This is a genomic window from Paraburkholderia sp. BL25I1N1, from assembly GCF_003002025.1.
Classification (GTDB): Bacteria; Pseudomonadota; Gammaproteobacteria; order Burkholderiales; family Burkholderiaceae; genus Paraburkholderia.
Genome location: NZ_PVZB01000009.1, coordinates 230176 through 286157, shown reverse-complemented (window position 1 = coordinate 286157; position 55982 = coordinate 230176). Strand labels below are relative to the sequence as shown.

Annotated in this window: 54 protein-coding genes and 1 pseudogene (1 of these 55 running past the window's edge); 33 read left to right on the top strand and 22 right to left on the bottom strand. The window is 63.5% G+C overall.

The genetic code is table 11. The features are described 5' to 3' along the window. Positions 1 to 185: 185 nt before the first annotated feature. From B0G73_RS16030 to argS, 5 genes are all read right to left on the bottom strand, one after another. Positions 186 to 1004 (bottom strand): cobalamin-binding protein, encoded by an 819-nt coding sequence (locus B0G73_RS16030; RefSeq protein WP_106282290.1) that lies wholly within the window; start codon positions 1002 to 1004, stop codon positions 186 to 188. A 3-nt stretch (positions 1005 to 1007) separates the two neighbouring features. Next, a complete protein-coding gene (locus B0G73_RS16025) occupies positions 1008 to 1787 on the bottom strand; it encodes an SDR family oxidoreductase (protein WP_106282289.1) in 780 nt (259 codons plus the stop codon). Between the two features lie 15 nt (positions 1788 to 1802). Further along, the gene (locus B0G73_RS16020) at positions 1803 to 2441 is read right to left on the bottom strand and encodes a thiol:disulfide interchange protein DsbA/DsbL (RefSeq protein ID WP_012431539.1); all 639 of its coding nucleotides are present in this window, start codon (positions 2439 to 2441) and stop codon (positions 1803 to 1805) included. Between the two features lie 169 nt (positions 2442 to 2610). Continuing rightward, positions 2611 to 3432, bottom strand: coding sequence for an SPOR domain-containing protein (locus B0G73_RS16015; protein WP_106282288.1), 822 nt, complete (start codon positions 3430 to 3432; stop codon positions 2611 to 2613). 61 nt (positions 3433 to 3493) lie between these two features. Beyond that, positions 3494 to 5284, bottom strand: a complete 1791-nt coding sequence (gene argS / locus B0G73_RS16010; RefSeq protein ID WP_106282287.1) for an arginine--tRNA ligase — start codon at positions 5282 to 5284, stop codon at positions 3494 to 3496. Between the two features lie 443 nt (positions 5285 to 5727). Here argS and B0G73_RS16005 point away from each other — a divergent pair, with 443 nt between their 5' ends. Continuing rightward, positions 5728 to 6054, top strand: a complete 327-nt coding sequence (locus B0G73_RS16005) for a DUF1840 domain-containing protein (RefSeq protein ID WP_106282286.1) — start codon at positions 5728 to 5730, stop codon at positions 6052 to 6054. Positions 6055 to 6197: 143 nt separating this feature from the next. Here the strand turns inward: B0G73_RS16005 and B0G73_RS16000 are convergent, their stop codons facing one another. The 7 genes from B0G73_RS16000 to B0G73_RS15970 form a co-directional block, all read right to left on the bottom strand. Next, positions 6198 to 6407, bottom strand: coding sequence for a hypothetical protein (locus B0G73_RS16000; protein WP_012431543.1), 210 nt, complete (start codon positions 6405 to 6407; stop codon positions 6198 to 6200). A 159-nt stretch (positions 6408 to 6566) separates the two neighbouring features. Beyond that, entirely contained in the window at positions 6567 to 9284 is a 2718-nt protein-coding gene (gene metH / locus B0G73_RS15995) for a methionine synthase (RefSeq protein WP_166679063.1), read from the bottom strand. Between the two features lie 84 nt (positions 9285 to 9368). After that, the gene (locus tag B0G73_RS15990) at positions 9369 to 10439 is read right to left on the bottom strand and encodes a homocysteine S-methyltransferase family protein (protein ID WP_106282285.1); all 1071 of its coding nucleotides are present in this window, start codon (positions 10437 to 10439) and stop codon (positions 9369 to 9371) included. A 304-nt stretch (positions 10440 to 10743) separates the two neighbouring features. Further along, the gene (locus B0G73_RS15985) at positions 10744 to 11001 is read right to left on the bottom strand and encodes a DUF3567 domain-containing protein (RefSeq protein WP_007179533.1); all 258 of its coding nucleotides are present in this window, start codon (positions 10999 to 11001) and stop codon (positions 10744 to 10746) included. Between the two features lie 117 nt (positions 11002 to 11118). Continuing rightward, positions 11119 to 11907: an alpha/beta fold hydrolase gene (locus tag B0G73_RS15980; protein ID WP_106282284.1), complete on the bottom strand. Its 789-nt coding sequence runs from the start codon at positions 11905 to 11907 to the stop codon at positions 11119 to 11121. A gap of 185 nt (positions 11908 to 12092) precedes the next feature. After that, the gene (locus B0G73_RS15975) at positions 12093 to 13397 is read right to left on the bottom strand and encodes a DUF3108 domain-containing protein (protein WP_106282283.1); all 1305 of its coding nucleotides are present in this window, start codon (positions 13395 to 13397) and stop codon (positions 12093 to 12095) included. A gap of 278 nt (positions 13398 to 13675) precedes the next feature. Beyond that, on the bottom strand, positions 13676 to 14578 hold the full coding sequence (locus B0G73_RS15970; RefSeq protein WP_106282282.1) for an IclR family transcriptional regulator: 903 nt from the start codon (positions 14576 to 14578) through the stop codon (positions 13676 to 13678). A gap of 128 nt (positions 14579 to 14706) precedes the next feature. Here B0G73_RS15970 and B0G73_RS15960 point away from each other — a divergent pair, with 128 nt between their 5' ends. From B0G73_RS15960 to rfaE2, 6 genes are all read left to right on the top strand, one after another. Continuing rightward, positions 14707 to 15690 (top strand): fumarylacetoacetate hydrolase family protein, encoded by a 984-nt coding sequence (locus B0G73_RS15960; protein ID WP_106282281.1) that lies wholly within the window; start codon positions 14707 to 14709, stop codon positions 15688 to 15690. Positions 15691 to 15946: 256 nt separating this feature from the next. Next, complete coding sequence (locus tag B0G73_RS15955; protein ID WP_106282280.1) at positions 15947 to 17182, top strand: ABC transporter substrate-binding protein; 1236 nt, start codon at positions 15947 to 15949, stop codon at positions 17180 to 17182. Between the two features lie 48 nt (positions 17183 to 17230). Further along, positions 17231 to 18118 (top strand): enoyl-CoA hydratase/isomerase family protein, encoded by an 888-nt coding sequence (locus B0G73_RS15950; protein ID WP_106282313.1) that lies wholly within the window; start codon positions 17231 to 17233, stop codon positions 18116 to 18118. A 97-nt stretch (positions 18119 to 18215) separates the two neighbouring features. Continuing rightward, positions 18216 to 19031, top strand: a complete 816-nt coding sequence (locus B0G73_RS15945) for a PhaM family polyhydroxyalkanoate granule multifunctional regulatory protein (RefSeq protein WP_106282279.1) — start codon at positions 18216 to 18218, stop codon at positions 19029 to 19031. Positions 19032 to 19592: 561 nt separating this feature from the next. After that, positions 19593 to 20465 (top strand): ferritin, encoded by an 873-nt coding sequence (locus B0G73_RS15940; protein WP_106282278.1) that lies wholly within the window; start codon positions 19593 to 19595, stop codon positions 20463 to 20465. Between the two features lie 153 nt (positions 20466 to 20618). Then, positions 20619 to 21101: a D-glycero-beta-D-manno-heptose 1-phosphate adenylyltransferase gene (rfaE2, locus tag B0G73_RS15935; protein ID WP_106282277.1), complete on the top strand. Its 483-nt coding sequence runs from the start codon at positions 20619 to 20621 to the stop codon at positions 21099 to 21101. Between the two features lie 91 nt (positions 21102 to 21192). Here the strand turns inward: rfaE2 and B0G73_RS15930 are convergent, their stop codons facing one another. From B0G73_RS15930 to B0G73_RS15920, 3 genes are read right to left on the bottom strand one after another with little or no spacing between them, the layout of a single operon-like run. After that, positions 21193 to 21432 (bottom strand): hypothetical protein, encoded by a 240-nt coding sequence (locus tag B0G73_RS15930; RefSeq protein ID WP_106282276.1) that lies wholly within the window; start codon positions 21430 to 21432, stop codon positions 21193 to 21195. 53 nt (positions 21433 to 21485) lie between these two features. Then, on the bottom strand, positions 21486 to 22298 hold the full coding sequence (locus tag B0G73_RS15925; RefSeq protein WP_106282275.1) for a type III pantothenate kinase: 813 nt from the start codon (positions 22296 to 22298) through the stop codon (positions 21486 to 21488). After that, positions 22295 to 23188 carry a biotin--[acetyl-CoA-carboxylase] ligase gene (locus B0G73_RS15920; RefSeq protein ID WP_106282274.1) on the bottom strand — a complete coding sequence of 298 codons (894 nt, stop codon included), beginning with the start codon at positions 23186 to 23188 and terminating at the stop codon, positions 22295 to 22297. Before B0G73_RS15920 ends, B0G73_RS15925 begins: the two co-directional genes overlap by 4 nt. A gap of 105 nt (positions 23189 to 23293) precedes the next feature. Between B0G73_RS15920 and B0G73_RS15915 the strand changes: the two genes are divergently transcribed. From B0G73_RS15915 to B0G73_RS15870, 10 genes are all read left to right on the top strand, one after another. Then, complete coding sequence (locus tag B0G73_RS15915; RefSeq protein ID WP_106282273.1) at positions 23294 to 24427, top strand: ABC transporter permease; 1134 nt, start codon at positions 23294 to 23296, stop codon at positions 24425 to 24427. Next, positions 24424 to 25302, top strand: coding sequence for an ABC transporter ATP-binding protein (locus B0G73_RS15910; protein WP_106282272.1), 879 nt, complete (start codon positions 24424 to 24426; stop codon positions 25300 to 25302). The genes B0G73_RS15915 and B0G73_RS15910 overlap by 4 nt, the downstream gene beginning before the upstream one ends. Before the next feature lie 16 nt (positions 25303 to 25318). After that, positions 25319 to 26281 (top strand): MlaD family protein, encoded by a 963-nt coding sequence (locus B0G73_RS15905; RefSeq protein WP_106282271.1) that lies wholly within the window; start codon positions 25319 to 25321, stop codon positions 26279 to 26281. 58 nt (positions 26282 to 26339) lie between these two features. After that, complete coding sequence (locus tag B0G73_RS15900; RefSeq protein WP_106282270.1) at positions 26340 to 26966, top strand: ABC-type transport auxiliary lipoprotein family protein; 627 nt, start codon at positions 26340 to 26342, stop codon at positions 26964 to 26966. Between the two features lie 31 nt (positions 26967 to 26997). Then, the gene (locus tag B0G73_RS15895; protein ID WP_106282269.1) at positions 26998 to 28155 is read left to right on the top strand and encodes a VanZ family protein; all 1158 of its coding nucleotides are present in this window, start codon (positions 26998 to 27000) and stop codon (positions 28153 to 28155) included. A 135-nt stretch (positions 28156 to 28290) separates the two neighbouring features. After that, entirely contained in the window at positions 28291 to 28614 is a 324-nt protein-coding gene (locus tag B0G73_RS15890; RefSeq protein ID WP_106282268.1) for a ferredoxin, read from the top strand. Positions 28615 to 28622: 8 nt separating this feature from the next. Beyond that, positions 28623 to 29267, top strand: a complete 645-nt coding sequence (locus B0G73_RS15885) for an alpha/beta hydrolase (protein ID WP_106282267.1) — start codon at positions 28623 to 28625, stop codon at positions 29265 to 29267. Positions 29268 to 29586: 319 nt separating this feature from the next. Next, positions 29587 to 30816, top strand: a complete 1230-nt coding sequence (locus B0G73_RS15880) for a D-alanyl-D-alanine carboxypeptidase family protein (protein ID WP_106282266.1) — start codon at positions 29587 to 29589, stop codon at positions 30814 to 30816. A 13-nt stretch (positions 30817 to 30829) separates the two neighbouring features. Continuing rightward, positions 30830 to 31795, top strand: coding sequence for a D-amino acid aminotransferase (locus tag B0G73_RS15875; protein WP_106282265.1), 966 nt, complete (start codon positions 30830 to 30832; stop codon positions 31793 to 31795). Then, positions 31767 to 32036 (top strand): DUF493 family protein, encoded by a 270-nt coding sequence (locus B0G73_RS15870; protein WP_106282264.1) that lies wholly within the window; start codon positions 31767 to 31769, stop codon positions 32034 to 32036. The genes B0G73_RS15875 and B0G73_RS15870 overlap by 29 nt, the downstream gene beginning before the upstream one ends. A gap of 21 nt (positions 32037 to 32057) precedes the next feature. On the opposite strand, the gene B0G73_RS15865 is transcribed toward B0G73_RS15870, so the two are convergent. Beyond that, complete coding sequence (locus B0G73_RS15865; protein WP_106282263.1) at positions 32058 to 33026, bottom strand: transcriptional regulator GcvA; 969 nt, start codon at positions 33024 to 33026, stop codon at positions 32058 to 32060. Positions 33027 to 33124: 98 nt separating this feature from the next. Between B0G73_RS15865 and B0G73_RS15860 the strand changes: the two genes are divergently transcribed. The 3 genes from B0G73_RS15860 to lipA all read left to right on the top strand — a co-directional run bounded on the left by B0G73_RS15860 (position 33125) and on the right by lipA (position 35403). Continuing rightward, positions 33125 to 33451, top strand: coding sequence for a DUF2917 domain-containing protein (locus tag B0G73_RS15860; RefSeq protein ID WP_106282262.1), 327 nt, complete (start codon positions 33125 to 33127; stop codon positions 33449 to 33451). Positions 33452 to 33656: 205 nt separating this feature from the next. Then, positions 33657 to 34382: a lipoyl(octanoyl) transferase LipB gene (lipB, locus tag B0G73_RS15855; protein ID WP_106282261.1), complete on the top strand. Its 726-nt coding sequence runs from the start codon at positions 33657 to 33659 to the stop codon at positions 34380 to 34382. A 13-nt stretch (positions 34383 to 34395) separates the two neighbouring features. Continuing rightward, positions 34396 to 35403, top strand: a complete 1008-nt coding sequence (gene lipA / locus B0G73_RS15850) for a lipoyl synthase (protein WP_106282260.1) — start codon at positions 34396 to 34398, stop codon at positions 35401 to 35403. Between the two features lie 119 nt (positions 35404 to 35522). Here the strand turns inward: lipA and B0G73_RS41220 are convergent, their stop codons facing one another. Together B0G73_RS41220 and B0G73_RS15845 are read right to left on the bottom strand one after the other, a co-directional pair. After that, entirely contained in the window at positions 35523 to 35657 is a 135-nt protein-coding gene (locus B0G73_RS41220; RefSeq protein WP_258193327.1) for a hypothetical protein, read from the bottom strand. Between the two features lie 56 nt (positions 35658 to 35713). Continuing rightward, on the bottom strand, positions 35714 to 36160 hold the full coding sequence (locus B0G73_RS15845; protein ID WP_106282259.1) for a hypothetical protein: 447 nt from the start codon (positions 36158 to 36160) through the stop codon (positions 35714 to 35716). Positions 36161 to 36434: 274 nt separating this feature from the next. On the opposite strand from B0G73_RS15845, the gene tauA reads away from it, so the two are divergent. Genes tauA through B0G73_RS15830 form a run of 3 tightly spaced genes read left to right on the top strand, consistent with a single transcriptional unit; the run spans position 36435 to position 39163 of the window. Continuing rightward, positions 36435 to 37457, top strand: a complete 1023-nt coding sequence (gene tauA, locus B0G73_RS15840; RefSeq protein WP_106282258.1) for a taurine ABC transporter substrate-binding protein — start codon at positions 36435 to 36437, stop codon at positions 37455 to 37457. Positions 37458 to 37499: 42 nt separating this feature from the next. Continuing rightward, positions 37500 to 38297 carry a taurine ABC transporter ATP-binding protein gene (locus B0G73_RS15835; protein ID WP_106282257.1) on the top strand — a complete coding sequence of 266 codons (798 nt, stop codon included), beginning with the start codon at positions 37500 to 37502 and terminating at the stop codon, positions 38295 to 38297. After that, positions 38294 to 39163, top strand: coding sequence for an ABC transporter permease subunit (locus B0G73_RS15830; RefSeq protein WP_106282256.1), 870 nt, complete (start codon positions 38294 to 38296; stop codon positions 39161 to 39163). Before B0G73_RS15835 ends, B0G73_RS15830 begins: the two co-directional genes overlap by 4 nt. Before the next feature lie 25 nt (positions 39164 to 39188). Here B0G73_RS15830 and B0G73_RS15825 read toward each other — a convergent pair whose 3' ends face one another. Continuing rightward, positions 39189 to 39878: an HAD family phosphatase gene (locus B0G73_RS15825; protein WP_106282255.1), complete on the bottom strand. Its 690-nt coding sequence runs from the start codon at positions 39876 to 39878 to the stop codon at positions 39189 to 39191. A 218-nt stretch (positions 39879 to 40096) separates the two neighbouring features. Here B0G73_RS15825 and B0G73_RS15820 point away from each other — a divergent pair, with 218 nt between their 5' ends. Next, a complete protein-coding gene (locus B0G73_RS15820) occupies positions 40097 to 41764 on the top strand; it encodes a Na/Pi cotransporter family protein (RefSeq protein WP_106282312.1) in 1668 nt (555 codons plus the stop codon). 24 nt (positions 41765 to 41788) lie between these two features. Here the strand turns inward: B0G73_RS15820 and B0G73_RS15815 are convergent, their stop codons facing one another. Further along, a complete protein-coding gene (locus B0G73_RS15815; protein ID WP_012431579.1) occupies positions 41789 to 42559 on the bottom strand; it encodes a DeoR/GlpR family DNA-binding transcription regulator in 771 nt (256 codons plus the stop codon). 311 nt (positions 42560 to 42870) lie between these two features. On the opposite strand from B0G73_RS15815, the gene ugpQ reads away from it, so the two are divergent. From ugpQ to B0G73_RS15775, 8 genes are all read left to right on the top strand, one after another. Beyond that, the gene (gene ugpQ, locus B0G73_RS15810; RefSeq protein WP_106282254.1) at positions 42871 to 43659 is read left to right on the top strand and encodes a glycerophosphodiester phosphodiesterase; all 789 of its coding nucleotides are present in this window, start codon (positions 42871 to 42873) and stop codon (positions 43657 to 43659) included. A 108-nt stretch (positions 43660 to 43767) separates the two neighbouring features. Continuing rightward, complete coding sequence (locus B0G73_RS15805; RefSeq protein WP_106282253.1) at positions 43768 to 44883, top strand: ABC transporter substrate-binding protein; 1116 nt, start codon at positions 43768 to 43770, stop codon at positions 44881 to 44883. 136 nt (positions 44884 to 45019) lie between these two features. Continuing rightward, positions 45020 to 45958, top strand: coding sequence for an ABC transporter permease subunit (locus B0G73_RS15800; RefSeq protein WP_106282251.1), 939 nt, complete (start codon positions 45020 to 45022; stop codon positions 45956 to 45958). Then, positions 45955 to 46746, top strand: a complete 792-nt coding sequence (locus B0G73_RS15795) for an ABC transporter permease (RefSeq protein ID WP_106282249.1) — start codon at positions 45955 to 45957, stop codon at positions 46744 to 46746. The genes B0G73_RS15800 and B0G73_RS15795 overlap by 4 nt, the downstream gene beginning before the upstream one ends. A gap of 46 nt (positions 46747 to 46792) precedes the next feature. Then, positions 46793 to 47863 carry an ABC transporter ATP-binding protein gene (locus B0G73_RS15790; RefSeq protein WP_106282247.1) on the top strand — a complete coding sequence of 357 codons (1071 nt, stop codon included), beginning with the start codon at positions 46793 to 46795 and terminating at the stop codon, positions 47861 to 47863. Positions 47864 to 48267: 404 nt separating this feature from the next. Further along, positions 48268 to 49548 (top strand): dicarboxylate/amino acid:cation symporter, encoded by a 1281-nt coding sequence (locus tag B0G73_RS15785; RefSeq protein WP_106282311.1) that lies wholly within the window; start codon positions 48268 to 48270, stop codon positions 49546 to 49548. 57 nt (positions 49549 to 49605) lie between these two features. Then, positions 49606 to 51606 (top strand): ATP-binding protein, encoded by a 2001-nt coding sequence (locus B0G73_RS15780; RefSeq protein WP_106282245.1) that lies wholly within the window; start codon positions 49606 to 49608, stop codon positions 51604 to 51606. Between the two features lie 17 nt (positions 51607 to 51623). Beyond that, the gene (locus B0G73_RS15775) at positions 51624 to 52976 is read left to right on the top strand and encodes a sigma-54 dependent transcriptional regulator (protein WP_181196560.1); all 1353 of its coding nucleotides are present in this window, start codon (positions 51624 to 51626) and stop codon (positions 52974 to 52976) included. 79 nt (positions 52977 to 53055) lie between these two features. Here B0G73_RS15775 and B0G73_RS15770 read toward each other — a convergent pair whose 3' ends face one another. After that, positions 53056 to 53586 carry a TlpA disulfide reductase family protein gene (locus B0G73_RS15770; protein WP_106282243.1) on the bottom strand — a complete coding sequence of 177 codons (531 nt, stop codon included), beginning with the start codon at positions 53584 to 53586 and terminating at the stop codon, positions 53056 to 53058. Between the two features lie 301 nt (positions 53587 to 53887). Between B0G73_RS15770 and B0G73_RS15765 the strand changes: the two genes are divergently transcribed. Next, positions 53888 to 54454 carry a hypothetical protein gene (locus B0G73_RS15765; RefSeq protein ID WP_106282241.1) on the top strand — a complete coding sequence of 189 codons (567 nt, stop codon included), beginning with the start codon at positions 53888 to 53890 and terminating at the stop codon, positions 54452 to 54454. 341 nt (positions 54455 to 54795) lie between these two features. Here B0G73_RS15765 and B0G73_RS15760 read toward each other — a convergent pair. Next, positions 54796 to 55982: pseudogene (locus B0G73_RS15760) on the bottom strand (YifB family Mg chelatase-like AAA ATPase) (its annotated part continues 328 nt past the right edge of the window); the annotation flags it as partial.

Genomic DNA, 55982 nt, shown 5'->3' with positions numbered 1-55982 from the left:
GCGGCGTAGCCGTCATCTTTATTGTGATACGTTTCCGGCGCTGGCGCATGGGTCGGCTGTTGCCGACGACGCGCGCGGGCCTTCGCGAAAGCTTATCGAAGGGTGGTTGCGGCGACAACAACATAATCCGCATATTCATATGGCGGGGGCGGCGCAGGTTTAAGGCGCGCTGTCCTTGCACGCGCTCAGGCCGCCGCAGCGCGCTGCAGCAGGTAAGCGATGCCTTCGATTGCGCGCACGCCGTACCACGACACCATTTCCCCATCAATTAACTCAATGCGCTTGCCGGCCAGGCGCGCGTCGCGTTTCAGCGCGTCGCAATGGACCTGTGTGAAGCGATACGGCTCGCTGGAGAGCAGGATACGGTCGACCTGGGCGAGCCACGGCGCGGTGTCGAAGTCGAGCGTCGGGTAACGCGCGGCGCCTGCCGCACCGCCTTGCACGTCCGGCAGTGTGTGCCAGTTGACGAGCCGCAGCATCGTCGAGATATAGGTGTCGCGCGCTACGGTCATCCACGGTTCGCGCCAGATCAGATACAGCACGTTTTGCGGAATGAACGCACGCGCTGCCGCGTCGCAAAGGCGGGCTTCGAGCGCTTCGCTCAGGCGCTGCGTTTCCTGCGCACGGTCGAAAATCGCGCCCAGCAGCGAATAAAGCGCCAGATTGTCCCGAGGCATTTGAGGATGCGTCACGACGATATGCGGCACGAACGCCCGCAACTGCTCGACCGTATCGCGTTCGTTTTCGTCGATATTGACGATCAGATGGGTGGGGCGCAACGCACGAATGGCGTCGAGGTTCACGGCCTTGGTGCCGCCGACCTTGCGTACCTGCTGCACCTTGTCGTGCGGATGCACGCAAAAGCCGGTGCGGCCAACAATCTGCTTGTCGAGACCAAGCGCAAAGAGCAGTTCAGTGATGCTCGGCACCAGCGAAACAATGCGCGTCGCGGCGCCCGCTGGTTCGTGCGCGACGCCGGCTGCATCGACCGCACGGGGTTGCATGGCTTACTCGGCTTCGGCAGCGGCGCGCGGCTTGCGCGGCGCACGCTCGAAAGCGCGGTCGTACAGCCAGCGCGGCAGCACGTGCAGGAGCATGGCCACCACGCGCATCTGCCAAGGAAACACCGCGAACGCCGTTCGACGCTCGATTGCCTGTGCCACCTTGAGCGCGAAACGGTCGGCGTCCATCAGGAACGGCATGGTGTACGGGTTGTGCTCGGTCATGGGCGTGCGGATATAGCCGGGCGCAATCGTCACCACGCCGACATCATGCGGCCGCATTTCGACGCGCAACGCTTCCAGATATTTGAGCGCCGCCGATTTCGACGCGCTGTACGCGCCGGACCCCGGCAAGCCGCGCACACTCGCGACACTGGCGATTCCCACCAGCGTGCCGCGTTTGGCTGCGATCATCGCGGCGGCGAACGGTTCGAAAGTCGCGACCATGCCGAAGTAATTGATATCCATCACTTCACGGAAGGTGCGCAGATCGCCATGACCGGTGAGCGCGCCGCGGCTGATGCCGGCGTTGGCGATCACCACGTCTGGCAGGCCGTGCCGCGTGATGAACTGCGCGGCCGCATCGGCGAGCGCTTCCGCGTCGCGCACGTCGACGGAATAGATGGAGACAGTGTTTTGCGGATGGGACTTCTGGAAGGCGGCGAGGGCGTCGCCGCGGCGGGCAACCAGGCCGAGAATCGCGCCGCGCCGCGCATATTCGGCGGCGAGCGCGAGGCCTATGCCACTCGAAGCGCCGGTAATGAAAACCTTCAGGGGGGAACTCATTCCGGCGCCTTAGCTTTACATCTTCTTGGCGCGGACCTGGGCGACCAGGTAGTCGAGCACCTGGATCGTGCCCGGCAGGCTGTTGGTCGCCGCCGGGCCGGTTTCATACTTGCCCTGCACGGCCAGCGTCGGCACGCCGTCAATCTTGTAGTCGTCCAGCAGCTTCTTGTCCTTCTGCAGCGCGCTTTGCGTCGAGAACGAGTTGTACGCGTCCATGTACTTCTTCGGATCGACGCCGTTCTTCGCGAGGAATTTGGCCTGATCTTCCGGCGTCAGCAGATAGTCCTTGTTGACGTGGATTTCATTGAAGACTTTCGGCGTGAGCTGCGTGGCGAGGCCGAGCGCGTCGAGCGCGTGGTACATCTTGGAGTGCGGAATGAAGTCGTCGCGGAAGGCGACCGGCACGCGCTTGAACACCACGTCCGGACCCTGCTTCTTCACCCACGCTTCGAGGTACGGGTTGAATTCATTGCAGTGCGGGCAGCCGTACCAGAAGAATTCGGTGACTTCGATCTTGCCGGCGGGCACGTCGGTGGGCTGCGCGGTGGGCAGCACGGTGAAATCCTTGCCCGACACCGGCGCGGTGGGCGATGCCTGTGCCGAGGCGGCAACGAGGCCCAGCGAGAGGAACAGAATGCTCAGCAGTTTCTTCATGTTGTTGACCCAAGTAGGCGTAGAACGGTGGCGCCACGCAAATGCCCGTCACCGTCTTCAAGATTCGGCGTTGAACGGTTTGAACCGTCCGTCGTGCTTGTGACACGCGCCGCACGCCGATAGTTCGGCGGCGGCGCGTTCCGGCAAATCACCGTGTATTTATTGTGGCTTATTGCTTCGTGAAGCGGATCACTGCGGTATCCACGCCCGCGTCCGACAGACGCTGACGGCTCGAATTCATGTCTTCGAACTTCGAGAACGGCCCGATACGCACGCGGTAATACGTGACGCCGCCGGCGTCGCGCTGCGTGACTTTCGATTCGAAGCCCTGGAAGGCGAGGCGCGCGCGCTGCTGTTCGGCGTCCGCCGAGGTCTTGTACGCGCCCACTTGCAGGAAGTAGCCGGTGTTCGCATCGCCGGGCGCGGGCGCCGCGCCCGAACCGGGCTTGGCGTTCGCGGCCGTGGTGGACGAACTGCTCTTCGGCGCCGAACCTGCCGCGGTGGCGGCCGGTGCGCTGGAGGCTTGCGGCTTCTTCGCCGGCGTGGTGGCCGTGCCGTTGCCGTTATCCTGCGCGGGCTTCGGTGCGACCGCCGTGCCGTTCGCATTGCCGTTGTTGGCGTTAGAAGGCGGGACCTCGACGATCTGCGGTTCTTCCAGCATGCCCGACTGCGTCTGCGAGTTGGTCTGGCCCGGCGCGGTGTTCGGCGGCGCAGGTTGCGCGGCTTGCGGCACAGGTTGACCTGGCGTCTTGCCTTGCAGCGGACGGTTCGGGTCGTATTGCGGCTGGTTGGCGCTGGAAGAATCGGACGCCGCAGGCGGCGCCACCTTCGAGACGAAAGGCGTAGGCGCACGGGTGATATACAGCGCAACCACTACCGCGATCGCAAGGCCGACGATCAGGCCCAGCACGATTCCGAGAAAAGTGCCCCCGGTTTGTTTCGATTGCTTTGTTGTGCGGCGTGGTTTTGCCATCGTATGAATCACCTGCAAAAAGAATCCTGGAACGGCCGTCGATTATAACGACGGCCGCATGCATGTTGCGCCGGAGGACTTACATCTTGGCGGGAGCGGAGACGCCGATCGTCGCGAGACCGTTGGCCAGCACTTGACGCGTGGCCGCGAGCAGCGCCACGCGTGCATTGCGCTCGGCCGCATCGTCGACCAGCACGCGCTCGGCACGGTCATTGTAGAACGAGTGGAATTCCCCGGCGAGGTCGCGCAGATAGAACGCGACCGCGTGCGGCGCGAGTTCGTCGGCGGCGTGTTGCAGCATGTCCGGGAATTCGGCGAGCTTGTTCAGCAGGGCCATCGCGCGTTCGCTGGTGAGCGGCGAGACGTCCACGTCCGCCAGCGTGCTTTCGTCCGTGCTGTAGCGCGCCTTGCATTCGGCGATGACCGAGCAGATCCGCGCGTGCGCGTATTGCACGTAATGCACCGGATTCTCGTCGTTCTGCTTCAGCGCGAGGTCGATGTCGAACACGAATTCCGTATCCGCCTTGCGCGAGATCAGGAAAAAGCGCACGGCGTCGCGGCCGCGTCGAATCGTTTCCTCGTCGATCAGATCGACGGCGGCTTCCGAGCCCGGCGTGGCGCCGCCCGACCATTCGATCAGGTCGCGCACCGTCACGTAACTGCCGGCACGCTTGGAGATCTTCACCTCTTCGCCGTTGCGCATGACCGTGACCATCTTGTGCAGGATGTAGTCGGGGTAGCCCTTCGGAATGCCGACGCCGAGACCTTGCAGGCCGGCGCGCACCCGCGCGATCGTGCCGTGGTGGTCCGAACCCTGAATGTTGATGACCTTGGTGAAGCCGCGTTCCCACTTGGCGACGTGATAGGCGACGTCCGGCACGAAATACGTGTAGGTGCCGTCGCTCTTGCGCATCACGCGGTCTTTGTCGTCGCCGTCGTCGGTGGTGCGCAGCCACAGCGCGCCTTCCTGTTCGTAGGTCTTACCGGCGGCGATCAAGGCCTCGACGGTCTTCTCGACCCGGCCTTCCTTGTACAGCGACGATTCCAGATAGTACTGGTCGAACTTCACGCCGAACGCCTGCAAGTCCATGTCCTGCTCGCGCCGCAGGTACGCCACGGCGAAGCGGCGGATCGCTTCGAGGTCTTCGACGTCGCGCGCGCCGGTGACCGGCTCGCCGTCGCTCGCGGCCACGGTGACGCCGTTCAGATAGTCTCGCGCGATCTCGGCGATGTACTCGCCGTTGTATGCCGAAGCCGGCCAGCCTGCGTCGCCGGGAGCGAGGCCGCGCGCGCGTGCCTGGGTCGACAGCGCGAGTGTCTGGATCTGCACGCCGGCGTCGTTGTAGTAGAACTCGCGGTGCACATCATAGCCTTGTGAGGCCAGCACGTTCGAGAGCGCGTCACCGAGCGCGGCCTGACGGCCGTGGCCGACGTGCAGCGGGCCGGTGGGGTTGGCCGAGACGAATTCGATCAGCACATGCTTGCCGGCGTCGCGCTGGGAACGGCCGAAGGCTTCTTTCTCGACGAACACGGCGGCGATCACAGCCTGCTTGGCGGCGGACGCGAGGCGCAGGTTGATAAAGCCGGGGCCGGCTACTTCGGCGGCTTCGACGAGGCCTTTGGCCTGCGGTTGCGCGAGCAGCGCGTCGACAATCTGTTGCGCCAGCTGACGCGGACTGGCGCGCAGCGGCTTGGCGAGTTGCATCGCCACGTTGCACGCGACGTCGCCGTGCGCGGCGACCTTGGGGCGCTCCAGCGTGATGGTGGGCGACACGAACGCGGCTTCGCTCGAGCCTTGCGAGGCGGTCGCGACCTGCTTCACCGTGTCGGCGAGCAGTGTTTCGAGAGTAAGTTTATGTGCAGGCAGCATGCTTGTTGCGAGTCCAGTGAGGCAATCCGGTGATGCGGGAGAGGCGCCGGCCGCGCGAGGCGCAACCGGTTCGTCAGAAGCGTGGAAAGCGGCACGCACTTGCCGAAGCGCGGCGGGCGCAATGCGCCCGCAATCAGGCACGTTGTCTGCAACGCCTCAAATGCGGTGCCGGCGGCCTGCCGTGGCGTTGACCGCTGGGCGGGCCGCGGCGGTTCGCGGGTTGTGCTCAACCGGCCTGGCCACGTTACACGCCCTTCGCCGCGCGGTGCATTGCGGCACGCTTTTCCGTCCAGACGGATTTTAGCAGGTGCTAATATGTTCAATGAGATGCCCAACAAGGGCCGTGGCCGCTGCGCCTGATCGGCGAGCCAACGTAACGCGCGCTGGCAGCCGCCTTTGGGCGGCTTGCGCGCCAATCCAACATAACGAAAAAGGGAACAGTCATGCTGATTACTTTCAAATGCCGCGCCTGTCCGGACGTGATGATGCTGGAAAATCTCGCGCAGTATCTGGTCGGCATCGTCGGCAAGCGGCTGGGTGAGCGCGGCGTGATCACTCACGACGAAGCGGGGCTGGCCATCGAGAAGCTCGAGGCAGCCATTACCTTCGACAAGCAGGAACGTGCCGAGCACGACGGCCATTTTCACGAAGGCGAAGACGGCCACGAGCATCACGAAATTCCGCCGGGACTCGCGCAGCGCGCGTATCCGTTCCTCGACATGCTGCGCGCGGCGCAGAAGGAAAACGCGGATATCGTCTGGGGTCTCTGATCCCACGCTGAACCGCTGTGCGCGGCGTTCGAAAGAGCCGTGGCACCCGGCGGGGCGAAACCTTGCGCACCAATGAAAAGAGCCCGCTTAGTGCGGGCTCTTTGTCGTTCAGAGATTCAGACCGACCGGCGCTGCCGTGCCGCTTACTGGCTGGCGGCGTCCGCCGGCGCGGCTGCGGGAGCCGACGCACCCTTCTTCGCTTTCTGTTTCTTCGGTTTCTTGACGTGTTTCACCGTGGGCGGCGAATACGAACTGACCGAGCTGGAACCGCCAGGCGCGGCGGGCTGGGCCAGCGCCGCCGTGGCGCCCAAGGCAAGCGAAACAGCGGTCAACAACAGCGTCAGCTTCTTCATACGATTTTCTCCGTTGACGATTGCAATTATTAAGCCGACGCGTTTTGGCCGCGTCTGGCGGGGTCAAGCCGCCTCAGTCTACAAAGCCGAAAATTACGTTGCCGCAAATATTCAGTCTTTCAAGCCCGATATAGTGGGGTTCCCGCCACGCCCGACGGCTTACAGCAAAGGCGCCAAGGCCCGCTCCGCATCCGTTTTCGACAGCGCCATGCGCTTTGCGTAGTCTTCCAGTTGGTCCTGACCGATCTTGCCGACCGAGAAGTATGTGCTGTCCGGATGCGCCAGATAGAAACCGGAGACGCTCGCCGCCGGCAGCATGGCCAGCGACTCGGTCACACTCATGCCAATTTCCGTGGCGTGCAGCACGTCGAACATGTCGCGCTTCACCAGATGATCCGGGCAGGCCGGATAGCCGGGCGCTGGACGGATGCCGTGGTACTTTTCCGCGATCAGATCTTCGTTGGAGAGCGTTTCGGCGTTCGCGTAGCCCCACAGGTCGCGCCGCACGCGTGCATGCAGCGCTTCGGCGAAGGCTTCGGCGAAACGGTCGGCGAGTGCTTTCAGCATGATCGCGCTGTAGTCGTCGTGATCCTTTTCGAACTGCTTTTCCTTCACGTCGACGCCCAGACCCGCCGTGACCGCGAACATGCCGATGTAGTCGGCCACGCCCGAGTCCTTCGGCGCGATGAAGTCGGCAAGCGACCGGTTCGGCCGCATCACGCCGTCCACCACCGGACGCACGCTCTGCTGGCGCAGATTGCGCCATGTGAGCGCGACTTCCGAGCGCGATTCGTCCGTGTAGATTTCGATGTCGTCGTCGTTCACCGTGTTGGCCGGCAACAGCGCGATCACGCCGTTCGCTTGCAGCCAGCGGCCCTGGATCAGGCGCGCGAGCATCGACTTGCCGTCCGAGAACACGCGCCGTGCCGATTCACCGACGATCTCGTCATTGAGAATGGCCGGATACGGGCCGGCCAGATCCCACGTCTGGAAGAACGGGCCCCAGTCGATATAGTTCGCCAGTTCGCTCAGATCGAAATTCTTGAACACGCGGCGGCCGATGAACTTCGGCTTGACCGGCTGATAACTCGCCCAGTCGACCTTGGTCTTGTTGGCGCGAGCCTCGGCCAAAGTGACCATGGGCTGCGCTTTCTTGTTGGCGTGCTGAACGCGGATCCGGTCGTAATCGGACTTGAGTTCGTCGAGATACTTTGCCGCGCCTTCGTCGGACAGCAGGCTCGACGCCACGGAGACCGAGCGCGACGCGTCCGGCACGTAGACCACGGGCCCTTCGTAGTGCGGAGCGATCTTCACGGCGGTATGCACACGTGATGTGGTCGCGCCGCCGATCAAAAGCGGAATCTTCTTCACGCGGAAGTAGTCGTCTCGCTGCATTTCCGAGGCGACGTAGGCCATTTCTTCGAGGCTCGGCGTGATCAGTCCGGAGAGCCCGATAATGTCCGCGCCTTCGACCTTCGCCTTCGCGAGAATGTCGTTGCAGGAGACCATCACGCCCATGTTGACCACTTCGAAGTTATTGCACTGAAGCACCACCGAGACGATGTTCTTGCCGATATCGTGCACGTCGCCCTTCACCGTGGCGATGACGATCTTGCCCTTCGCGCGCACGTCGGCGCCGGCTTCGGCGAGCTGCTTCTTTTCTTCTTCAATGTACGGAATCAGATGCGCGACGGCCTGTTTCATCACGCGTGCCGACTTGACCACTTGCGGCAGGAACATCTTGCCCTGACCGAACAGGTCGCCGACGATGTTCATGCCGTCCATCAGCGGACCTTCGATCACGTTGATCGGGCGGCCGCCATCAGCGGCGATCTTGGCGCGCACTTCTTCGGTGTCTTCGACGATGAAGTTGGTGATGCCATGCACGAGCGCGTGCGACAGGCGCTTCTCGACCGGCTGGTTGCGCCATTCGAGGTTCTCTTCTTTCTTCGCGGCGCCGGTCTTGAACTTGTCGGCGATTTCGAGCAGCCGGTCTGTACCGTCTTCACGGCGGTTCAACACCACGTCTTCCACGCGTTCGCGCAGCTCCGGATCGAGGTCGGCGTACACGCCGAGCTGGCCCGCGTTGACGATGCCCATGTCCATGCCCGCCTGGATCGCGTGATACAGGAACACGGTGTGAATCGCCTCGCGAACCGGATCGTTGCCGCGGAACGAGAACGACACGTTCGACACGCCGCCGCTCACTTTCGCGTACGGCAGATTCTCTTTGATCCAGCGTGTGGCGTTAATGAAGTCGACAGCGTAGTTGTTGTGTTCTTCGATGCCGGTTGCGATCGCGAAGATGTTCGGATCGAAGATGATGTCTTCTGGTGGGAAGCCGACTTCGTTCACGAGGAAGTCATACGAGCGCTTGCAAATCTGCGTTTTGCGCTCGAAGGTGTCGGCCTGGCCTTGTTCGTCGAAGGCCATCACCACCGCGGCCGCGCCGTAGCGGCGAATCAGGTTCGCGTGGTGGCGGAACGCATCTTCACCTTCCTTCAGGGAGATCGAGTTGACGATCGCCTTGCCTTGCACGCACTTCAGGCCCGCTTCGATCACTTCCCATTTCGACGAGTCGATCATGATCGGCACGCGCGCGATGTCCGGTTCCGAGGCGATCAGGTTCATGAAGCGCACCATCGCCGCTTTCGAATCCAGCATGGCTTCGTCCATGTTGACGTCGATGACCTGTGCGCCGTTTTCGACCTGCTGGCGCGCGACCGCGATCGCATCGTCGAACTGGTCGTTCAGGATCATTCGCGCGAACGCCTTCGAGCCCGTCACGTTGGTGCGTTCACCGACGTTGATGAAAAGCGTCCCGGACGTGACGTTGAACGGCTCGAGGCCGGAAAGGCGCATGGTGTGATCGGTCATGGCGTATGTGCTCGATTGCTGCGATTAAGTGCGTCGTGTTCGATAGCGGAAGTGTGGCGGCGGCTCGACGAGACGCGGCTGGACTCAGGCCGCGTCGCGGTATTGCGTCGGCCATTGGCGCGGCTTCACCTCAGCCAACGCCTGCGCAATCGCCGCAATATGCTCCGGCGTCGTGCCGCAGCAACCGCCCGCAATATTCACCAACCCAGCCTGCGCGAACTCCTTCAGTAAGCCCGAAGTATCCGCAGGCAGTTCATCAAAGCCCGTATCGCTCATCGGATTCGGCAAGCCCGCATTCGGATAGCACGACACATACGTATCGCAGAGCTTGGCCAGTTCGGCGATATACGGCCGCATCAACGCCGCGCCCAACGCGCAGTTCAAACCGAACGTGAGCGGCTTCGCATGACGCAGCGAGTTCCAGAATGCTTCAACCGTCTGACCCGACAGAATGCGCCCCGAGGCGTCGGTGACGGTGCCCGAGATCATGATCGGCAAACGCTCGCCGGTGTCCTCGAACAGTTCGTCGAGCGCGAACAGCGCGGCCTTCGCATTGAGCGTGTCGAAAATGGTCTCGACGAGGAACAGATCGGCACCGCCGTCGAGCAAGGCCTTGGCCTGCTCGTAGTAGGCCGCGCGCAGTTCGTCGAACGTCACGTTGCGCGCGCCCGGATCGTTCACGTCGGGGGAAATGCTCGCGGTTTTCGGCGTCGGTCCGATTGCGCCGGCGACGAAGCGCGGCTTGTCGGGCGTCGAATACTTGTCGCAGGCGGCGCGGGCCAGTTTCGCCGACTCGAGATTCATTTCGACGGCAAGGTCTTCCATGCCGTAGTCCGCCTGAGCGACCGTGGTCGCACCGAACGTGTTGGTTTCGATGATGTCCGCGCCCGCCGCCAGATACTGCTCGTGAATCTCGCTGATGATCTGAGGCTGCGTGATCGACAACAACTCGTTGTTGCCCTTGATGTCGCGCCCGTAGTCCTTGAAGCGTTCGCCGCGATAGCGGGCTTCGTCGAGCTTGTAGCGCTGGATCATCGTGCCCATTGCACCGTCCAGGATCAGGATGCGCGACTTGAGCAGCGCGGGCAGCGCTGCGCCGCGCGTATAGGCGGCGTCGGGGCGGACTGGCGTGGCGGTTCGGGCGGGCTGGTTCATGGCGGACAAGGGCTTGCGCCGGCTTTTTCGGGAAACCTGTCATTGTAGCCGCTGCCGGCCAGATGCGCCCGGCGCGGGCGGAGCAGCGGCCTTCCGCTGTCGAAGCATGCTGCCTGGGAAAACGGAAAGCGGCGAGACAAAAAAGCACCGAGGCGTCATAAAGAAAACGGCCCAGCGAGGCAAAAGCCTGCTGGGCCACTTCATATTTGCCGACCAACTTGTAAAAGCCGCCTGCTTGCCCGATTGCGGGGGCTGACGGCGCGGTCGATGTATGTCGCCAAAAACGCTAAGCCAAACCTCGCGGTTAGTGAAGAATCACCGGTTGATGCATCAGGCTGTCGAACTGGCCGAGGAATTCGTCTACTTCATCCAGCGACGGTTCCTCTTCGATCAGCTTTTGCACGTGCTCGCGAAAACGCGCCGCCATTGCTCCGTCGATATAGATCTCACGCTGCATGTTTTTGTCGACGATCTCGTAGCCGCCGGACTTCATGGCCAGCGGGCCTTCCTGCGGCGGAAACTCGACGACACAATAGTTGGGGCTGTTGTAGATCATTTGCATGGCGACACTCCTTATTTCCGTTGGCTCCTGGCCATTCCTGCGCCATAGGTGGAGCGTATGGTTTGGAATTCAAGGGGTGGGTCCGGATTGACGCTTGTAAAGTTCCGAACCTACCGGTTAGACCGGCCTTTCAAGAAACGTTTCAAGCAGTGCAGCAAAACGGTGAGATTGCTCGATGGGCGCAAGGTGAGCGGCATCCAGCAGTTCGAAGCCTGCGCCTTCGATGGCGTCTGCTATCGCCTGCGTAGCAGCAGGCGGCGTGCCCGTGTCGTGGCGGCCCGCCACGGTCAATGTTGGGCATCGGATTGTTCCCAGCTTACTGCGTACGTCGAAATCGCGCAGAGCTTCGCACGCCATGGCGTAGCCTTCTGGCAACGTGTTGGTCAACACGTCGCGGATTTGCTCGACTGCTTCGGGGTGCGCGGACTGAAAATCGGGGGTCAGCCAGCGGCTCAACGTCGCGGGAACGAGCGACGCCATGCCACTGTCACGGGCCGCGGCGGCGCGCTGATCCCACGTGGCGCGGGCTTCCTGCGGCGTGCCGCCGCTGCTGTCGGCGATCGTCAAGGTATTGACGCGCGCGGGATGATCGAGTGTAAATTGCTGCGCGATCATGCCCCCCATCGACATGCCGACCAGATGCGTACTGGGTGCGCCGAGTGCATCGAGCAGCGTGGCGAGATCGTGTGACAGATCGACGATGCCAAAGGGCGCGCCGGATGCGGCGGTCTTGCCGTGACCACGCACGTCGTAGCGCAGTACGGTGTAGTCGTCGCGGAAATAGCCGGCGAGTTGATCCCACACGGACAAATCGCCGCCGAGCTGATGGATGAACGTCAGCCACGGGCCGCCGCCCTCGTTGCTCAACACATAGCGCGTCTCGATACCGTTGATGTTCACTTGCATGCGGGCTCCTTTGAAAGGGAACGCAGTGGAAGGTCCATTCGCGCGCTGGGTGCCGCCTGGCCACTTGCCTGCAGGGCTGATCAATATACGCAGCATATTCGCGAACGGATGCAGCAGGCGGTGCGAGTCAGCTTCATGGCGGAAGTTTCGCCGCTCAGATAGAAACTCTCTTCAAGTTTGCGGGCTCAGGGTTTGATGATGCCGGGCGTATTGCCGAGGTCGGTCGGATCGACCCGCGAGCCGGGCGCAGCTTCAGGCATAGCTGCCGATGCGGCCGGAAGCGGAGGCGGAGCCGAGAGTGCGGCTGAATTGTCAGGAGAAGCCGCGGCCGCGTCACCATTGCTGTTGGGAGCGCTGCCACCCATGTCGGCATTGAGCTTGCCGCGCCACACCAGTTCGAATTGCGTGCCGTTCGGCTCCGTCTGAACGATGCGCGCAGGCAGCCAGCCGAGCGACGGCGCGAGCCACACGTCGATGCGGCGCAAATCGCCGTCGTGGCGGGGCAGCCGTTTGAAATGACGCGTGTCGAGGAAACCTTCGGCCGTGCGGATAGTTTCGTCGCCGATCGTCTCGACCGGCCAGTTCTCGCCGCTATCGTTGTCGACCACGAAGAACTGGCGCGTCACGCCCGGCTTGTAGGCGCCAGGGTCGCCGCGCACGAGGCTCGCGAGCTGCATCACCATGCTGAAGCGATCCTGCGCGCCGTCGGGCAACGGTAAGGTGGACGGTGTGCGCGTAAATGCGATCTTCTTGTCGGCGCGGTTAAAGATGGCGATGTCTTCCGCCCGGCGGCCGCGTTTTTCGACGTACTGGTCCGGCGCGAGACCGAAGGCGTCGATACGGCCATGGCTCGCGTACACGAAGGTGCCGATAAAAGGCAGCGGCACGGAGACGATCATCTCGTAGCTTTGCGCGTTGCTGGTCCAGTGGATCGTGCCGGGCTGGTTGCGCACGCCGTTGTAGAACGTGTCGTACTGGAGTTCGCCCGATGGCGGGACGGAGAATTTCACGCCTGGCGACGCTTGCGGCGCGCTCGCGGCAGCGGGTGCGCTGGCCGTGCCGGTGACGCTGGCGACGTTCGCTGCCGCGTTGACGCTCGACACAGCGCCCGGAGCGCTTGCAACGGCTTCCGATGCCGCGACAGGTGCCGCCGGCGCGGCTTGCTTTGCCGGCCGCAGCGCGGTCAGCACATGTTCGCGCGGCTTGCTCGCAGCGGCGTGGCGAGCGGGCACCGGTTCAGGCGCGGGCAACGCGGCGGTGGCCGGTTTGCGTTCGATACGTTGGGGCGTCAGCAATGCAACCTGAACCGGCACGTGTTGATTGTCGGAGGGATTCAGGTTCGCGCGATTTCGCTCGACCCATTGCGCGGCGATCCAGTGCAAAGCGGCCACGATCAACAGCACCACGATCCAGCGCCACGCGCGCAAACCGGTGCGCGGCCCGCTGGGCGGCGTGCGATTGGAACGGTGGGTGGCGGGGGCTGAGGACATCGGTCAGTGCTTGTGTGCGGGCGGGTAGCTTCGAGATTGAGTCGCAGCGCGTGCGAGCGGGGTGAATACGACAACGGCGCCAGGCCTGATGCTTGAAGCGTACAAGGCGGGCAGCGAACCGATTCGACCGCATCGCCGCGAGCGATGTTCCGCGCGGTTGAAAACACGCGCACGTTCAAGACCCGGAACAGTACACGCAGCGCGGTGCCGCCATGCTTGCCGGCTGGTTTCGCGTCAAACCCTGCAACGCGCCACGCACCCAACGCGCCGCATCACACCTATTCGTCGCGCGGCGATGCACTATACCCCAGCTCATACGAGAGCTTTTCTGCGCAGTCGCGCAACGCCGTATCGATCTCGCCGCCCCAGCGAATATCGAACGCGCCCTCATGACCGAGTGCGATGAGCCCAAGCGCGAGTTCGCCGGTCGAGTCGAACACCGGCATGCAGAACGCGTGAATGGTCGGCAGCAACATGCCTTCGACACGCGCCGCCTGGTGCTCTCGCACCTGCGCGAGGACCTGTTCGACTTCATCGCGCGTGCGGGGCGCGCCGATATGCGACGAACGGCGCGAATCAGCCAGTTCACGTTCGAGCATCGCGGCAGTCTTTCTCGACGGCAGATATGCGGCGAACAACAGGCCGGTGGCGGAGCTGAGCAGCGGCATCACATCGCCGAGTTTGAGCGACGCCTTTGCCGGATAGCTCGATTCCATCCAATGCACCATGGTCGGCCCCTGATTGCCCCATACCGCGATGCCGACCGTCAGATCGAGCCGGTCGCGCAATTCGGAGAGCGCGATGCGCGCGAGCTTGACGCCGTCGACGCGCGCGAGCCGCGCGAGTCCCAGTTGCAGCGCGAATCCGCCCAGCTCGTAACGGCCCGACAGCGGGTCTTGCGACACCACACCGAGGCGCAGAAAACTCACCAGATAGCGATGCGCTTTTGCCGGGCTCATGCCGGCACGCTGGGCGAGATCGCGCAGCATCATGGCGCGCGGCTCGCGGGTCAGCACATCGAGCAATTTGAAGCCGACTTCAATCGACTGGATGCCCGAGCGCAGCTTTTCCTCGCCGCCATCGACACTTTCGCCGCCTTCGTCGTCGGATTCGGCCGGGTCGAGCGGTTCAGCGGAGTCGGCGTCGGTGCGGATAGCGCCGGAGCGGGCAGTTGGAGGCATGAGCGAGGCGCGAGCAGCGCATTCAAAAAGTGACACACGGGTGAGGCGGACCGCCGGCACTTGGGCCGGGCCGATTCACCATCGTAGAATAGATTCCTTCTATCGTCACTAACACGGTTCATTCCTCTATGAAACTTGCCACGCTGAAGGACGGCACGCGCGACGGTCAGCTGATCGTCGTGTCCCGCGACTTGCACACCGCGGCTGTCGCCGACGCGATCGCGCCCACGTTGCAACGCGTGCTCGACGACTGGGCCTTCTACGCGCCGCAACTGCAGGATCTCTACGACGCGCTCAATCAGGGCCGCGCGCGCAACACTTTTCCGTTCGACGCCAAGGAATGCATGGCGCCGCTGCCGCGCGCGTTCCAGTGGGCCGACGGCTCGTCGTATGTGAACCATGTCGAACTGGTGCGGCGCGCGCGCGGCGCGGAAATGCCGCCGGAGTTCTGGACCGATCCGCTGATGTATCAGGGCGGCAGCGACGACTTCATCGGACCGAAAGACGACGTACTGTGCGCATCCGAAGCATTCGGCATCGACTTCGAGGCGGAAGTCGCCGTGATCACCTCCGACGTGCCGATGGGCGCCACGCCCGACCAGGCGCTCAGAAGTGTGCGTTTGATCACGCTCGTCAACGACGTGTCGCTGCGCAATCTGATTCCCGCCGAACTCGCGAAAGGCTTCGGCTTTTTCCAGAGCAAGCCGGCGACGTCGTTCGCGCCGGTCGCGGTGACGCCCGACGAACTCGGCGAACACTGGCGCGAAGGCCGCGTGCATCGGCCGATGATCGTCCACTGGAACAACAGGAAAGTCGGCCAGCCGGATGCCGGCACGGACATGGTGTTCCACTTCGGCCAGTTGATCGCGCACGCCGCGAAAACGCGCAATCTGCGCGCGGGCGCGATTGTCGGCTCGGGCACGGTGTCGAACAAGGACGCCAAGCGCGGCTATTGCTGTATCGCCGAGAAGCGCTGCCTCGAAACCATCGAGCACGGCGCGCCGCAGACCGAGTTTATGAAGTACGGCGATACGGTGAAAATCGAAATGTTCGACGAAGCGGGCAAGTCGATTTTCGGTTCGATCGACCAGGGCATCGCGCCACTGGATTGACGCACCGCCGTTGTGCGGAACGTGGCCTGCCGGTCACGCCCGCATTCGCGTGCTTCGTTCCGATCCGAAAGGGTTTCGCCCGATGCCACGGCGAGTGCGCGCGGCTACACTGACTGGCGCGACGGCATGGCCGGGGTGGCTGACTGCGGGTTCCTCGCAGGACTGTCGCGAAGCCGCGTATGAACGGCACGTGAGCAGGGCATGAGCCGGGACATCGGCAGTACATCAAAACGAAAAACCGACGTGAGGAGACAGCATGCCGCGAATCGAATTCCTTGAACCCGAAACCGGGCGCGCTCGCGCGTCCAGCTACTCGCGCCTGACGCCCTTGCGCGATCACCTAGCGCGCTGCACCGTCGCGTTATGCGCCGCGCTTGCCAGCGTGTTGCCCGGCATCGCGTTGGCGCAAGTGAAAATCGGCCTCGTGCTGTCGCTCACCGGACCGGCCGCGTCGCTCGGCATTCCCGCGCGCGACACGGTCGCGCTGCTGCCCAAACAGATCGGCGGTCAGAGCGTCGAATACATTGTGCTCGACGATGCATCCGATACCACGCAGGCCGTGCAGGACACCAAGAAGCTGATCTCCGAGAATCGCGTCGACGCGATCATCGGGTCGTCCATCACGCCGAATTCGCTGGCGATGATCGACGTGGTCGCCGAAGGTCAAACGCCGATGATCTCGCTGGCCTCGTCGGCGAAAATCATCGAGCCGGTGGATGCGAAACGCCACTGGGTCTTCAAGACGCCGCAAACCGACGCGATGATGGCGTCGGCGATTGCCGAACATGCCAGCCTGCACGGCGTCAAAACCATCGCGTTCATCGGCCAGGCCGACGCGCTCGGCGAGACCTTCTATACCGAGGTCGCGAAGTTCGCGCAACTGCATCACATCGACATGGTGGCGAGCGAGCGCTTCAATCGCACCGATCCGAGCGTGACCGGCCAGGTTCTCAAGATTCTCGCGACGCATCCCGACGCGGTGGTGGTGGGCGCGGCCGGCACGCCCGCCGCCTTGCCGCCGAAGACACTGAGGGAGCGCGGCTACAAAGGCCTGATCTATCACAATCACGGAGTCGGGAATAACGACTTCCTGCGCGTGTGCGGCGCCGATTGCAATGGCACCTTCCTGCCCGCGAGTCCGGTGCTGGTCGCCGCGCAATTGCCGGCGGATCATCCGGCCAAGCGGCTCGCGCTCGACTACATCGCGCGCTTTGAAGCGGTGCGCGGCGCGGGCAGTGTCTCGGCGTTCGGCTCGTACACGTGGGACGCGGGCATGTTGCTCAACAACGCCGTGCCGATCGCGTTGAAGAGCGGCGCGCCGGGCACGCCGGAATTTCGCCGCGCGCTGCGCGATGCGCTCGAAGCGACACGCGGTCTCGCGGATACCAATGGCGTCGTCAACATGAGCGCCACGGATCACCTCGGGCTCGATCAGCGGGCGCGTGTGATGGTCGAAATCAAGAATGCGAAGTGGGTTTATCAGCCGCGTTGAATGAACGCTGCACGGTTCAACGAAACACCGATATACGGATTGCTCATCATGTCTCAGGCACCACACCGGAACGACGCGTTCTACGCGCACTACCAGTCGCTTCAGTTGCATCGCCATCCGCATGGCGTGCTCGAAGTCGTGATGAGCGGTGAGGGCGCCAACAAGAGCGCGCTTGCTACCGCCAACGCGCGCATGCATTTCGAACTCGCGGAAATCTGGCGCGACATCGACCGCGATCCCGACACGCGTGTGGCGATCATTCGCGGCGAAGGCAAGGGCTTTTCGGCGGGCGGCGACCTGCAACTCGTCGAAGACATGGCCACCGATTTCGACGTACGCGCAAGGGTGTGGCGCGAGGCGCGCGATCTGGTCTACAACGTGATCAATTGCAGCAAGCCTGTTGTATCGGCGATGCACGGACCGGCGGTAGGTGCCGGGCTCGTGGCGGGGCTGCTCGCCGACATCTCGATCGCGACGAAGACAGCGCGGATCATCGACGGTCATACGCGTCTCGGCGTGGCCGCCGGCGATCACGCGGCGATCGTCTGGCCGCTTCTGTGCGGCATGGCGAAGGCCAAGTATTACCTGATGCTGTGCGAGCCGGTGAGCGGCGAAGAGGCGGAGCGCATCGGCCTCGTCTCGCTCGCCGTCGACGAAAACGATCTGCTGCCCAAAGCATTCGAGGTCGCGCAGAAGCTGGCCAACGGCTCGCAAACGGCGATTCGCTGGACCAAGTACGCGTTGAACAACTGGTTGCGCTCGGCGGGGCCGGCGTTCGATACCTCGCTCGCGCTCGAATTCATGGGCTTTGCCGGGCCGGATGTACGCGAAGGCGTCAACTCGCTGCGCGAGCGGCGCGCGCCGGATTTCGGCGGCGCCGATCCGTGGCGCGGTCAGCCGTCGAACGGCGGCGCGACAGGCGGCGAGCGTTCCTGAGGCCGCCTCCCGCACGGTATGATCGAAACAGGACGCGCCCGGAACGGCGCCCCTTCCTTACCGCTTCTTCTCCAATTTACGCAGCGAGGCGACAAGCATGACCGACACTCCTGACTCCACGCCGCCCTTTCCCGGCTTTCCCGGTTTCCCGCCCGCTGAAATGCTAGAACGCATGTGGGGAATGATGCGGCTGTCGCCGTTCGGCTCGGCTTTTTCGGGCACGCAGCCGGCCGGCGGCGGCCTCGGGCCTTCGCTCTCGATGATGTCCGACATGATGGCGCCGCTCACCAATGTCGAGGAACTCGACAAGCGCATCACCGACATGCGGGCGGTCGAACAATGGCTCAAGCTGAATCTGAGCATGCTGCAGTCCGCGATTCAGGCGCTCGAAGTGCAGCGCGCGACGCTCGCAACACTGCGCGCGTTCGGCGCGTTCGCGCAGTCGTCGATGTCGCAACCCGCGGCGGAGTCGGCCGCGCCGAGTCCCGCGGCCGCGAGAGGCTGGCCGCATCCGGCGGCGCCTGCATCGGCGCCGGCGTCGGCTGCCGCGACGAGCGCCGCTGCTTCGGCTGAGGAGCCGGCGGGTGGGGAAGAGGAGGCGCCGGCCACGCCGCCATTCGACGCATCCGCATGGTGGAATCTGCTGCAATCGCAGTTCAACCAGATCGCCCAGTTCGCGATGACGCAACCACCGGCCGTCGGAGCGGGCGCCGAGGCGTCTGATTTCGTTCCGGACGACGATGCGGCCGCTTCGCCAGCGGGCGGGGAGCCAGCGCCCAACGCGCCGCAGGCGCGGGACGCGGAAGCCGCTGAGTCGGAAGCCAAGCGGCCGGCCGCGAAGCGGGCGCCTGCGGCGACAAAGCGCACGAGCGGCGCAAGCGCCAGTCCGAAAACCACGAAAAAGTCTACTTAAGGCAGGAATGAAATGCTGCGGCGTGACGCGGGTATTAAAGACACACAGAAGGCCAGGTTCGCCGTCTGTCACGCTTTTGACCCCGATCGTCCGCCACACTCCGCGAATCGCACGATTTCTTGCGCACGGTCAGCCAGGCACCGGAATTGCGACTGTTACGGCGCGGGTTCGGTCAAGTCAGCGTGCTATCATTGTGTAAGCTTAATTAGGCTTTTGGGCGTGCGCTGAAAACTACCAATCCAGCCGCCCTTGCTCCATTCGCGGCCGGCAACACCGGCGCAGGGCTGGACGGTGCGGTTTTCATCGCAAACTGGCTCGACCTCAGGCACGGGGTATCCCTCACCCACGGTTGGCCGCGCAGCGCGTAACGTAGGACTAGTCGCGCATGCGCAAACGCCTGGACTTCTTTGCCGCCAGTGCATCTAGGCGGCAGATTACCGCGTAAAATTGAATGCTTGGCCGGCAAACGGAGCACATACGGTGCGACCCGTTCGTCGTGAGCAAAAGTACTACAACGTAGTAGTGACAGACACACAGTATGCGCAGAACAGGGGTGGGACTATGAACACCATGCTTTATCCGGAACTTTATAAATCGCTCGAATCCGTTCGATGGGACATGGAGAAAGACATTCCCTGGGACAAGTTCGACGCTTCGCTATTGACCGACGAGCAGGCAGCGACGATCAAGATGAACGCGATCACCGAATGGTCGGCGTTGCCCGCCACGGAAATGTTTCTCCGTGACAACCATCACGACAGCGATTTCTCCGCGTTCATGAGCGTGTGGTTCTTCGAAGAACAGAAGCATTCGCTGGTGCTGATGGAATATCTGCGCCGCTTCAAGCCGGAAATGTGCCCGACCGAAGAAGAACTGCACGCCGTGCGCTTCGAATTCGATCCGGCGCCGCCGCTCGAAACGCTAATGCTGCACTTCTGCGGCGAGATCCGCCTGAATCACTGGTATCGCCGTGCGGCCGAATGGCACACCGAGCCCGTCATCAAACACATCTACGAAACCATTTCGCGCGACGAAGCGCGGCATGGCGGCGCCTATCTGCGCTACATGAAGAAGGCCATGGCGCAAACCGGCGACATTGCGCGCGCCGCGTTTGCGAAGATCGGTGTGCTGATGGCCTCGGCTCGCCGCACGGAAAAGCCGCTGCACCCCACCAACCTGCACGTGAACCAGGCACTGTTCCCGCGCGACACGATTCAGTCGCGTCTGCCGGATCCGGAGTGGCTGGAACGCTGGCTCGACGAACAGATCCGTTTCGACGACGGCTGGGAAAAGAAAGTGGTCGAGCGCATTCTGCACAACCTGTCCATTCTGTTCGAGCGCACGTTCAATACCGCGCAGGAATTGAACCGCTACCGCAAGGAAGTGGTTCTGCGTCTGCAGGCTGAGCAGAAGTCGGCGGAGCAACCGGCCTGAGGGTCGCGAGCATGTGATTCGGTTTGCGGCGCCGCGCGCCGCGAACTGGTTTAAAAGAAAACGGCCTGGCGCATTTATGTGCGCCAGGCCGTTTTGTTTCATGCGACCCATCGTGTATGGTGACGACACCTTCCTGTCCTTTCCGATTTCTCCATGGCTGCCATTTTTGAACGCAAGATTCTCACGCGCGATGCACTGGTGACGCTGCGTCCCTCGCTGAAGGCGCCGGTTGTGTTTACCAACGGCGTGTTCGATATCCTGCATCGCGGGCACGTGACTTATCTCGCCGATGCCAAGGCTTTGGGCGCTTGTCTGATCGTCGGTGTGAATAGCGATGCGTCGGTGCGCATGCTCGGCAAAGGCGACGACCGGCCCATCAATAACGAGGCTGACCGCATGGCCTTGCTGGCGGCGCTGGAGAGTGTCGACTACGTGGTGTGCTTCGGCGAGAAGACGCCCGTCGAGCTAATTTCGGCGGTGCGGCCGGACGTGCTCGTGAAGGGCGGCGACTACGACATGGACGTGTTGCCCGAGTCGGCCATTGTGCGAAGCTGGGGCGGTAAGGCGTTGGCGATTCCCTTCGAGCACGACCGCTCGACGACCGCGCTACTGAAGAAAGTTCGCACGCAAGGCTAGTGGCCGGCTGCGGCGCGAGTCTCTCACCAGCTTCGGGACTCGCGTCGCGCGCGTCGAAACGCGCTTCGCACGCAGCAAGACAGCGAGCGACTTACTGCGAAAGCGCGGATGCCGCGATCGGCGCCACCGGCGCCGGACCGCCTACAACGGCTTGGTCGGCAGCCTCCGCGGCAGTGACCGGCTGCACCTTCAGCCATTCCTGATGAACCTGGCGATTCAGATGGTTGGGCTCGCGTCCGCCGGCTGTGGGCGTCGGGCCGAACACGCCGCGCACTGCGACGAATGCCAGCATATTGGCAAGAAACAATATGGCGATCAGCCAGCGCAGCATTATTGGTTTTCCCCGTCCAGAAGTTGAGCCACCGTTATGCCGTTGGTCGCGATTCAGTTGCCGCGTTCCAAGGCGCGCTCGGCAGCAATCAGCGCGAGGCCGGACAGCACCAGCGAATCGTGGCGAGTATGCGGCACTTTCAGTGCGCTCGCCACTTCGTCCACGGCGCCGCCGCTGACTACGAGCCGCACCGGCACCTGCCATTCATCCTGCAAATCGCGCCACATCCGTTCGATCAAGCCCGCTTGCGCCAACGTGCAACCGGCGGATAGCGAGCGCGGCGTGTCCGTCGCGAAGAACGGCCCGCCGCGCGCCGCGTCGGGCATGCCGCCGTCGAGCAGACCGCGTGCGGCGTGGGCGTCGAGCGTCGGCAGTTGCGCGGTGTGTTCGCCCAGCGAGCGCATCATCAAGCTCCAGCCTGGCGCGATCAGACCGCCGACAAAGCAGCCGTCCGCGCGCAACGCTTCCAGCGTGGTCGCCGTGCCGAATGTCGCGATCAGCAGATGTTCGCCGGGAAACGCCGCATGCGCGCCGATCATGCCGGCCCAGCGGTCGCTGCCAAGTGCATGCGGCGTGGTGTAGCTATTGGTTACGCCGCATTGCTGCGCGGAAGCGCGGATAGTCGTGAGCGACAGCTGTGGCCAGCGTGCGTCGAGCAAGGCGGCAATCCGCGCCGCGACATTTTCACCCGCGACATTGGACAACCACGCGCCGCGCGGCCTCGGCAAGTTTGACCAGTCCGGCTGATCCGCGCCGCCGTGAGCCAGCGCGCCGGCCGCGATCTGCGTACCGTCCGCCTGAACCAGCGCCCACTTGATACGGCTATTGCCCGCGTCGATCAGCAAATCAGGCGCGCCGCTCGTCATGCGGCACCGTCGGCCAGACGCAGCGAAACGTCGCCGGTCGCAACGACCTCGCGGCCGGTGGCGGTGTCGAGCAGCAACTGGCCGCGCTCGTCGACGCCCGCCGCCACCCCACGCATCTGTTCCTGGCCTTGGTCCAGCAACACCACTTCGCGGCCCGCATAAGCGTGCACCGCGTTCCAGCGTGCCTGAAACGGCGCGAAACCTTCAGCGCCGAAGCGCTGCAAGGCGGGTTCGAGCGCGTTCAGTTCGGCGGCGAGCGTGTCGGTGAGGTTGGCGTTGGGCAGCGCGCGCTGCAAGGCGGTCGGCGCGGTGCCGCGCGCCTGCGGCGGCACGCCGGCGTTCAACGCGCCGACTTTGGCCGCGAGTTCGTCCGCGCCCTTCACATTGGTGCCGATGCCGATCACCACCGCGCTGGCGTCGTCGGTGCTCCACGCGGTTTCGATCAGGATGCCGGCCAGCTTGTCGCCTTCGAGCAGGACGTCGTTCGGCCACTTCAGCGCGATCTGGCCGGGACCGGCAACCGGCAGCGAGCGCAGCCCGTCGACCAATGCGACGCCCACCGCGAGACTCAGGCCTGCGAGCCCTTCGAGCGGACGCGGCAATACGCACGCCACCGAAAACAGCAGCGCATTGCCGGGCTCCGCATACCACGGACGACCGCGGCGGCCACGCCCGGCGGTTTGCAGATACGCGACCCGCACGATCGGCCGCGGCAGCGCGCCGGCCTTGCGCGGCAGCGCTTTGACGCGCGTCATCAGGTCGGCGTTGGTCGAGCCGGTTTCCTCGACGATTTCGATCGGCCAGTCGTGCGCGTGCGGGCCGAACAGCGCGACGGCGCGCTCGCGGTCGATGCGCCAGTCGCCTTGGGGGGGAGTCTTGGACGTGTTCATGAATCATATTGTAGCGATAGCGAACCCGTTGAGTCCGCGGGCGCAGTTGCCGCGCCGCGCCTTCGTTACAATGGCCGCTAATCCGATAACCAGATTCAACGATCCTTGAACTACGACACTCCGCCCGGCCTCGAAGTCGCGGCAGGCAGCCAAGGCAAGATCGTCCGGCTCTCGGGCCAGTGGACGGCGCTCGCGCTCGCGCGCGACAGAGCCACTGGGCACGTGATCCCTCTGCTGCGCTCGCTGGTCGGCGCCGAAGGCATCGGTCAATGGGACTTGTCGCGTATCGACCGGATGGACCACGTGGGCGGCCAGGCGTTGTGGCGCGTGTGGGGCCACAAGATGCCCCCGGACACTACGCTGACCGACACGCAACGCGACATTTTCGAGCGCATCGCCTTGCTCGACACCGTGCGCGAAACGGCCGAGCCGGTGGTCAAATTCGATCCGCTCACGCGGCTCGGGCTTGCGATCTTCTCGTTCTTCGAGCATCTGTATGGCGGCGTGGCGATGCTCGGGCGCGTCGTGCTCGACCTGTTGGCGATCGCGCGCAAACCGAAAATCACGCCGTGGACCGAGATATCCGCGAACATCTATAACGCCGGCACCAAAGCCATGCCGATCACCGCGCTGGTCGCCTTCCTGATCGGCATCGTGCTCAGTTATCTGTCCGCGCAGCAACTGCGGCTGTTTGGCGCAAACCAGTACATCGTCAATATTCTGGGGCTTTCGGTGATTCGCGAACTGGGGCCGGTGCTTGCGGCGATTCTGGTGGCAGGCCGCTCAGGTTCGGCGATCACCGCGCAGATCGGCGTGATGCGCGTGACCGAGGAACTCGACGCCATGCGCGTGATGGGCATCCCGCATGGCCTGCGGCTGATCCTGCCGCGCGTGGTCGCGCTCGGCGTGGCCATGCCGTTGCTCGTCATGTGGACCAATATCATCGCGCTGACGGGCGGCGCGCTTGCCGCGAAGATCGCGCTCGGCATCGACATGAACTATTTCGCGCGGGCTTTGCCGGGCGTAGTGCCGGTCGCGAATCTGTGGATCGGCTTGGGTAAGGGCGTCGCGTTCGGCATGCTGATCGCGATCGTCGGCTGTCATTTCGGTTTCCGTATCAAGGCTAATTCGCAGAGTCTGGGCGAAGGCACGACGACCTCGGTGGTGACCTCGATTACCATCGTAATTCTCGCGGACGCCGTGTTCGCGATCCTCTTTCAGAACGTGGGGCTCGGATGATCGCGCCACTCACTCAGGCCGTGCGCGGCCAGCCCGTACCCTCGATCGCCGAGCCGGTGATCGAAGTGATCGACGTGACCAAGCGCTACGGGCGCAACATCGTGCATCAACATCTGAATCTGGACGTGCGGCGCGGCGAGATCGTGTCGATCGTCGGCGGCTCGGGTTCCGGCAAGACCACGCTGGTGCGGCAGATACTCGGGCTGGAGCGGCCTTCGTCGGGCACCATCAAGCTGTTCGGTGAAAATCTCGCGACCATCTCGCCGGAAACCGCGCTGCTGATGCGCAGCCGCTCCGGCATGCTGTTCCAGCGCGGCGCGCTGTTCTCGTCGCTGTCGGTGTTCGACAACATTGCGCAGCCGGTGCGCGAACTCGGCAAGGTGCCCGAGGATCTGTTGCGCGACATCGTGATGCTTAAGCTGGAAATGGTCGGCCTGCCATGCAAGCACGCGTCGAAAATGCCGTCGGCGCTGTCGGGCGGCATGATCAAACGCGTGGGCATTGCGCGCGCGATCGCGCTCGAACCGGAACTGCTGTTTCTCGATGAACCGACCGCCGGGCTCGATCCGCAGGCGTCGGACGAGTTCGTCGAGCTGATCTCCGCGCTGCATCGCGCGCTCGGCCTGACGGTGGTGATGGTCACGCACGATCTCGACACGATGATCGCGTTGTCCACCCGCGTCGCCGTGCTGGCGGATCGCAAGGTGCTGGTGGCCGCGCCGGTGGAAGAGGCGGCGGGCGTCGATCATCCTTTCATCCGCGAGTATTTCCTCGGCCTGCGCGGGCGCCGCGCGTTGCAGGCGCTGCCGCCGGAGCGCCGCGCGAGGCTGCCGCGGGCGGCGCTCGAGCCGGCATCGTCCGAATTGCCGCTGTGAACCAGGGAACCTGACAATGGAAAACAAATCACATGCCTTCTGGGCCGGGCTCTTCACGATCGTTTTGCTGGTGGCTATCGCGGTGGCGGCTTTTTTGTTCAATGTCGACCGTTCCGTGCGAGTGCCGTACGATCTGATCGCGCGCACCAACGTGACGGGCCTGTTTACCGACGCCGCGGTGCGTTATCGCGGGCTCGACGTCGGCAAGGTGCAGTCCATCAAGTTCGATCCGGCTCATCCGGGGCAGATTCTGATTCGTATCCTCGTCGATACGCACGCGCCGATTACCCATTCGACGTTCGGCAGCCTGGGTTTTCAGGGCGTCACGGGTATCGCCTTCATCCAGCTGGATGACAATGGGCGCGATCCGACGCCGCTGGCGTCGTCGTCGAAACAGGTGGCGCAGTTGCCGATGCGCCCCGGCTTGCTCGATCAACTGCAGCAACGCGGCGACGTGCTGCTGCGCAAACTCGAAAAAGTCACGGACGACGTCGACAATCTGCTGTCGCCGGAAATGGCCGCGCAGTTGCTGGGCACTGCTGCAAGCCTGCAGAAAGCCGCCGACGGCGTGGCTACGCTGACGCAGAAAATAACGCCGGCCGCAGGGATGCTGCCCGGCACGATCAACCGGCTGGATCGTACGCTGGCGTCGACCAATCAGCTGATCACCAGCCTGAACCGGCCGAACGGCCCGTTCGAGACCAACCTGAACAAGGTCGGCACGGCCGCGCAGCAAGCCGGCGACGCGCTGGTGTCGATCAACGGCGCCGTGCAGGAACTGTCGTCGCGGGTCGGCTACGACACCTTGCCGCGCGTCAATTCGCTCGCTGAAGACGTGCGCTCCGCGGCCCGCTCAGTGGACCGCGCCGCCGACACGTTCAGCACCAGCCCGCGCAGCGTGCTGTTCGGCGCGCCGGGTGCGGCGCCCGGCCCCGGCGAAGCAGGCTTCAAATGGCCCGCCGCGCGCGCGGCCCAGTGAGGTTGAAGCAATGAAGTTGAAGCATTGATTCTGAAGGTTTGAAGAAAGGAAGATTGTCATGTCACGCTCGATTCACCGATTCCTGTCCTCGAGCGCCGCGCTGGCGGTGCTGCTCGCATTCGGCGTGCTCGCCGCGGGCTGCGCCGGCACGCCGGCGGCGCTTTCGGACATCCGCTACGACTTCGGGCCGCCGAGTCCGGCGGCGTCCGCCGGCGCGTCGCCGGCCGTGAAGGTGCTCGATGTGAGCGCGCCCGACGTGCTCGAGTCGGACAAGCTGATGTACCGCCTGAGCTACGCCGACGCGCAGCAGACCGCTGCGTACGCAAACAGCCATTGGACCATGACGCCCTCGCAGTTGCTGACCCAGCGTCTGCGTGGCGCGCTCAGTTCGCGCGGCACGGTGCTGACCGGCGCCGACGGCGTCGCCGCACCGGTGTTGAAGGTCGATCTGAGCGAGTTCGAGCAGGTTTTCGACAGCCAGTCCGAAAGTCACGCCGCGGTCACCGCGCGCGCCACCCTCACGCAAAGCGGCAAGGTGCTCAGTCAGCGCACGTTCATCGCGCGGGCGCCGTCCAGGTCGGCGGATGCCGCCGGCGGCGCGCAGGCGCTCGCCACCGCCAGCGACGATCTCGTCTCGCAGATCGGCGCGTGGCTCGGCGTGCAGGCGCTGGTCGCCGCGCAATGACCGGCTTGCAGCGCACATTGCGGAGCGCTGCATGAGCGTGAAACCCTGGGCGCGCCGTCCGTCGGTGCTCGCCCGGCAGGCGCTGGTGCTGTACACCGCGTTGATCGTCTACGGTTCGTGGTATCCGTTTTCGGGCTGGCGTTCGCTTGGCCTCGGTCCGTTTGCCTATCTGTCCGATCCCATGCCGCAGTACCTGACGGCGTTCGACGTCGTCACCAACGTGCTCGGCTATATGCCATTCGGCGCGCTGGTGGTGCTCGCGGCGTATCCGCGTTGGCGCGGCACGCTGGCGGTCGCGTTCGCCTTCGTGCTCGGCGGGCTGCTGTCCGGCGTGATGGAGGCCGTGCAGACATATCTGCCGACGCGTGTCGCCTCCAACCTCGATCTCGCCGCCAACGCGCTCGGTGCGCTGCTCGGCGCGGCGATCATGTCGCCGGCGACGGGCGCGCTGCTCGATCGCGGCTTGCTGCGGCGCGTGCGGCTTCTGTGGTTCGAGCGCGATCGGGCCGCGCTCGCGTGTCTGGTCGCGGCGTGGCCGTTCGCGACGATGTACCCGGCGCCGCGCCTGTTCGGTCTCGGCAACTGGCCGCGCGCCCTCTGGCTGCGTTTCGATTCGACCACGCAAGACGCCTTGCTCGCATGGACGCCGCCGGGCTGGCACGTCGGCGCTTGGCCAGCGCTCGTCGCCGCGTGGCTGCCTGACGACGCATGGGAAGCGGTGATCACCACGCTCAACCTGTTCGCCGCGCTCGCGCTGGCATCGCTGCCGGTGCGCCGCCCTGCGCCGCGTGTGCGCCTGTTGCTGCTGTTTATCGTGATCACCTTGTGCGTGAAGGCGGGCGCGACCTTTCTGCAATCGCAGTCCGGTCTCGCGTTCGACTGGGCGACGCCTGGCGCGTTGGTCGGTCTTGTGTGCGGGACCGCCGCGGCACTCCTCGCGTTGCGCCTGCAGCGCCGATCGCGCGCCGCGCTTGCGGGTGTCGCGCTGACGATCGCGCTGGTGTTCGTCAATCTGCTGCCCGTGAATCCATACTTCGATGCCGTGCTCGCCGACTGGCGGCAAGGGCGTTACCTGCACTTCAACGGACTGGCGCACTGGCTCGCGTGGATCTGGCCGTATGCGGCGCTCGTGTGGCTGGCGTATGTGGTCGAACAGGCGTGGCTCAAGCGGCGCGTGAAACACACGTGAAGGGGAGCGGCGGGTGGCGCGGCGGTGGACCGCGTCAGCGACCGCTAGCCCTGCTCGTTATAATCGTTCGCACAACTGGCGCGCCGCGTGCATCCAGCGCCATTCCCCACACCGACCGTCTCGCCTCCGGACATCATGGACTCCTTCTATAAGTACCACGTCTTCTTCTGTCTCAATCAGCGCGAGCCTGGCGCCGAACGCCCAAGCTGCGCGAACTGCAACGCACAGGAGATGCAGGAGTACGCGAAGAAACGCGTGAAAAAACTGGGTCTCGCCGGTCCAGGCCAGGTGCGCATCAACAAGGCCGGCTGCCTCGACCGCTGCGAACTCGGCCCGACGCTCGTCGTGTATCCGGAAGGCATCTGGTACACCTACGTCGACGAGAGCGACATCGACGAAATCGTCGACTCGCACCTCGCGAACGGCAAGATCGTCGAGCGTCTGAAAATCGATCAATAAGCTTCGCCATGAACGTACACACAAAAAAATATCTGATCGACGGCCCGGTCGGCAAGATCGAGGTCGCGCTGGATCTGCCCGACGAAACGCGCGAAAACGGCGCGGCGCCGCGCGGCATCGCGCTGGTCGCGCATCCGCATCCGCTGTTCGGCGGCACGATGGACAACAAGGTCGCGCAGACGCTCGCGCGCACGCTCGTGCAGTTGAACTACGTGACGTATCGCTCGAATTTTCGCGGCGTTGGCCAAACGCAAGGCGAGCATGACGCGGGCATTGGCGAGCGCGACGACCTGCGCGCCGTGCTCGATCACATGCGTGCTCAACCGGGTCAAAGCGATCTGCCCCTCGTGCTGGCGGGTTTTTCGTTCGGCACATTCGTGTTGTCGCACGTGGCCGCGCAGTTGCGCGAAGAAGGCGAGCAGATCGAGCGAATGGTACTGGTCGGCACGGCCGCGAGTCGCTGGGAGGTCGCCCCGGTGCCGGAAAATACACTCGTGATTCACGGCGAAACCGACGAGACAGTTCCCATTCAATCCGTTTACGACTGGGCGCGGCCGCAAGAATTGCCGGTTGTCGTAATTCCGGGTGCGGAGCATTTTCTGCATCGCAAGCTGCACGTTCTGAAGCGGATCATCGTCGACGCCTGGCGGTAAGCGGCGCGCGATGTGTGTTTTCCGGGGTACAGGTACGCACAAACGCAAATTAATCGCCGGCCTTTGCGCAAAGTAACGGGGAGAGCGCGCGTATAATGGCGACTCTTTTTTGGGCGCAGCGCCGCCCATCCGGCAGTTCGCGCGACGCGTAGCGTCTTTTCGCGCGCAGCGGTGCCGGATGCCGGCGTGCTGCGCGAACCGATCGCGTGGCCGGAAGTCCAATGGGCGCCGCGCCGTTTTTACGGCCAGACGCTCGCCGACCGGCTCTTCCAAACTCTGCGCCCTGCGCGCGCTGTATTTTTCTGCACGAATCGACCCTATGCGTTTTTCCACCTCCGGCCGCACGTCATTCCCTTCAGTTGCTTCCTTTGTTCCTTCTACGCTTAGCCGTGCCGTGACCCTCGGCGTCGTGCTGCCGGCCACGCTCGTCGCCAGCACCGCGTTCGCGCAAGTCCCGCCGCCGGCCGTGAACGCGCGCTCGTGGGTGCTCGTCGATGCGACCAGCAACCAGGTGCTCGCCTCCGGCAATCCGGACGAGCGCGTGGAACCGGCGTCGCTAACCAAGCTGATGACGGCGTACCTCGTCTTCGAAGCGCTGCAGACGAAGAAGATCAACATGGAACAGACGGTCATGCCGAGCGAAGCGGTGCGCCGCGTGCGCACGGACGAATCGCGCATGTTCATCGAAGCCAACAAGCCGGTGACCGTGCACGATCTGGTGTACGGCATGATCATCCAGTCGGGTAACGACGCGGCGATCGCGCTGGCCGAACTGGTTGGCGGCAGCGAGTCGCAGTTCGTCAACATGATGAACACGGAAGCGCAACGCCTCGGCATGAAGAACACGCATTTCGCCGACGTGAACGGCATGCCCGATCCGCAGCACTACACCACGGCGGGCGACCTCGCGGTGTTGTCGGCGCGTCTGATTCGCGACTTCCCTGACTACTACAACATTTTCTCGGTCAAGGAATTCACGTACAACAAGATCAAGCAGCCGAACCGCAACCGTCTGCTGTGGATCGACCCGACGGTCGACGGTCTGAAGACCGGTCACACGCAAGGCGCCGGTTACTGCCTGATCGCGAGCGCGAAGCGTTCGCTGCCGGGCACGACCGACGCGTCGCGCCGTCTCGTCTCGGTCATGATGGGCGAGACCAAGGAACACGACCGCGTGCAGGACAGCCTGAAGATGCTGAACTACGGCTACAGCGCGTATGACACGGTGCGTCTGTACAAGGCGAATCAGGTGGTGGGCACGCCGCGCGTCTACAAGGGTGCGCAGGACACCGTGCAGATCGGCGTAAAGAGCGACCAGTACATCACCGTGCCGAAGGGCATGGGCGACAAGGTGAAGCCGCAGATCGAGCAGATCGATCCGCTGATCGCACCGATCGCGAACGGTCAGCAAGTTGGTACCGCGAAGCTCGTGGCCGACGGCAAGGTGCTCGCGCAGTTCCCGATCGTGGCCCTGCAGGCTGTGCCGCAAGCGGGCGTGGTCGGCCGTGTGTGGGATTCGCTGATGCTCATGTTCAACAAGAAGAAGTAAGAGCCTGATTGCAATGACCGCTGTTGCCGATGTTTCGCCTGATCCGATTGTCTTTTTGAACGGCGAGTTGGTGCCGTTGTCCGAAGCGCGCGTGCCGGTTCTCGACCGCGGCTTTATCTTCGGCGACGGTATTTACGAAGTTGCGCCTTTGTATGCGCCGACCGGGGGCGCGGGCGGCCGCACGCCGTTCCGTTTCCAGCAGCACCTGGCGCGCCTCGCGCGCTCGGTCGACAAGATCGGCATCGTCAATCCGTTTGACGACGCCGGCTGGCGTGCGTTGATCGAACGCGTGGTCGCGGCGAACGAGATGGACGGCGGTTTGCGCGCCGATCAGGACGCAATTGCCTATATTCAGGTCACGCGCGGCGTCGCCAAACGCGGTCACGCGTTTCCGGCCGGCATCCAGCCGACCGTGTTCGTGATGGTCACGCCGCTGAACCTGCCGGACGCGGCGCAGCGCGCGCAAGGCGTGCGTTGCGTGACGGCGGAAGATCGCCGCTGGCTCAATTGCGACATCAAGTCCGTGTCGCTGCTCGGCAACGTGCTGATGGCGCAATATGCCGCAGTGAACGACGCGTTCGAGACGATCCAGTTTCGCGACGGCATGCTGACCGAAGGGTCGTCGTCGAATGTGTGGATGGTGAAGGACGGCGTGTTGTCCGCGCCGCCGCGCAGCCACAAGATTCTCGAAGGGATCCGCTACGGCCTGATCGAGGAACTGACGAGCGAATGCGGCATCCGTTTCGAAGCGCGTGAGATTACCGAAGCCGAACTGCGCGCGGCGGACGAGATCATCGTCAGCTCGGCAACCAAGGAAGTGCTGCCGGTCACGCAACTCGATGGCCGGCCGGTCGGCGAGGGTAAGCCGGGTGCGGTCTTTGCGGCGCTGTATGCGGCGTATCAGCGAGCCAAGGCCCAGCAAGCGCGCGAGGCACAGCAAGGAGTAGAGAATGAGTTCCGTGAACGAGTCACTGTTTGAGTTTCCTTGCGATTTCCCGATCAAGATCATGGGCAAATCGCACCCCGAGTTCGCCGAGACGATCGTCACGGTGGTGCGGCAGTTCGACAACGAGGTCGATGCCTCGCGCATCGAAACGCGGCCGTCCAGCGGCGGCAACTACACGGGCCTGACGGTCACGGTGCGCGCCACGAGCCGTGAGCAGCTCGACGATATCTATCGCGCGCTCACTGGCCATCCGATGGTCAAAGTGGTGCTTTAAAGCCCTTCGTTCGTATACGTGTTACGGCGTGACGTGCAATGCGTTCGCCGATAGATCGGCGCTTGCGGCAGGTCGTAGCTCGCAAGCCTGGTCGAACAACTGCTTGAAGCGTCCCACCTCCTCGAATACCCAGTCGTGAAACGCTTTCACACGGGCGGTTTCGAGCATCTGCGGCGTGCAGATGAAGTAGTACTGCCACGGGCTCGGCCCATCCACATCGAAAAGCCGCACGAGGCGGCCCGCCGCGATTTCTGGCATGGCCAGTGAGCGGCGCGTGAGCGCGACGCCCTGGCCGTCGATGGCCGCCTGCAGCAGATTCGACGAATCCTGGTACAGCACGCCGCGCTTCGGCTCGGGCCAGTCGGTGAGTCCGGCGGCGTCGAACCAGGGACGCCAGAGTTCGTCGTCGGAGCGCAGCAGCGGGACTTTGGCCAGATCGGCCGGCGTTTGCGGCAGCTTGCCGCCATTGAAATCCGGCGCGCAGGCGGGAAAGAAAATCTCCTCCAGCAGCAACTCCGAATGCAGACCCGAATATTTGCCGAAGCCGAAACGGATCGCCACGTCGACGTCGTCGCGCGCGAAGTCCGTGAGCGCGTTGGTGGACAGCAGTTCGAGGTCCCACTGCGGATGCGCCTCGATAAAGCTGCCGACGCGTGGCGTCACCCAGCGCGCGGCAAACGACGACAGCATGGACACCACCAGCCGCCGCTCGCGATCGCCGGCGCGGATTTCGCGGGTGGCGTCGGCGAGCGCCATCAGCGCCGAGCGCACGTGCGTGGCGTAGCGCCGGCCGGTTTCGGTGAGCCGCACGCGCTTGCCGTCGCGCGCGAACAGCGAGACGCCGAGTTCGGCTTCGAGCGCGCGGATCTGGTGGCTCACGGCGCCGTGAGTGACGAAGAGTTCGTCGGCGGCGCGCGAGAAGCTTTCGTGGCGGGCGGCCGCTTCGAATGCCTTGATTGCGTTCAGGGCCGGTAATTGCCGAAGGTCCATGGCAATATTTCTCACATAGAGGTGAAAATAGATCGTTTTGCGTAAACCCTTGTTACGCCTAGGATTGTAGTCATGAAACGACTTTTTGCGAGGGCATCATGCGAGAAATTTCCTCTAGCATCGCGTTTGAAATCCGCACTGGCGAGACAGTTCCCCTAAAGGTGGCACGCAGCACCAGGCTGGTCGTTCGTGGCGGCGCGGTTTGGGTCACGCGCAGCGATGACACGGAAGATTACTGGCTGCAACCTGGTCATACGCTGCGGTTGCGGCGCGGTGAACGGCTTTGGCTGAGCGCCGAGGGCAACGGGCAAGCGAGAGTGGCATTTTCAGTGCCGACACGCTGCGACGAGCGCGCATTGAACTGGTTTGCGCGCGTCGGCGAACGGTTGGTGGCGCGTGTACGAGGCGGCTGGCGTACGGTTTGAAGGCACTGTTGCAGGCGCGACGGTGTAACCGAATCGCGCGCCGCAGCGGGACGTGGCGGGTGCCACCGGCACAGCCTGGCACTACCGGCGCGGCCGCGCCACGGTGAATTGGCACTTCGAGGCGCGGCCACGTTACAGAGGCCTGGCGCTTCCAACTCCGCCGCTGTCGGCGGGAATTCCCAGATTTCGGTAAACTGCGGGGACCATGTGCGCCACCCCGGTTTCCCCAAGTCCCTCACCCTCCACGACACCGCTCACGCTGCGTTGGCGTGGCAGCGAACCCTACGAAGCCAGTTTCGAAGCCATGCGCGCGTTCACCGACGAACGCACGGCCGACACCCCCGACGAAATCTGGCTAGTCGAACATCCACCGGTCTTCACGCTAGGCCAGGCGGGCGATCCCGCCCATCTGCTGGCCGCCGACAGTGGTATTCCTCTGGTGAAAGTCGACCGGGGCGGTCAGATCACCTATCACGGGCCGGGGCAGGTAGTGGCCTACCTGCTGCTCGATTTGCGCCGCCGCAAGTTGATGGTGCGCGAACTGGTCACGCGGATCGAGCAAGCCGTGATCGACACCCTTGCGGCGTATAATCTCGCCGGAGAACGAAAGGCGGGCGCCCCCGGTATCTACGTGGCGCCCGGGCCTGACGTCGGGCTGCACGCCGGCGCCAAGATTGCGGCGCTGGGTCTGAAGATCCGCAACGGCTGCAGTTATCACGGCGTGAGCCTGAATGTGAACATGGACTTGCGGCCGTTTCTGGCCATCAACCCATGTGGCTACGCGGGGCTCGAAACAGTCGATATGGCAACGCTTGGCGTTGCCGCCGGCTGGGACGACGTGGCCCGCACCTTTGCAGAACGCCTCACGGCAAACCTCGACGGCAGTCCCGCGGCCGTCGCCCAACCGCAGGCCGGTGCCCTCACCGCCTGACTGGATCGAACGAATGACTGACGTTACCGCGAACCTCGCAGCTTCCCCCGCTCCTGACGCCGTGCCGGCTTCCGCCGCTGCTTATGACGCGACCGCAAAGCAGAAGGCGCAGGCCAAGACCGCCCGTATTCCGATCAAGATTGTCCCGATCGAAAAGCTCAAGAAGCCCGACTGGATCCGCGTCAAAGCGGCGACCGGCAATTCGCGTTTCTACGAAATCAAGCAGATTCTGCGCGAGCACAACCTGCATACGGTGTGTGAAGAAGCGAGCTGCCCGAACATCGGCGAATGTTTCGGCAAGGGCACGGCGACCTTCATGATCATGGGCGACAAGTGCACCCGCCGCTGTCCGTTCTGCGACGTCGGCCACGGCCGACCGGATCCGCTCGATGTGGACGAACCGGGTAACCTCGCGCGCACCATCGCCGCGTTGAAGCTCAAGTACGTGGTGATCACCAGCGTCGACCGTGACGATTTGCGTGACGGCGGCGCGGCTCACTTCGTGGAATGTATCCGTCAGACGCGCGAGCTTTCGCCGGAGACGCGCATCGAAATTCTGACGCCGGACTTCCGTGGCCGTCTGGATCGCGCCATCGGTATTCTGAATGCCGCGCCGCCCGATGTGATGAATCACAATCTCGAAACGGTGCCGCGTCTGTACAAGGAAGCGCGCCCGGGTTCGGACTACGCGCATTCGCTGAAGCTGCTGAAAGACTTCAAGGCGCTGCACCCTGAAGTCGCCACCAAGTCCGGTCTGATGGTCGGCCTCGGTGAAACCGAAGAAGAGATTCTGCAGGTGATGCGCGACCTGCGTGAACACGACGTGGACATGCTGACGATCGGACAGTATCTGCAGCCGTCGGAGCACCATCTGCCGGTGCGTTCTTACGTGCACCCGGACACGTTCAAGATGTACGAGGAAGAAGCGTACAAGATGGGTTTTACGCACGCAGCCGTGGGCGCGATGGTTCGCTCCAGCTACCACGCCGATTTGCAGGCGCATGGAGCTGGTGTGGTCTGAGCGTTTTAGCTAATAGCTGTCAGTATGAGAAAAGCCTGCACGCGTTGCAGGCTTTTTTCTTGTGGGCGGTCCGATTCTGAATGCCGATGCAGCGCAGTTTCGCGCTTCTCCGCGAAGAATTACCGGTAGTAACGTGCGAGCAGCATGCAGATCGAGGCGATCGTGCTACCAATGACTGAAAATGGAGCGGCCAGTTCGATCAGGCGATCGCGCACATCGCGATTCTCCATGACGTAGTCGATCAGATTGGGCATTTGAGTTCTCCCTGTTGGACGTGCTTAAAAGTATAGCTCAGAGGGTTGCTATTTAGTTAGTTTAACGAATAATGAGATAGGGCGAATGAGGCGGCCACTGCAGCGGTCATGATCGTGGATGTCCACATCAACTTCCGCTCACGTGCCTCGTCGCCGTGACGATAGTCAGGATTTGGCGTTGAGTCAGCAGCGCCGAACGACACGAGGATGGATGCCACGACGAGAAATAGAACATGCCAGAGCAGTCCCGCCAACATGAAAGCCAGCCGGCTGTTCGTCGATGCATCGCCCAACGCGCTGCCGATTTCATAACACGCGCTGGCGCACATTGAGATGACGACCCAGAGAAGTTGACCGTTCTGCACGGAACGTATCGCAATACCATTGGACGACTGCCGATAGAACCGCGAGAAGCTCAACAGAGGCAGCAGCGCAAAGGGCGCACACACCGGCACGCCGACGTTGAAAAGCAACCAGCTAAGGCGGCCAACGAAATCGATCATAGGAATGCGAAGGTTTAGTGACGCAACGATATTCCCGCCGCGTCGAGCGCGGGTCAATCTGCCGAACGGCCAGCTTGCGCACACAAGCCACTATCCGCGATCATTCGCTGGAACCGCCCGACTGCCCGTCGCAGCAGTGGCCGCAAACTAACCGAACGTGAAAAGCAATGCTCAAACAGCGTGATTAGCAATGCCGGATTAATTAGAACCGGCCGCGAACAAACTGCCTATAGTCGAAAGCCTCCCGAACAACACCTGCTCAAGGGGCTTTCCGATGAACCGCATCCTCCGTCCGCTTGCCGCGTTCGCTACGCTGCTCGCATTGTCCGCGCCGTTTGCTTGCGTGGCGCACGCCGACACCAAAGAGGTCGTGATCGCGTATCAGGACATGGTGGTGCCATGGCGTTACGCGCAGGCTACCGGTAAAGTGGAGAAAGCCACCGGCTACAAAGTCACCTACCGCAAGCTGGGCAGCGGTGCCGACGTGATCCGCGCGCTGGCCTCCGGTTCGGTGCAACTCGGTGAAGCCGGTTCGAGCCCGATCGCCGCGGGTCTGTCACAGGGCGTGGATATTTCGCTGTTCTGGATTCTTGACAATATCAACGACGCCGAAGCGCTGGTCGCACGCGACGGCTCCAATGTAACGAGCGTCGCCGGTCTCAAAGGCAAGAAGATCGGCGTGCCGTTCGTATCGACGTCGCACTTTCACACGCTGGTTGCGTTGCAGAGCGCCGGCGTGAATCCGTCCGACGTCAAGATCGTCAACCTGCGCCCGCCTGAAGTCGCGGCGGCGTGGGAGCGCGGCGACATCGACGCGACGTATATCTGGGACCCGGTCCTGGCCAAGGTCAAGAAAAACGGCAAGGTGCTCATCACGTCGGGGCAGGTCGCGCAACAGACCGGCAAGGCGACCTTCGACGGCTTTGTCGTCGATCGCAAGTTCGCTAGTCAGAACGCCGAGTTCGTCGCGCGCTTCGTGAAGGTGCTCGCCGCGACCGACGCCAGTTACCGCGACCACTCGTCCGCATGGACCGCAGCGTCGCCGCAGGTCGAGGCGGTTGCCAAGGAGTCCGGCGCGAACGCGCAGGAGGTGCCGGCGAGCCTCGCGCTATACGCGTTCCCAACGCCGTCGCAGCAGGCTTCGAATGCATGGCTCGGCGGCGGCGCGCAATCGGGCGCGGCGAAGTCGTTGGCCGCTACCGCGGCGTTTCTGAAGACGCAAGGCACGATCCAGAACGTGCTGGCCGACTATTCGACCGGCGTCGATCCGCAGTTCGTGCAGCGCGCGGCGCATTGATCGTCGCGCACCGTGTTCCATTGGCATCATGAGGTCCGGGCGATGAGCGGTCTTGAAATCCGGCGACTGCACGTCGCCTATGAAGGCGCGCGCGGCACGGCGCCGCATGTCGCGCTCGCCGACGTCGATCTGCGGATTGAAGCCGGCGAGTTCGTGGTCGCGCTGGGCGCGTCGGGTTGCGGCAAGACGACCTTGCTCAATTGCATTGCCGGCTTTATCCCGCCGACGGAAGGTGAAGTGAGATTGAATGGTGAGCCTGTGCTCGGACCGGGCGCGGACCGCGGCGTCGTGTTCCAGAAGTACGCGTTGATGCCGTGGCTCGATGTGCTCGACAACGTCGCACTCGGTTTGCGCTTTCAACGTGTGCCGAAGGCGGAGCGCGAGCGCATCGCGCTCGACATGCTGAAACTCGTCGGACTTGAGAAGCATGCACGCTCGCGGGTCTATGCGTTGTCGGGCGGCATGCAGCAGCGCGTGGGTATTGCCCGCGCGCTTGCCAGCGATCCGCAAGTGCTGCTGATGGACGAACCGATGGGCGCGCTCGACGCCCTGACGCGCGAGTCAATGCAGGAACTCGTGCTCGATGTCTGGGGCCGCACACGCAAGACAGTGTTTTTCATCACGCATAGCGTCGAAGAGGCGCTCTTTCTTGCGACCCGTCTCGTCGTCATGACGCCGGGACCGGGCCGCATCGCCGATAGCTACGACCTGCCGTTCGCATGGCGTTTTCTACAGACACGCGATGCACGCGCGGTGAAGTCGTCGGCGGATTTCATCGAATGGCGCGAGCGGCTGGTGCATCGGCTGCATGAGCGCAATCGGGACGAGGTGGTGTCGTGACGGCTTCGCGTCAATCTTTGGGTGACGCGCCGCTCGCGCAGACTAGCAAGCGGCCGCGGCAAACCGGGCGGCCCGTGCGCGGCTGGCGTCTGCCGGGCGAAGGTCCGACTGCGGCACTGAGTGCGCTGTCGGTCGCGACGCTTGCAGCATTGTGGTGGCTTGCCACGCATCTGCATTGGTTGCCGCCGCTATTTCTGCCGACGCCCGAAGCGGTATGGAGCGCCTTCCTCGATGCGTGGCACGGCCGCATTCAAGGTGGCTTGCCGCTCTCGGAGCATCTCGCGTGGAGCGCGTTGCGCGTGTTCGGCGCGTTTGCTTTGGCCGCGCTCACGGCTGTGCCGGTCGGTATCCTGATGGGCGTGAGCCGGGTCGCGCGCGGCCTTCTCGATCCGCCGCTCGAGTTCTATCGACCGTTGCCGCCGCTCGCTTATCTGCCGCTCGTGGTGATCTGGTTCGGCATCGACGAAACGGCGAAGATCGTCGTGATCTATCTTGCCTGCTTCGCGCCGATTGCCATGGCCGCGCGCGCCGGCGTGCGCAGCGCCACCATCGAGCAGATTCATGCGGCGTATTCGCTGGGCGGCCGCTTCCCGCAGATCGTGCGGCATGTAGTTTTGCCTGCGGCGTTGCCGGAGATTCTCACCGGCCTGCGCATTGCAATCGGCTTCGGCTGGACGACGCTGGTCGCCGCGGAAATGGTCGCGGCCACTGCGGGCCTGGGGCAGATGGTGCTCAACGCGTCGAGCTTTCTACGTACCGACGTGGTGGTGATGGGCATCGTGCTGATCGGGTTGATCGCCTGGCTGTTCGATCTGGGCATGCGCGCATTGGAGCGGCGGCTCGTGCCTTGGAAAGGGCGCGTATAACGCAGAGGCCGCGCACGGTCAGCGCTCAGGCTCGGTCAAACAGTTCGATCACCGGCCAGCCGCGTTCCGTGGCAATGGCGCGCAAACGCGTATCAGGATTGGTCGCGACCGGATTCGTGACGCGCTCCATCAACGGCACGTCGTTAATCGAATCGCTGTAGAACCAGCTCTGCGGGAAATCCTGCAGACGGTGTCCGAGCGAGGCCAGCCAGCTCTCGGTGCGCGTGATCTTGCCTTCGCGGAAGGTGGGTATGCCGACCGCCATCCCTGTATAGCGCGCCAGCGGATCGCCGTCTTCGGTGTCAAGTTCGATTCCCAGCAGATGCTCGAAACCGAGCGCCTTGCCGATCGGCTCCGTGATGAACACATTGGTGGCGGTGACGATGCAGCAAAGATCGCCCGCATCCAGATGCCGTTGTACGAGCGCGCGCGCTGCCGGCAGGATGGCCGGCGCAATCACCTGCTGCATGAACTGCTCATGCCACATGTCCAGTTGCTCGCGCGAGTGGCGGGCAAGCGGCGCCAGTGTGTAGTTCAGATAAGCGGCCATGTCGAGCGTGCCGGCCACGTACTGCTGGTAGTAGTCGTCGATTTCCTGCGCGTGCCGCGCGGCGCCTTCTATCCCCAATCCGGCAATGAAGTGGGCCCACGCCTGATCGCTATCCAGCGGCAGCAAAGTGTGATCCAGGTCGAACAGCGCAAGGTTGCGGCTCATCCAGCGTTCCCGTGGTTAGGTGGTCGAGTGGCAGGAGTCGCCGCATGACTGACCATGAGCCGGCACACAGCAATCCACAGCTTTACCCGAGCCTATATTTAAAAGCACAAAATTACAATAAGGCAAAAATATGCAACACTACTGTCATACGCCCCGGGTGCCGGTTCGCGCGGCATGCGGTTCGGGTCATGGCAGCAGGAATGGATGCGCAGTGCCTTATGTTGATTCTCCTAAACCTTCTGGCCGGTGTGGCACTCCTCGTGTGGGGTTCGCATATTGTGCGCACCGGCATCCTGCGAGTCCTCGGCGCCGACCTGCGCAGTGTGCTGGGACGCAGCACCAGTAGCCGCGGGCGGGCCTTTCTCTCGGGTGTCGGCGTTACGAGTCTTGTGCAGAGTAGCAATGCCACCGCGGTGATCGTCACATCGTTCGCGGCGCAGGGATTGTTGCCGCTCACCAGTGGCCTCGCGATCATGCTCGGCGCAGACGTCGGCACCGCATTGATGGCGCGGATTCTCACGCTCGACCTATCCTGGTTGTCGCCGATCCTGATTCTGCTCGGCGTGCCGCTGTTCCTGTCACGCAAGCAAACCCGTCTCGGCCAGGCCGGCCGCACGTTGATCGGCCTCGGTTTGATCCTGCTGGCGCTGCGTCTGATCGTCGAAGCCGCGCAGCCGATGATGCACGGCGCCGGCGTGCGCGTCATGTTCGGTGCGTTGACCGGCGACACCATGCTCGACGCACTGGTCGGCGCCGGGTTCGCCATGCTGTCCTATTCGAGCCTCGCCGCCGTGTTGCTCACCGCAACACTTGCCTCGTCTGGCGTGATTTCGCTGAAGGTCGCGCTGTGCCTCGTGATCGGCGCGAATCTCGGCAGCGGCCTGCTCGCGCTGCTCGGCACCGTCGCGCAAAACGCGGCGGCGCGGCGTCTTGCTTTGGGCAGCTTTGCGTTCAAGCTGGCCGGCGCACTGCTGATCCTGCCGTTCACTTCGCTGCTCGCACGGGGTTTGCCGGTACTGATCGCCAATCCGCGTGAAGCCACGGTCGGCTTCCACCTGATCTACAACACGCTGCGCTGCTGCGCGTGCCTGTCGCTGATCGACCCGGTGGCGCGTATCTGCGCGCGGGTGTTGCCCGACCGGCCGGTGCCGGGCGGTGAGTTGCGGCCGCTCCATCTGGATGCCACCGCGCTGTCCACGCCGACGCTCGCGCTCGCGCATGCCTCACGCGAGGTGCTGCGGATCGGCGACATCGTGCGATCCATGCTCGACAATGTCGCGGATCTGATCCATCACAACAATCTCGACAAAGCGCGCGAAACGGTCCGCATGGACGACGACGTGGATGAGCTCTACGCCGCCGTCAAATCCTATCTGACGCTGATCTCGCGCGAGCAACTCGACGAGGCCGACAGCCGCCGCTGGACCGACATCATTTCATTGACGATCAACCTGGAGCATGCGGGCGACATCATCGAGCGGATCGTGGGCGACATCGAGGAAAAGAAGATCGCTCATCGCCTGTCGTTTTCGGAAGAAGGGCTGGGCGAACTGGACGACTTGCAGGCGCGGCTCGTCAGCAATCTGCAGCTTGGCCTGTCGGTGTTTCTGAATAACGATCTGCGTTGCGCCGAGCGCCTGCTCGCGGAGAAGGAGCGCTTTCGCGATCTGGAGCGCGCCTATTCCTACCGGCATCTGGACCGGCTTACCGGACAAACCTTGCGAAGCATCGAGACAAGTGCGCTGCATCTCGATCTGATCAGCGACATGAAGCGGCTCAATTCACTGTTCTGTTCGACCGCCTATCCGGTACTCGACGCAGCCGGCGCGTTGCACGACACGCGCTTGCGCAAGCGTTCGCTCGATACGATGCACGTGAAGGAATAACGCTCGAGTCTCCCGACCCAAACCCTAAGCAAGCACGATCTCTTCGAGCTTCTTTTTCAGCGATGCGAAATCGGCGGCTTCGGCCGCTTTTTTGTTGGTGACGAGCACGTCGATGCGATCGACCGGGCAGTACGAGATACGGCTGCGCTGACCGATCTTGCTGTAGTCGGCGAGGATCACCACGCGGTCCGCGTTGGCGACCATGGCGCGCGCCACTTCGGTTTCGGCGTGATCGTAATTGGTTGCGCCATGCCGGTGGTCGACGCCGACCGGCGACAGCAGCGCGAGGTCCGCGCGATAGCGCTGGATGTCGAGCACGGTGGTCGCGCCGGTGGTTGCCATGGCGCGGTCGCTGATCGAGCCGCCGAGCAGGATGACTTCGTTGGCGGCTTCGGTCTGATCGACCGCGCCGCGCATCTTCAGTGCGACGTCGATCGAATTAGTGACGATGGTGAGGTTGGCGAGCTTCGCCAATTCTTCGGCCAGCGCGGCGGTGGTGGTGCCGGCGTCGATGAACAGCGTCTGGCCGCTCGCGATCAAACCCGTGGCCGCCTTCGCAATCGCCGTTTTGGATTTGACGCGCATGTGGGCGCGTTCGGCGATCGGCGCTTCGTCGGCGGGCTTGATCGCGCCGCCGTGCACGCGCCGCAATTCACCGAGCGCTTCGAGATCGAGCAGGTCGCGCCGCACGGTTTCGCGCGATACCCCGAGGTCCGCCATGATGCGTTCCGTGGACACGCGTTGCAGCGTGGACAGCAACGCGCGAATTCTCTGATGACGGTCTTCCTGCCACATTCATTTTTCCCTGGATGCGTACGCGCGTTGGTTCAGCCTGTATTTAACTGCGACATCGTGGTCACGAATGTGTGTCCGGACGATGTCAAGCCTACTACTTTAGACGAATTGTGTTGTATTTTTTTGGCAGCTTGCAAGTTTGTGTATTTCAACTTAGCCTTCGCAGATCGAAGCGCGCAGTCTATTCGAACATCAAATGTTCGGAAAGGAACTGAAGTCCGCGCATGCCATCATGATGGCCGAGGCGGTGGTGACGGCCGGGAACGTGTCGAGAGCATGGTCAACCCGCTCTATCTGAAAGGTAACGAGACGTGGGAAACGGGATTAATCGCACCTTATCCGCAGACTGGCCTTATCCGCGACTGGCCGCCCATCGCTGCGGCGGCACGCTGGCGCCGGAAAACACTCTCGCCGGTTTCGACGCCTGCGTGCGTTATGGCTACCGCATGGTCGAATTCGACGCCAAGCTATCCGCCGACAACCAGCTCTTCCTGCTGCACGACGACACGCTCGAGCGCACCACCAACGGTCGTGGTGCCGCCGCCGAACACACATGGCAGCAGCTGGCGACGCTCGACGCCGGCTCTTGGTACGGACCGCAATTCGCCGGCACGCGGTTGCCGACGCTTGCCGAGGCGGCCGAACGCTGCGCGCGCGACGGCATTGCGGCCAACATCGAAATCAAGCCGTGTCCGGGCCGCGACGAGATCACCGGCACGCTGGTGGCGCGCGGCGCGCTGACCTTGTGGCAAGGACAGAAGACACCGCCGCTGCTGTCGTCGTTTTCGTTCGAGGCGCTCGCCGCAGCGCGCGACGCGGCGCCGTCCGTGCAACGCGGCATGCTGTTCGACGAAATTCCTGACGACTGGCTGCGCATCGTGCGTGAACTGGACTGTGTGTCATTTCACGCGAACCAACGCTATCTCACCGAGCGGCTGGTCGCGGAGGTTCACTGCGCCGGCCTGCGCGTGCTGGCCTACACCGTCAACGAACCGGCGCGCGCGCAACTGCTCGCGCAATGGGGCGTCGACATGATTTGTACAGATCGCATCGATACACTGCGACACGACATGTTCCCAGTGCCGGCCAACCCGGCCTGAGCGACATGGCGCGGGCGCGCAAGTGCGAACTTGCAGAGGCGCGCGCTCCGAAGTTCGAACCAGAAATTTTCCAAACGTAGCAATTTCGGCAGAGGATGGGGAACGACTATGAACCGCACCGCGTTAGCTCGCATACTTTCGATGTCGGCCGTTGCGGGTGTCGCCGCCGCCGGCGCTAGCAGCAGCGCTTCGGCCGCGCCGCTCGACGCACTGATCGCCGCAGCCAAGCAGGAAGGCCAACTCACCGTGATCGCGCTGCCGCACGACTGGTGCAACTACGGCGAACTGGTCGCCGGCTTTCAGAAGAAGTACGGCATCAAGATCAACGAACTGAATCCGGATGCGGGTTCGGGCGACGAAGTCGAAGCCATCAAGGCTAACAAGGGCAACAAGGGGCCGCAGGCGCCCGACGTGATCGACGTGGGCCTGTCGTTCGGTCCGTCCGCGAAAGCTGAAGGGCTGCTGCAGCCGTACAAGGTCGCCTCGTGGAACTCGATCCCGAAAGAGTCGAAGGATGCCGACGGTTATTGGTATGGCGATTACTATGGTGTGCTCGCTTTCGAAGTCAATGCCGACATGATCGACAAGGCGCCGTCCGACTGGAGCGATCTGCTCAAGCCGGACTACAAGAACGCCGTCTCGCTGGCGGGCGACCCGCGCTCGGCCAATCAGGCGATCCAGGCCGTGTACGCCGCCGGTCTGTCGCAAAGCAAGGGCGATGCAAGCAAGGCCGGTCAGGCCGGCCTCACGTATTTCGCCAACCTGAACAAGAGCGGCAACTTCGTGCCGGTGATCGGCAAGGCGGCTTCGCTCGCGCAAGGCACCACGCCGATCATCGTGCGTTGGGACTACAACGCGCTGGCCGACCGCGACACGCTCAAGGGCAATCCGAAGGTGAATGTGGTGATTCCGAAAACGGGTGTGGTCGCCGGCGTGTACGTGCAGGCAATCAGCGCTTATGCGCCGCATCCGAACGCAGCCAAGCTGTGGATGGAATACCTGTACTCCGACGAAGGCCAGATCGGCTGGCTGAAGGGCTATTGCCATCCGATGCGCTACAACGAATTGGTGAGCGGCAAGAAAGTGCCGCAAGCGCTGCTCGACAAACTGCCGCCGCCGTCGGCCTACAAGAACGTGGTGTTCCCGACGCTCTCGCAACAGGACGCGTACAAGGACACCATCACAAAGCACTGGGATGAAGCGGTCGGTGCGAACGTCAAGTAAGCGGCGTAGCGTGAGCCGCGGCGGCAGCGAAACGCGCCCGCCGCGGCGCCTGAACGAAGCCTGAAGTTTTGCCGCCGGCGCGCCGCTCATTTCAGCGGCGCGTTCGGCGTTTGCCAGATTGCCCCAAGGGTGAGCTATGAGCGCTTCATCGGATGCGGGATCGGTGCAGCCGGAACTGCTGGTTCCGCCGGTGCCTACCCCAACGCCTCGCGTCGACGGTCCGGGCCGCGCGTCGCCGTTACTCGCCTGGATCGGCGTGGTGCCGTTCTTTATGTTCGCGCTGCTGTTCCTGATTCTGCCGACCGGCTTCCTGATGGTCGGTGCATTCCAGGACCCGCAAGGCCACTTCACGCTCGCCAATTTCCGTGACCTGCTCCAGCCGACCGTCATGGACGCGTACTGGATCAGCTTCAAGGTGAGCGCGGCGTCTTCACTCGGCGGCGCAGTGATCGGCTTGCTGCTCGCATGGGCGGCGGTGCAGGGCAAACTGCCAGGCTGGATTCGTCCGACCTTGATGACGTTTTCGGGCGTCGCGTCGAACTTCGCCGGCGTGCCGCTCGCGTTCGCTTTCATCTGCACGTTGGGGCGCGTCGGGCTCGTCACCGTGCTGCTGAAGAAATACCTGGGCTTCAATCTGTACTCGACCGGCTTCAGCGTCCTGAGCTTTTCCGGGCTGACGCTGACCTATCTGTATTTCCAGATTCCCTTGATGGTGCTGATCGTCACGCCCGCGCTCGACGGCCTCAAGCGCGAATGGCGCGAAGCCTGCGATTGTCTGGGCGGCTCCGCTTATCAATACTGGCGTTACGTCGCGCTGCCGGTGCTGTGGCCGAGCGTGCTCGGCGCCGCGCTGCTGCTGTTCGCCAATTCATTCGGCGCGGTCGCCACGGCTTACGCGCTGACCGGCAGTTCGCTGAATATCGTTACGATCCTGTTGTACGCGCAGATTCGCGGCGACGTGATGCACAACCAGAATCTCGGCTATGCGCTCGCGCTCGGCATGGTGCTCGTGACCGGCCTCTCGAATGGCGGCTACATCTGGCTGCGTTCGCGCGCTGAAAGGGGACGTCGATGAAAAGCCAGTCACGCGTGGGTGCGTGGACCGCGATGATCGTCGGTTCGCTGTACTTCCTCATTCCGTTGATCGCGACGTTCGAGTTCAGCCTGCGCATGAAGCGCGGCGCCTACAGCTTCGAAGCGTACAGCGTCGTGCTCGGCGATCCGCGTTTTCAGGCCTCGTTCGGCTACTCGATTCTGATGGCGCTGCTGACGATCGTGGTCGGCGTGCTGCTGGTGGTGCCGACCGCTTACTGGGTGCAATTGCGTTTGCCGAAGCTGCGGCCGGTGGTCGAATTCATCACGCTGCTGCCGCTGGTGGTGCCCGCTATCGTGATCGTGTTCGGTTATCTGCGCATCTATAACAGCAGTTCGATTCTGCCGCTCACCGGCAACGAGCGCGCCACCGATCTGCTGCTGGTATTCGGCTACGTGACGCTCTCGCTGCCGTACATGTACCGCGCCGTCGATGCCGGTCTGCGCGCGGTCGACGTGCGCTCGCTCACCGAAGCCGCCGAATGTCTCGGCGCGAACTGGCCGACGATTCTCTTCAAGGTGATCTTTCCGAATATCCGCTCGGGCATTCTGTCCGGCGCGTTCCTCACTTTTGCGGTGGTGATCGGCGAGTTCACGCTGGCGAGTCTGCTCGACCGTCCCGCGTTCGGCCCGTATCTGCAATTGATCGGAGCGAACCGCGCGTACGAGCCGTCGGCGCTCGCGATCATCGCGTTCGTGATCACGTGGGCGTCTATGGGACTGATTCAGGTATTCGGCTCGGCCCGCTCCATGAGCGGCCAGAAAGTTTGACCAACGAGTTTGATCCAACAAGTTTGACGGACTGAGGCGGCGCATCATGGCATTCCTTGAGATCGAAAATCTGCATAAGTCCTTCGGGGCGAACATTGCGCTGCATCACTTCGACATGAAGATCGAACGCGGCGAATTCATTACTTTCCTCGGGCCGTCCGGCTGCGGCAAGACGACCGTGCTACGCATGATCGCCGGCTTCGAAACGCCGACGCGCGGCATCATCCGGCTCGACAACAAGGACGTCACGCACCTTCGCACGCGACAGCGCAAGGTCGGCATGGTGTTCCAGTCGTATGCGCTGTTTCCGAACATGACGGTGGCTGAGAACATCGGCTTCGGGCTGAAGATCACGCATCGGCCACAGGCGGAGATCAATAGCCGCGTCGAAGAGATGCTGGAACTGATCAAGCTGCCACATCTGGGCGGCCGTTATCCGTGGCAATTGTCCGGCGGCCAGCAGCAGCGCGTGGCGCTTGCACGCGCGCTCGCCGGCAAGCCGCAAGTCTTGCTGCTCGACGAACCGCTCTCGGCACTCGACGCCAAGATCCGTATCTCGTTGCGCCAGGACATTCGCGCGCTGCAGCGCGAACTCGGTATCACGTCGATCTTTGTCACGCACGATCAGGAAGAGGCGCTGTCGATTTCCGACCGCATCGTCGTGATGAACGAGGGCCGCGTCGAACAGATCGGCTCGCCCTCGGATATCTATAACTTTCCGCGCACGCGCTTCGTCGCGTCGTTCGTCGGCACGCTGAATATTCTGGCCGGCCATGTGGTGGATCCGGCCACCGGCAGGATGGTGGTGGACGGCCAGGAGCTGACCACGACACAAGAACTGCCGTCGAACGATGCGGGCAAGAAGCGCCTGCTCGCGCTGCGGCCCGAAGCGATCGTGCTGGAGCCGGCCGCGCCCGGCCGCAACACGCTGAACGCCACCGTCGAAGAAGTGAATTTCCTCGGCGCGGTGGTGCGCATCAGAACCCGCGTGAAAGACGCCGTGATTTCGCTCGACGTATTCAACGATCCGAACCGCGGTTTGCCCGAACGCGGGCAGCCGGTGTCGCTCGGTTTTTCGCACGAGAATCTGCTGGTGCTGGAAGAGGGCAGCGTTTAGAGGCCGCAAGTTGGACGGCGCGCTTGCTGACTCGCCAGGCACGCCGTAGAAAGCCCTACGGGTTATCCCGAGTCCGCCGTCCCAATGCATTCCGGATTCCCCGACAGGCTTTGTCCGGATTTCCAGAATCCCGGACGGCGCGTACACTGGATCGTCAGAAAACCTATAAAAATCAAGGCGTCGATCCAGGCGTAGAGCTGGCATCGACCTTGCAAAATAGAACCCGCGGCCGCAACGGTCCGACAACTAAAGCAAGGAGACAACGATGTCCGATTTCCCTTCCCGGTATTTCTGAATTCGTCCCTTGTCGCGGCCTAATGCCGTGCACAGGCGTGACGACTATTCGTTCGCATGATGCGCAGCGTGGCAGGCCATTTGAGCTCATCCACATCGCAGGAACCATCGTGAAGAAACCTATCCACAAAGTGCTGTACGTCCAGGTGATCGTGGCGATCCTTATAGGTATCGCACTCGGCCATTTCTATCCGGATTTCGCCGTCGACATGAAGCCGCTCGGCGACGGCTTCATCAAGCTGATCAAGATGGTGATCGGGCCGATCATCTTCTGTACGGTGGTGACGGGTATCGCCGGCATGGAGGACATGAAGAAGGTCGGGCGAGTGGGCGGCAAGGCGCTGCTGTACTTCGAGATCGTCTCGACTTTCGCACTGGTGCTCGGCCTGGTGGCCACGCACGTGCTGAAACCGGGCGTCGGCTTCAACATCGATCCGGCCACGCTCGACGGCAAGGCAGTCGCATCGTACGCCGCCAAGGCGCATGGCCAGACCACGGTCGACTTCCTGATGCACATCATTCCGGACACGTTCGTGTCGGCGTTCGCGCAGGGTGAAATCCTGCAGATTCTGCTGATCGCGCTGCTGTGCGGCGCGGTGCTCGCGACTGCCGGTGAGAAGGGCAAGGTGGTGACGAGCTTTATCGACGGGTTCTCGCATGTGCTGTTCGGCATTGTGCGCATCATCACGAAGCTGGCGCCGATCGGCGCGTTCGGCGCGATGGCGTTCACGATCGGTAAGTACGGTATCGGCTCGCTGCTGCCGATGCTCAAACTGATCGGCACCTTCTATCTGACCTCGATCGTGTTCGTGGTGGTCGTGCTCGGCATCATCGCGCGTGCGGTGGGCTTCAACATCCTGCGCTTCGTCGCGTACATCAAGGAAGAGATGCTGATCGTGCTCGGCACGAGTTCGTCCGAAGCCGCGCTGCCGCAACTGATGCTGAAGCTCGAAAAGCTCGGCTGCTCGCGTTCGGTGGTGGGCCTCGTGGTGCCGACCGGTTATTCGTTCAACCTCGACGGCACCAACATCTACATGACGATGGCCGTGCTGTTCATCGCGCAAGCCACCAACACCGACCTCACGTGGACGCAACAACTCACGCTGCTGGCGGTGACGATGCTGACCTCGAAGGGCGCGAGCGGTGTGACCGGCGCGGGCTTCATCACGCTGGCCGCGACGCTGGCCGTGGTGCCGACCATTCCGCTGTCGGGCATGGTGCTGATTCTCGGTATCGACCGCTTCATGAGCGAATGCCGCGCGCTGACGAACATCGTCGGCAACGGCGTGGCGACGGTGGTGGTGTCGGCATGGGAAAAGGAACTGGACCGCAACAAGCTGAACGCCGCGTTGCGTGGCGATGTGCCGGTCAAAGAGCCGGCCGGCGTTTAAGCTGTTTGATCGGCAACGTCCTTTAACGCAACGTTCACGGCCGCGGACACCAAACGTATGAAACCGGTGTCCGCGCGCCCAACCTTCACGTCGTCGGCTGACGAAGCCTGGCCCGACGACGCTTCGCCTTATGCCACAATAAACGATCCTCACCGATCGGATATTGCCAACGTGACGCGACGCCTGCTGATCCTCTTCGCGCTCGTCGCCGGGCTCGTGGTGGCGTGCGGGCTCACTTACAGCATCGCGTGGCAAAGCGGCATCGACCATTTGCGGCGCAACGCCGCGGTGCGGGTCGACCGTACGACCAGCGCGCTGAAGAGCACGCTCGAACGCTACGAATCGCTGCCGTATCTGCTGGCGGAACATCCCATCGTGCAGGACGCGCTGGTCAATCCCACGCCGGTCAATGTCGAGCGCGCCAACCTTTATCTCGAGGATCTGAACCGCCACGCGCGCGCCACGGTCACCTACATCATTCCACTCGACGGCTTTTGCGTCGCCGCAAGTAATTGGCGCGGGCCGGGCAGTTTCATCGGCGCGGGCTATCAATTCCGGCCGTATTTTCTCGATGCCGTCAAAGGCGGCGTGGGCCGCTTCTTCGGCATCGGTACGATCTCGCAGGCGCCGGGCTACTACATCTCGCAGCCGGTGCGGCGCGAGGGCAAGATTGTCGGCGTGGCGGTGGTCAAACTCGATCTTGAATGGTTCCAGGGCGCGGATGCGTCCGAACCGCTCGTCGTCACGGACGATCACGGCGTGATCTTTTTGTCGTCGGTGCCGGCGTGGAAGTACCACACCATCCGGCCGCTGTCGGGGCCGGTCGCCGATTCGATCTATCAGGCGCGTCAATACGCGCAGCAGCCGATCGCGCCGCTGCCGGTGTCGATCGAACGCACGCTCGAAGGCAACGCGCAGATCGTGCGCATCGGCGGCGGCCGCTATGCGCCGCGTTATCTCGCATCACGGCGCGGCATGGGCGAGCCGGACTGGCATCTGATCACCATGTCGCCCGTCGATCCGGTCGACGCCGATGCGCGCAAGGCAACCATCGTCACGGGCTTCGGCTATGTGTCGCTCGTGTTGCTCGCGTTTTACTGGAGAATGCGCCGGGCTCGCGTGCGCGAAGTGATGCGCAGCCGCGCGCTGCTGCAAAAAGCCTACGCGGAGCTGAACCGGCGGGTTGCCGAGCGCACCGCGGATCTCTCGCAGGCGAACGAACAGTTGCAGAAGGAGGTGGCCGAGCGCACGCGCGCCGAGCAGGAGTTGCGCGCCGCGCACGACGAACTGATCCAGGCGAGCAAGCTCGCCGCGCTCGGTCAGATGGCCGCCGGCATCACGCATGAATTGAATCAACCGCTCGCTGCGTTGCGCGGTTTTTCGGACAACACGCGCGTGCTGCTCGAGCGCGGCGACCAGGCGTCGGCGCGCGAAAATCTCGAAGCGATCGCCGCGCTCACCGAGCGCATGGGCAAGATCACCAATCAGTTGAAACTGTTCGTCGGACGCGCGCGGCCACGCAGTGCGCGCGCGCCGGTCGTGCGGGCGTTGCGCAACGTCGTCGCGTTGCTGCAAAAGCGCTTGCAGGGCGTCGAAGTCGACTTCGCTTTGCTCGATACGGACAACGGCACGCGCACGCCGCTGAGTCTCGCCGACGACCATCCCGAACTGGTCGCGCACTGCGACGATCTGCGGCTCGAACAGGTGTTGATCAACCTGCTCGGCAACGCGCTCGATGCAACCGCCGACGTCCACCTGCCACGCATTTCGATCGAGATCGAAGTCGCCGATGCGAATCTGTCGATCGCCGTGAGCGACAACGGCCCCGGCATTCCCGACGACGTCCTGCCGCGTCTGTTCGAGCCGTTCTTCACCACCAAGGAGATGGGCCAAGGGTTGGGGCTGGGGCTCGCGATATCGTCGTCGATCGCGCGTGATTGCGGCGGCTCGCTGGTGGCGCGCAACGCGCCGCGCGGCGGTGCATTATTCGTGTTGACGCTGCGCCGCGCGCGCGTGCAGACGAGCCACACAACGGACCCGCTGACCACGGGCTCCTGAATCACACGGAAAACGCCATGCTGAACCACGGCCTGCAAGTGCTGTATATCGAAGACGACGAACTGGTGCGACGCGCCAGCGTGCAGAGTCTGCAACTGGCGGGCTTCGACGTGATCGGGCATGCCTCGGTGGAATCCGCGGCGAAGACGATCAGCGCGGACTTCTCCGGCGTGATCGTCAGCGATATTCGTTTGCCGGGCGCGAGCGGCCTCGATCTGCTTGCGCAATGCCACGAGCGTGCGCCCGATGTGCCGGTGATTCTGGTGACGGGCCACGGCGATATTTCAATGGCCGTTCAGGCGATGCGCGACGGCGCGTACGACTTCATCGAAAAGCCTTTCGCCTCCGAGCGTCTGATCGAAACCGTGCGGCGCGCGTTGGAGCGCCGCAAGCTGGTGCTGGAGAACCTCGCGCTACGCCGTGAGTTGGCGGAACAGAACTCGGTGGCGCCGCGGATCATCGGCAGGAGTCCCGCCATCGAACAGGTGCGCCGGCTGATCGCCAATGTTGCGCCGACCGACGCCTCGGTGCTGATCAACGGCGACACAGGCGCGGGCAAGGAGTTGATCGCGCGCAGCCTTCATGAGCTGTCGCCGCGACGTGACAAGCCGTTTATCGCGGTCAACTGCGGTGCGCTGCCGGAGCCGATGTTCGAGTCGGAGATGTTCGGCTACGAGCCGGGTGCATTCACGGGCGCGGCGAAACGCCGCATCGGCAAGCTCGAACATGCGTCGGGCGGCACGCTGTTTCTGGATGAAATCGAGAGCATGCCGCTCGCGTTGCAGGTCAAGCTGCTGCGAGTGCTGCAGGACGGCGTGCTGGAACGCCTCGGCTCGAATCAGCCGATCCGCGTGAATTGCCGGGTGGTCGCCGCTGCCAAGGGCGACATGGGCGAGCACGTCGCGGACGGTTCTTTCCGGCGCGATCTGCTGTACCGGTTGAACGTGGTGACGATCGCATTGCCGCCGTTGGGCGAGCGTCGCGAGGACATCGTGCCGCTCTTCGAACATTTCCTGCTGGACGCGGCCGTGCGTTACCAGCGCCCCGCGCCGATTCTCACCGACCGTCAGCGCGCGGGCCTGATGCAGCGCGACTGGCCCGGCAACGTGCGCGAGCTGCGCAACGCCGCCGACCGGTTCGTGCTCGGCATTGCCGACGACCCGGTCATGTCCTTCGGCGACGACGGCGCGGCCACGCAGCCTTTGAAGGAGCGAGTCGAACAATTCGAGCGGGCGGTGATTGCGGAGGCGCTGGAGCAGACCGGCGGCGTTGTGGCGGTCGCGGCGGACAAGCTGCAGCTCGGCAAGGCGACGCTCTACGAGAAGATCAAACGCTACGGGCTCGCCGCGAAGGGAGAAGGGGAGCGGTGACGGAAATGAAAACGCCGGCGTCGCGATGCGAGGCCGGCGTGTTTGATTCAGTCGGATCGGGTCAGACTGCGCTGCTCGCTCAGGCCGGTTTCAGCGCCTTTTCGAGCAACTGGTCGAGTTCCGCGAATTGCGGTTCGCCCACATAGCGCTTGAGAATCTTGCCGTCCTTGTCGACTAGGAACGTGGTCGGCGTGAGCTGGACATTGCCGAACTGCTTGGCGGCCGAGCCGTCGTCCATTGCGACCTTGAACGGCAACTGGCGGGTTTGCGTGTAGTTGGCCACGTACATGGGCGCATCGTAGTTCATCGCCACGGCGACGAATTCGAGGCCTTGGCCCTTGAAGCGGTTATACGTCTGGACCATCTGCGGCATTTCCTTCATGCACGTGTCGCAGCTCGTCGCCCAGAAGTTGACGAGGTAGACCTTGCCTTTCAGGTCGGCGGTCGAAACTTTCTGACCGGACAGCAACGTGAAGGTCGCGTCCGGCACGCGCTGCTGGCCGGCAAACGCAAAATAACCGGCGACGGCAATCGCGACGGCCACGGCGGCAATGATGATGTAGCGAAGCGGATTCGCTCGCCGGGTGGCGGAGGACGGCGTGGAACTCATGAACGGAACCTCAGGAGTCGCGCGGAACGCGCGGGACAATGCGTCGGCTTGGGTTTTCGGCCCGGTGCTGAACGGCCCCGTTATTGTAGCCCCATTCGGGCGGTGCGGCAGGCCGCAGGCCAGGAGCGGATAATAGGGTTTTACGTCCTCGTCAGTCTGGTCTTCTGTCCCCATGCTCCGAACTGTTTTTTGCGTTAGTCGCTTTCTCGCTCGAACCCCGTTCTTTCTTACTTCTGCCAGCGACTCGGCGGCCCGCTTTTTTGACCGGTTGCCGCGCCCGATAGGGGGCGGCGACCGCCCAATGGATTCCGCGGCCCAATTGGCGAGCGCGCGCATGGTGTTGAGCACGCTCGCTTGCGGGCTGGTGTTGAGCGCCGCGCTGAGCGCCTGTTCGCCCACTTTCGACTGGCGGACCATCATGAATAACGACAACGGCTACACCGTCGACCTGCCGGCCAAGCCGGGCAACGATCAGCGGGCCGTGCAGATCAACGGCACGCCGATGCAGATGGCGATGCAGACAGCGGAAGCCGGCGACGCCGTTTTCGCGGTCGGCACGGTCATGCTGCCCAATGACGACGAAGCCACGCAGCGCGCCGCGCTCGATTTCCTGCGCACCGGCCTCGCCCGCAACGTGGGCGCCCCGCCTGATGCGCGTGCCGTGCAGATCCCGCTTGCTGCCGGCGGCCAGGTGCTCGGTCTGGAAATGAAACTGAGCGGCGAAGCTGGCTCGCTGCACGAGTCCCGCACTGTCTACGCCCGGCTCGTGGCGCGCGGACGGCATGTGTATCAGGCTGCGATCATCGCGTCAAAGCCGATGCAGCAGGAACAGGTCGACCAATTTTTTTCGTCGTTCCAACTGTATTAAGTGCGGTATTTTTGGCCGATTCGACGCCTGACGGCGCGGCAGCGGCGCTGCGCACACTGAAAGTTCCTTCGCAGCTTTGCGCGCTAATTCCCGGTTTACGTTGAGGTTTTTCTGTTGCTCACCGTTCCTGTGGATAACTCTGTTGAGAACTCGCGAAAATTGGCTGGAGATGCCCATTCTATGGGCACTCTGTCAGATTCGGCCCTCTCGACGCCGCTAAAAAAACTCAATCAAATCAACGTCTTTTGGATGCGGCTCCCAGCGTACCTTTCAGTTGTTTCAAAATTTATCTGGAACGCGAGCGTGTGCATAAGTCAAGTCTTGACAGCATGTTTTTCACCTCATAGAGAGCCAAAAGCCCGGCGATACTGGATCGCTTCGCCAATCTGCGCGGCGCTCGGCATCGGCGCGCCGGCGAGATCGGCGATGCTGCGTGCCACCTTCAGAACCCGGTAGTACGCGCGCGCAGACCAGCCGAAGCGTTCCCCGGCTTCGCGCAACAAGGCCTCGCCGGCAGAGTCGGGGCGGCAGACCTCGTCCACTTCCCGTCCTCCCAATTCACGATTGGTTTTGCCCTGACGCCTTAATTGCCGCTCGCGGGCGCGGCTGACGCGAGCCGCGATGGCGGCGCTTGTTTCGCCGGCGGCCGTCGAGCGCGCGGACAGTTCCGCTGGGGTGAGAGCGGGTATCTCGAGCTGGATGTCGATGCGGTCGAGCAGGGGGCCGGAAAGCTTGCGCAGATAGCGCGCAGCGATCTCCGGCGTGCAACGGCAGCGGCCGTTGGGGTCGCCGCGCCAGCCGCATGGGCAAGGGTTCATGGCGGCGATCAATTGACACGCAGCCGGAAAATCCGCCTGTAAGGCGGCGCGTGAAATCGTGATGCGGCCGGCTTCGAGCGGTTCCCGCAGCGTTTCCAGGACATGGCGATCGAACTCAGGAAGCTCGTCGAGAAACAGCACTCCCAGATGCGCCAGCGTAATTTCCCCGGGTTGCGGCGGATTGCGCCCGCCGACCAGCGCGGCGGCGCTCGACGAATGATGCGGAGCGCGAAACGGCCGCCGACGCCATTGCGACGGCGTAAAGCCGGCCCGGCTGGCGGATAGCAAGGCGGCGGAAGCGAGCGCCTCGTCGTCGGTCATGGGCGGCAGCAGGCCCGGCAGGCGGGCGGCGAGCATGGATTTGCCCGCGCCGGGTGGCCCGACCAGCAAGACGTGATGCCCGCCGGCAGCGGCAACTTCGAGTGCCCGGCGCGCGCCGCGTTGACCGATGACGTCGCCCATATCCGGCATAACGGCCGCTGGGCTTTCGGCGAGGTTCGGCGCGGCGACGGGATAGAGGCGGCTGTCGGGCGCTTGCGCGAGGTGAGCGCACAACGAAGGCAGATCGGCGGCGCCGTAGACATCGACGCCGGGTACGAGCGCCGCTTCCGCCGCGCTCGCAGCGGGTAGATAGAGCTGAGGCGTGGAATGTACGGCTGCCTCGCCGACAGCAAGCTCGCTCGCCGTCCCGGCGCATTGCGCCACAGCGC

What these genes read in the sequence shown, in the direction of transcription:
- B0G73_RS15765 (WP_106282241.1), top strand. Translation starts at nt 53,888, where the DNA reads ATGGATTCCGCGGCCCAATTGGCGAGCGCGCGCATGGTGTTGAGCACG.
- B0G73_RS15920 (WP_106282274.1), bottom strand. Translation starts at nt 23,188, where the DNA reads ATGAACACGTCCAAGACTCCCCCCCAAGGCGACTGGCGCATCGACCGC.
- B0G73_RS15975 (WP_106282283.1), bottom strand. Translation starts at nt 13,397, where the DNA reads ATGTCCTCAGCCCCCGCCACCCACCGTTCCAATCGCACGCCGCCCAGC.
- B0G73_RS16020 (WP_012431539.1), bottom strand. Translation starts at nt 2,441, where the DNA reads ATGAAGAAACTGCTGAGCATTCTGTTCCTCTCGCTGGGCCTCGTTGCC.
- B0G73_RS15800 (WP_106282251.1), top strand. Translation starts at nt 45,020, where the DNA reads ATGAGCGCTTCATCGGATGCGGGATCGGTGCAGCCGGAACTGCTGGTT.
- B0G73_RS15890 (WP_106282268.1), top strand. Translation starts at nt 28,291, where the DNA reads ATGGACTCCTTCTATAAGTACCACGTCTTCTTCTGTCTCAATCAGCGC.
- B0G73_RS15875 (WP_106282265.1), top strand. Translation starts at nt 30,830, where the DNA reads ATGACCGCTGTTGCCGATGTTTCGCCTGATCCGATTGTCTTTTTGAAC.
- B0G73_RS15945 (WP_106282279.1), top strand. Translation starts at nt 18,216, where the DNA reads ATGACCGACACTCCTGACTCCACGCCGCCCTTTCCCGGCTTTCCCGGT.
- B0G73_RS16030 (WP_106282290.1), bottom strand. Translation starts at nt 1,004, where the DNA reads ATGCAACCCCGTGCGGTCGATGCAGCCGGCGTCGCGCACGAACCAGCG.
- B0G73_RS15780 (WP_106282245.1), top strand. Translation starts at nt 49,606, where the DNA reads ATGAAACCGGTGTCCGCGCGCCCAACCTTCACGTCGTCGGCTGACGAA.
- B0G73_RS15910 (WP_106282272.1), top strand. Translation starts at nt 24,424, where the DNA reads ATGATCGCGCCACTCACTCAGGCCGTGCGCGGCCAGCCCGTACCCTCG.
- lipB (WP_106282261.1), top strand. Translation starts at nt 33,657, where the DNA reads ATGTGCGCCACCCCGGTTTCCCCAAGTCCCTCACCCTCCACGACACCG.
- B0G73_RS15835 (WP_106282257.1), top strand. Translation starts at nt 37,500, where the DNA reads ATGAGCGGTCTTGAAATCCGGCGACTGCACGTCGCCTATGAAGGCGCG.
- B0G73_RS15860 (WP_106282262.1), top strand. Translation starts at nt 33,125, where the DNA reads ATGCGAGAAATTTCCTCTAGCATCGCGTTTGAAATCCGCACTGGCGAG.
- B0G73_RS15970 (WP_106282282.1), bottom strand. Translation starts at nt 14,578, where the DNA reads ATGCCTCCAACTGCCCGCTCCGGCGCTATCCGCACCGACGCCGACTCC.
- B0G73_RS16000 (WP_012431543.1), bottom strand. Translation starts at nt 6,407, where the DNA reads ATGAAGAAGCTGACGCTGTTGTTGACCGCTGTTTCGCTTGCCTTGGGC.
- B0G73_RS15790 (WP_106282247.1), top strand. Translation starts at nt 46,793, where the DNA reads ATGGCATTCCTTGAGATCGAAAATCTGCATAAGTCCTTCGGGGCGAAC.
- B0G73_RS15955 (WP_106282280.1), top strand. Translation starts at nt 15,947, where the DNA reads ATGCCGCGAATCGAATTCCTTGAACCCGAAACCGGGCGCGCTCGCGCG.
- B0G73_RS15895 (WP_106282269.1), top strand. Translation starts at nt 26,998, where the DNA reads ATGAGCGTGAAACCCTGGGCGCGCCGTCCGTCGGTGCTCGCCCGGCAG.
- argS (WP_106282287.1), bottom strand. Translation starts at nt 5,284, where the DNA reads ATGCTGCCTGCACATAAACTTACTCTCGAAACACTGCTCGCCGACACG.
- B0G73_RS15950 (WP_106282313.1), top strand. Translation starts at nt 17,231, where the DNA reads ATGTCTCAGGCACCACACCGGAACGACGCGTTCTACGCGCACTACCAG.
- B0G73_RS15805 (WP_106282253.1), top strand. Translation starts at nt 43,768, where the DNA reads ATGAACCGCACCGCGTTAGCTCGCATACTTTCGATGTCGGCCGTTGCG.
- B0G73_RS15820 (WP_106282312.1), top strand. Translation starts at nt 40,097, where the DNA reads ATGTTGATTCTCCTAAACCTTCTGGCCGGTGTGGCACTCCTCGTGTGG.
- B0G73_RS16025 (WP_106282289.1), bottom strand. Translation starts at nt 1,787, where the DNA reads ATGAGTTCCCCCCTGAAGGTTTTCATTACCGGCGCTTCGAGTGGCATA.
- B0G73_RS15925 (WP_106282275.1), bottom strand. Translation starts at nt 22,298, where the DNA reads ATGACGAGCGGCGCGCCTGATTTGCTGATCGACGCGGGCAATAGCCGT.
- B0G73_RS15980 (WP_106282284.1), bottom strand. Translation starts at nt 11,907, where the DNA reads ATGCAAGTGAACATCAACGGTATCGAGACGCGCTATGTGTTGAGCAAC.
- B0G73_RS15815 (WP_012431579.1), bottom strand. Translation starts at nt 42,559, where the DNA reads ATGTGGCAGGAAGACCGTCATCAGAGAATTCGCGCGTTGCTGTCCACG.
- rfaE2 (WP_106282277.1), top strand. Translation starts at nt 20,619, where the DNA reads ATGGCTGCCATTTTTGAACGCAAGATTCTCACGCGCGATGCACTGGTG.
- B0G73_RS15795 (WP_106282249.1), top strand. Translation starts at nt 45,955, where the DNA reads ATGAAAAGCCAGTCACGCGTGGGTGCGTGGACCGCGATGATCGTCGGT.
- B0G73_RS15900 (WP_106282270.1), top strand. Translation starts at nt 26,340, where the DNA reads ATGTCACGCTCGATTCACCGATTCCTGTCCTCGAGCGCCGCGCTGGCG.
- B0G73_RS15905 (WP_106282271.1), top strand. Translation starts at nt 25,319, where the DNA reads ATGGAAAACAAATCACATGCCTTCTGGGCCGGGCTCTTCACGATCGTT.
- B0G73_RS15990 (WP_106282285.1), bottom strand. Translation starts at nt 10,439, where the DNA reads ATGAACCAGCCCGCCCGAACCGCCACGCCAGTCCGCCCCGACGCCGCC.
- B0G73_RS16005 (WP_106282286.1), top strand. Translation starts at nt 5,728, where the DNA reads ATGCTGATTACTTTCAAATGCCGCGCCTGTCCGGACGTGATGATGCTG.
- B0G73_RS15885 (WP_106282267.1), top strand. Translation starts at nt 28,623, where the DNA reads ATGAACGTACACACAAAAAAATATCTGATCGACGGCCCGGTCGGCAAG.
- B0G73_RS15775 (WP_181196560.1), top strand. Translation starts at nt 51,624, where the DNA reads ATGCTGAACCACGGCCTGCAAGTGCTGTATATCGAAGACGACGAACTG.
- B0G73_RS15845 (WP_106282259.1), bottom strand. Translation starts at nt 36,160, where the DNA reads ATGATCGATTTCGTTGGCCGCCTTAGCTGGTTGCTTTTCAACGTCGGC.
- B0G73_RS15770 (WP_106282243.1), bottom strand. Translation starts at nt 53,586, where the DNA reads ATGAGTTCCACGCCGTCCTCCGCCACCCGGCGAGCGAATCCGCTTCGC.
- B0G73_RS15825 (WP_106282255.1), bottom strand. Translation starts at nt 39,878, where the DNA reads ATGAGCCGCAACCTTGCGCTGTTCGACCTGGATCACACTTTGCTGCCG.
- metH (WP_166679063.1), bottom strand. Translation starts at nt 9,284, where the DNA reads ATGACCGATCACACCATGCGCCTTTCCGGCCTCGAGCCGTTCAACGTC.
- B0G73_RS15985 (WP_007179533.1), bottom strand. Translation starts at nt 11,001, where the DNA reads ATGCAAATGATCTACAACAGCCCCAACTATTGTGTCGTCGAGTTTCCG.
- B0G73_RS15930 (WP_106282276.1), bottom strand. Translation starts at nt 21,432, where the DNA reads ATGCTGCGCTGGCTGATCGCCATATTGTTTCTTGCCAATATGCTGGCA.
- B0G73_RS15960 (WP_106282281.1), top strand. Translation starts at nt 14,707, where the DNA reads ATGAAACTTGCCACGCTGAAGGACGGCACGCGCGACGGTCAGCTGATC.
- tauA (WP_106282258.1), top strand. Translation starts at nt 36,435, where the DNA reads ATGAACCGCATCCTCCGTCCGCTTGCCGCGTTCGCTACGCTGCTCGCA.
- lipA (WP_106282260.1), top strand. Translation starts at nt 34,396, where the DNA reads ATGACTGACGTTACCGCGAACCTCGCAGCTTCCCCCGCTCCTGACGCC.
- B0G73_RS15865 (WP_106282263.1), bottom strand. Translation starts at nt 33,026, where the DNA reads ATGGACCTTCGGCAATTACCGGCCCTGAACGCAATCAAGGCATTCGAA.
- B0G73_RS15880 (WP_106282266.1), top strand. Translation starts at nt 29,587, where the DNA reads ATGCGTTTTTCCACCTCCGGCCGCACGTCATTCCCTTCAGTTGCTTCC.
- B0G73_RS15870 (WP_106282264.1), top strand. Translation starts at nt 31,767, where the DNA reads ATGAGTTCCGTGAACGAGTCACTGTTTGAGTTTCCTTGCGATTTCCCG.
- B0G73_RS15940 (WP_106282278.1), top strand. Translation starts at nt 19,593, where the DNA reads ATGAACACCATGCTTTATCCGGAACTTTATAAATCGCTCGAATCCGTT.
- B0G73_RS41220 (WP_258193327.1), bottom strand. Translation starts at nt 35,657, where the DNA reads ATGCCCAATCTGATCGACTACGTCATGGAGAATCGCGATGTGCGCGAT.